The organism is Fodinibius sp. GM108 (assembly GCF_058386985.1).
Genome location: NZ_JBYEIR010000009.1, coordinates 57672 through 115342 on the forward strand (window position 1 = coordinate 57672; position 57671 = coordinate 115342).

A 57671-nucleotide genomic window follows, 5' to 3' on the forward strand; every position below is an offset into this window, starting at 1 on the left:
CATTACAATGGAAGTCATCGTAATCAGCGAACGCCGCTTGTTTCGCCAGATATTTCGCCACGCTAAACGTAAATATAACATAAGCTCATTTTTGAACGCTGATGAAGCAGATTAAACTGATTTACACCGATTAATCTGTGGTTATCAGCTTTTTCAGAGTCATCTGCGTTCTATTCACTGTACACGTTTCATGTTTTGGGTGCTAAAAAATTGCTCCGAAATATCAATATCGAACTCAATATCCTGATAGGTAACTACCGTTTTGTGTCCTTCTTCCTCCCGCGGATTCATTTCCATTCTTGTTGGTAGCAAGCGTCCGCCGATCTCCTCAATTTCCGATCCCTCCATCACGCGGACCAGTGTGTCATCTTCGTCATAAAATTCGGACCTTAGCTGAAGGTATTCGTCCTTGGATATAAACGAAATCACTTTTGACCATACGACCGGTGCCTCCGGTTTGGGGGTCATCTCAATTTTATAGCAGTCGCGCTCGCTGATGGTTGAATCACCCAATAGCTCATAAGTATAATCTGTTACGATAGAAGATTCGCGTACCAGATCATTATTCGAAAAATCCGAACCCATCCAGGATTGACTCATCATCGACGGCGGCATTTTTATCGTGCGATTGACATTCGGCACCCAGTTCCAGATTTCATTACCGCGCATCAGATACGCCGAGCCTTCGTCACGGGCCGGTGCAGTTATGAGAATCATACTGTAGTCTTCGCCCAGGCTCCAGCTTTTCATCGAGATACTGCGCTCCCAACTGGGGCGAATAATCTGCATTGTGATTTCGGCGCGGGAACTTTCGCCCTGCATTTTTTTATGGGCTTTTTGCACAATTTCAGCAGGATCCTGAGCTTGCAGGGCAGAGACCATCGCAAATATCAAAATCAGATATGAGGTAATACTTTTGTTGCTAATCAGTGACATATTCATCCAGAATTTTTTGTTTCATAGTTTCAAACGGATAGTCGTCGCCGAGCGTGATATATCCCAGCGTAATGCCATCCAGTTTTGCCCCTAGATAATACGCTTCGGCTTCGGGATCATCATATCCCAGATCTGCAAAAAGCTCTGCCAGGATTTTTATCTGATGCTCGTTGTATTTATCAATCGAGGATTTCAATTTTGCCACGGCATCAGGTTGCAGCGCAAGGGCTGTCATCAGCCTGATCACCTCAGTAGACTCTTTGATATATCCGAATATTGTTTCCAGCAAATACCTGAGCCGTTCTTGGGGGGAAAGATTATTAGGAAAGTCCATGGCCTGATCTCCGAGATCAGTCAAATCATCAAATATAGATAGAAGAATATCTTCCTTGCTCTGGAAGTAATGGTAAATCAGTCCCTTCGACTTACCTGCCTTTTGCGCAATAGCCCGGACACTGGTATCAGAAAAGCCTCTTTCTCCAAAAAGCTCGAAAGCCGCGTCTTTAATCTTTTGTCGGGTTTCTTCCCGGATTTGCTTGTTTTGATTAGAAGTGCGAGGCATTCCTTTTAATTGACTGAACGTTCAGTCAAAATATATACCACTTCAGATATAAATGCAATATTCGCTTCAAGGTTTGCTGAAAATCCCGAAAAAAGATGCTCCAAAGATTATTGTAGAGAGCAAGATCTTGTATTAATTTAGGGCTTTCGGGATTTTCCGGGAGCAGAAAAACTAATAAGGACAATTACAGGGTACAATATGCAGATATATCTGAATGGCAAATTTATTGACAGGGAAGAGGCTAAAGTGCGGGTTTATGACCGCGGATTTATCTTTGGGGACGGCATTTACGAAGTTATCCGTTGTATTGACGGACGGTTGTTTCGCGCAGAAGAGCATATGGAGCGACTCGATGACGGACTGGCCGGTTTGAATATCGATCTGGAGTCAGATGAGCGGGAAAAGTTGCTCCAGATTGGTAAAGAGTTACTAAAAAAGAATGATCTGACGGAAGGGGAGGCAAAGATATATATTCAGGTCACCAGGGGAGCGGCGTGGCCGAGAACGCATCCCTTTCCACAACCCAAAGTTTCGCCAACGGTATATCTTGCGACAAGCAGCTTTAAACCTCACACCGATCTACACAAAAATGGTATTTCGGTAATGACGATGTCGGATATCCGCTGGAGTCGGTGTGATCTGAAAACAGTCAACTTGTTACCAAACACACTGGCTCGCGAACGAGCCAAGACGGCCGGATATGACAGTGCTATTCTGATCCGCGATGGGGTAATTACTGAAAGTCCCAACGCCAATATTTTCGGTGTTGATGACGAAGTATTGCGTACATTTCCCGAGTCAAATTATATTCTTTCGGGAATTACGCGACAGGTGATTTTGGAAATTGCCGATGAACTGGATATGCCCGTCGAGTTTAATCCCATAAAAGAGGATGAGCTTTTTGAACTTGACGAGCTCTTTTTCTGCGGGACGACAACAGATGTACAACCTGTTGTTGATGTGGACGGGCAGCCAATTGATGACGGTACGCCCGGACCCGTAGTTCGCAAAATTCAGGAGGCTTTCAAAGCAAGATTATATGCCTGAAGCTGATTCGGGTTTAGAGTTGCGTGTTGTGGATTTCGTGTTACTGTTTTAGGAGTAGCAGTATATCTTTGTGGTTCTCTGTGACTTCTCTGGCTCCGGATGTTATACCACAGAGAACCGCAGATTAGATACAGAGTTACGCAGAGAAAAAACAGTTGCTATGTGGCCAGTCAGTTTCCTGAGGGTAAATGACAAATAGCCTTATTAAATCAGTCCCTGTCGATCATCCCCAAAAAATTCCGCAATAATTGAGATCCCGCATCACCCGATTTTTCGGGATGAAATTGAACGCCCACATAATTGTCTCTTGATACAACAGAAGTAAATTCATTGATGTAGTGGCAAGAAGCTACGGTATAATTATTTACCGGGGCGTAATAACTGTGGACATAATAGAAATAGTTTTTATAACTAAGTGACTGCATAATTGGATGAGAAGAGATACCATTAAAGGTATTCCATCCCATATGCGGGACTTTGGCTTTGGATGAATCGAATTTTTTCAATTTGCCAGGGATAATGCCAAGTCCTTTGGAATCGCCTTCTTCAGAAGATTCATAGAAAAGCTGCATGCCCAGGCAGATACCCAAGACCGGTTTTTTGGTGTCGATTAACCATTGGTCAAGATTATTTTTTTGCAGGGATTTCATTGCCGGATCAGCGTGACCGACGCCGGGAAAAATGATTCCGTCGGCACGGTTCAATTCATCCAGATCATTGGTAATAATATGGGGAGCATCAAGCCGCTTCAACGCGTTCGATACAGAGGCCAGATTGCCGGCTTCATAATTGATGATAGCTATCATTCTATAATAAGTTCTTTGTGGTCGGTAATATATTGGTGTTTCGTTCGCTGCGGCTTATGGCTGCACGGAAGCATCTAGCAAACCCCTTGAAGCATGCTTCAATTTTGTGGTGATCGTTATCACCTTTGACGGATATGTGGAGCGTTGCTTGCAGATGGATAGCCAGTGAATAGAAGAAATGCTCGACCATTTCGGTGGGAAAATTGCCGACCGTATCGCGTTCAAATTCTCCTTTGAAATCCAGGTAGGGACGTCCGGAAAGATCCAGGGCAATTCTGGCAAGTGTCTCATCCATCGGCAGAGTAAAGCTGTATCTTTCAATCCCCAATTTTTTGCCAAGCGCCTTTTTGAGTGTTTCTCCCAGCGCAATCGCTACATCTTCGATCGTGTGGTGTTCATCCACATGCAGATCACCGTCGCAGGATATCTCGAGATCAATAAGTCCATGCCGTGCAATCTGTTCCAGCATGTGATCAAAGAAGCCGAGGCCAGTAGAAATATTACTTTCGCCGGTACCGTCAAGATTTAATTTGATTTCAATATTTGTTTCTGCTGTCTTGCGCTGGAAGGTTGCTTTGCGTGTGGGAAAGCAGATCCGATCACTTAACTTTGTCCAGTTGACGGCTTCTTCAATTTCGATGCCGTCTGCATCCACTGCTTTTAACGAAGATTGACCTTCAACCCGGATGAACAGATCTGCTTCATCTTTTGTAAATTCAGATGTACTGATATCATCATTTTCCAGCAGTCGCTGCTGACGTTCGGAGATTTTTTCTTTGTCAAAGGCTATTTCGTGTCCAAATCCTTGAAGGCGCTTTAAACCATAAAGTGCACCGCTCCAAAGCAGTGTATCATCTTTTCCGGTTAACGCTTCGGCAGAGATCCAAATCTTCATGTTGTCAGGTCTTTTATTGCAGAGATTAACTGGTCGTTTTCATCAGGAGTACCTACGGTAATACGCAGACAGTTCGCACAAAGCAGTTCATTGCCGCGATATCGCACAATGATACCATTTTCTGATAATTGTTGATGGAGTTTTTTAGCATCCTCAACTTTTACCAGCAGAAAATTGGCGTCGCTGGGATAAACTTGCTGGACCACTTCAAGGTTGTTCAACTTTTTGCGTAATCGCCTCCGTTCCTTTTTGATAGCATCAATATTAAACTGGATTGTATCAAGCTTTTTAAAAGCTTCAATCGCCTTTTCGGCAGTTAGTTTATTCACATTGTAAGGAGCTTTAACTTTCATCATATAATTGATGATATCCTCATTGGCAAACGTCATACCCAGTCGTATTCCGGCCAGCCCGAATGATTTCGACATCGTCTGCAATACCACTAAATTGGGATATTTCGCTACTTTTTGGGCCCAGCTTTCCTGATCACTGAAATCGATATAGGCTTCGTCAATGACTACAATGCCCGGGAATGATTCAGTGAGTCTTGTAATGTGTTCGGCTGAAAAGCTGTTTCCCGTCGGATTATTGGGCGAACATAGCAGCAGTATTTTAGTATCCGGAGTGACGGCTTCCAAGATTTCATCAACGCGGAGTTGAAAATATTCTTCCTCAAGCAGTACCGTATCTACAGGGATATTATGGATGGCTGCCGATACGCCGTACATGCCGTAGGTGGGAGGAGTGGTAAGTACGCGGTCTTTGCCGGGTTCGCAGAAAATGCGATACAGCAGATCGATACCTTCATCACTGCCCACGCCAACGAATACATTTTGCTGACGAACGCCGCGCCACTGAGCTATCAAGTCTCGCAACTTCTTTTGCCCCGGATCAGGGTAGCGGTGTAACTCCTCATCATCGGGAAACGGGGAGCCGAGGCTGTTTTCATTAGCATCCAGAAGTAGTCCCTCCGAAAAATCCTCTCGGGCGCTGTGGTATGGCTCCAGCGCTCTGATATTCGGACGGATTAGTTCATCAAGTTTAAAATTAGTCATATAATTATTCTTTCTTTAGCTTTGCTAAACTTCCAAAGTTTAGTAAAGTTCATTCTATTTTTTCAATTCTAGTGGAGTCATTTTATATCCTTTCTGCGAATTGAAACAGCGCGTTTGTGGGCTTCAAGTTCTTCCAGCTCGGCCAATTTTTCAATGGTTGGGCCGAGATTCGAAAGTCCCTGTTGTGTTATATTCTGCATGGTGATGTACTTCATAAAAGATTCCACAGACACACCGCTGAACATCCGCGCGTAACCGTAGGTTGGCAGCGTATGATTTGTGCCGGAGGCGTAATCGCCGGCACTTTCGGGTGTCCAGTGTCCCAAAAAAACAGAGCCCGCATTTTGGATGTAATCCTCCCACTGATCGGCTTCATCACACTGGACAATCAGGTGTTCGGGAGCATAACGATTTGAAAATTCAAATGCCTGCTCCAGCGTTTTAACCTGCAGGGAAAAACTTTGGTCCAGTGCTTTCCCGGCAGCCCCTTTTCGGGGAAGCTCTTGCAGTTGACTGTCAATTGCCTGCATGCAAGCTTCGATGTTAAAATCTGTCGTCGCTACCAGCACTACCTGACTGTCTTCGCCGTGTTCAGCCTGCGAAAGCAGGTCGGCCGCCACAAACTCCGGATTGGCAGAGCCATCAGCAATAACCAGCACTTCCGACGGTCCGGCCGGCATATCGATCGCAATCTGCGCCTCACTGTTTTGCAGGATCATTTTGGCCGCGGTCACATACTGATTGCCCGGACCAAAAATCTTATCGACTTTCGGCACCGATTCAGATCCATATGACATTGCTGCAACAGCTTGGGCACCACCGGCTTTAAGCAGGTGTGAGGCTCCGATCTTCTGGGCAATATACAGAATCTCATCAGCTACAGAACTCTCATTACCAGGAGGAGTTGCAACTACGATTTTTTCACAGCCAGCCAGCATGGCTGGAACTCCCAACATCATCAGCGTAGAGGGGAGAATAGCAGTACCGCCGGGCACATATAATCCCACTCGCTGTATGGGACGTGCTACACGTTTACACCGAACGCCCCGCATCGTTTCGACCTCAAGTGGAATAGGAAATTGCGCTTTGTGAAAACGGAAAATGTTATCGAAAGCGATATCGATCGCCTGCCGGATATCTTCGTCAAGCGTAATTTGTTTTTCTCTGGGATCGATGATGATTGGAGCCGGGGCAACGCCATCGAACCTTTTGGTAAAGTGATTGATACCAGCATCGCCCTCGGTTTTCACTTTTTGGATGATGGGATCAACTTCTCCAAATATCGACTGGAAATCCATCTTCGGCCGCTGGAGCAGCCGGTTGGTCTCAACGTCTGATAAATTTTTATAGATGTATTGTTTCATTGATCTGTTTTTTTGACCCTATCCTGTCCTTCCCTAAAAAATTAGGGAAAGGCACTCTTAAAGTTTAAAATGAGTCTTTCTCCCTACTGATAGGGAGAAAACAAAGAGAGTCATGAAGTTATAAAATCATGCTTTCTATGGGCAATATTACAATGCCAGTAGCGCCTGCTTCTTTAAGTTGCTCCATAATAATCCAAAACTTGTCAATTGGAATCACCGTGTGTATGGCTACCATACCATTATCAGACAACGGCATAACAGTTGGGCTTTTCAGAGATGGAATGATCTCCTTAATTTCAGGTACGGCCGATTCTGGAGCGTTCATCATGAGATAGCGACTGCGTTCAGCCTGTTGGTGTCCATCCATTCGCTGGAGAAACTTTTCAATCAGCTTCTTTTTGCCGGGAGAGAGTTTCTTATTGGTACGGATGAGTTCTGTTTCCGATTCCAGGATGGTCTCAAGCTCTTCCAGTCCGTTGGCTTTGAGGGTATTTCCGGTAGATACCAGGTCACAGATGGCATCGGCAACCTCCAGACGTGGTGCGATCTCAACAGCCCCGGAAATCGTAACGATCTTGGCATCGATATTCTTCGATTCCAAAAATTCGCGCGTTAATCTCGGATAACTGGTAGCAATGGTTTTACCATTGAAATCTTCGATCTTTTGAATGTCACCATTCTCGCGTGCTGCCAGTGAGAGACGGCAGACTCCGTAATCAAGTCCGCGGAGCACAGTAACATCGGCGCCCATTTCTTGTGTGACGTTAGCACCGACAAATCCAAGATCACAAACCCCATCCTGCACGTATTCCGGGATATCGTCGTCGCGAATGAGCAGTAGTTCCACATCAAAGTTGCGGCATTTCACCATGAGGTTGCGCTTATAGTCATCAAAGCGGAGGCCAATGCCTTTGAGCAGCTCAATAGTTTTATCGGTCAGTCGACCGGATTTTTGAATAGCGATACGTAGCGAAGTATCAGAGTCAGCAGTGCGTTGCATAACAGAGTTGTCGTTAATTTTGGTTGTAAAAGTGGTTGGTAATTTAGGAAAGACGTGTAGCCTGAGCTACAAACAGTGATGCTATTGACGGTGCCAACCGCCGTGATGAAGGTGAGAAGGGATATGGTATTGCTGTTTTTGCATCAGGCTAAAGATACAAATTTTGAGAAGAGCATCCACAAAAAAATGTTTCTTACAAGATTTGTTTTCAGGCGACACAGGGATACACTTCTCGTAAGATCCTGCTATCTATGGAACAGGATTTTAAAAACAATATTTGTGCGGAAAACTTATGCTGAAATAATAACTACAAAAGCTATCAACAGGAGGGTAAACAGGGTAAATTGAATTATGGAATTTTGTGCAAGTCGTTTGTACATCTTGTCTACTTCTTTGTAAGCGAAATGGGTAACGCTAAATCAACTTATCATTTTATTTAAGGCTGTTAACGGTTCGCGTTCAGAATTGTTCCGATTTTTTGGATAAAATTTGCTGAATGATTGAAGTATTATTCCTAAAAGATTATCCTTACGCCCCATTAATTAAAACCTGATAAGCTGATACTTCTATGATTACAACTGCCCAATTTACATACATCCCTCTAAAGGCTTCTAAGCCGCGCGAAAGTATTGATTATTTGTTGGAGTTGGTCGCGCAGCACGATGTGGAGGTAGATGTCAACTACATGTCTACAAGCGTACGCGGAGAAACAGAAGTTGTCTTTGATCTGATCCGCGAGATGTATGATACTATGACGATTGAAAAAGAAGAGTTTCGATTTCATGTTGAACTGCTCAATCCCGTGCCTGAAGATAAAGATCCATTAAACGTTCCGGATGTCTGAAAAATAAAACACAACTGCTAGAAGTTATATAAAGTCCAATACCTAAAAGTATTGGGCTTTTTTTGTAACAATATTCTGCAATCGCATTGGCTTTTTTGTATTTTAAGCGTTCTTTTTTACAAGCTAACTTAGTGTTGGTAGTACATTTTTATGACCCAGATTCGCAACTTTAGTATTATTGCTCATATCGATCACGGTAAGTCTACGCTCGCAGACCGTCTGCTGGAACGAACCGGTGCTATTACCGAGCGCGAAATGCAGGAGCAGATCCTCGATGATATGGACCTGGAGCGCGAGCGTGGGATTACCATTAAAAGCCATGCTATCCGGATGGATTATGAGCGACCCAGTGGCGAACGGGTGATATTTAATCTTATCGATACACCGGGACACGTAGATTTTTCGTACGAAGTGTCGCGGGCACTAAAAGCTTGTGAGGGGGTTCTGCTTGTGGTTGATGCCGCCCAGGGTATTGAGGCGCAAACAATTTCTACACTCTATCAGGCTATTGAGCAGGATCTGGAAATCATTCCCGTTCTTAATAAAATTGACCTGCCCAGTGCTGACGTGGAAGGTGTAGGTCAGCAGATTGTGGATCTGATCGGTTGCGATCATGATGAGATCTTGAAAGTCAGTGGTAAAACCGGGGAAGGGGTGGATGAATTACTTGAAGCAATAGTAGAACATATTCCTCCTCCCGGACGAGAAAATGAAAAACCACTGCGTGCCCTGATTTTTGATTCGGTCTTCAATAACTATCGCGGATCCATAGTTTATGTTCGCGTAATGGAAGGTACGCTTAACAAAGGGGATACCATCCGCTTTATGGCGACTGATAAAGAATATGAGGCTGAAGAGATCGGGTATCTGAAACTACAAAAAGAGAAGACGGATAAACTAGAAGCCGGCGATGTGGGATATATCATCGGCAGTGTTAAATCGCTGCAGGATGCCCGCGTAGGTGATACGGTGACCAAGATCGATAATCCTGCCGAAAAACCGATACCCGGTTATCAGGAACCTAAGCCGATGGTATTCAGCGGATTATTCCCTACCCAGTCGGATGACTTTGAAAACCTGCGCTCAGCTTTGGAAAAATTGCAGCTTAACGATGCTTCACTGACCTATCAGCCGGAGACATCTGAGGCCTTGGGATTTGGATTCCGGGCCGGATTCCTGGGCATGCTGCATATGGAGATTGTCCAGGAGCGTCTGGATCGGGAGTTCGACATCGACATTGTTACGACTGTTCCCAACGTGGAATATGAAGTTCTAATGACAGAGAAGGGCGAACAGAAAAAAGTCATTGTTGACAATCCTAACGACATGCCGGATCCCAACACGATTGATGCGGTATATGAGCCTTATATCAAGGCCAGTATACTGACCCCAACGGATTATATCGGTCCGGTTATGACACTCTGCCAGGAGAAACGCGGAGAGTATGTCAATCAAATCCATATGCAGAGTCAGCGGGTTGAAATAAAATATGAGCTGCCGATGGCCGAAGTTGTTTTTGATTTCTACGATCGTTTGAAAAGCGGTACACGGGGGTATGCTTCGCTAGACTACGAATTTTTAGAATACCGCGAAGGCGATCTGGTACGTTTAGATATCTTGCTGAACAAAGAGCCGGTAGATGCTCTTTCGAGTATTGTGCATCGCGATAAAGCGTATGAACTGGGTCGCAAATTGTGCAAAAAACTAAAAGAGCTTATTTCTCGTCATCAATTTGAAGTTCCAATTCAGGCGGCAATCGGAAACAATGTGATTGCCCGCGAGACAATTCCGGCCATGCGCAAAGACGTTACGGCAAAATGTTATGGCGGGGATGTATCACGAAAGCGTAAACTACTTGAGCGCCAGAAGGAAGGAAAGAAGCGAATGAAACAAGTAGGTACCGTTGAAGTACCACAAGAAGCTTTCCTTGCTATCCTTTCGATGAATGACGACGATTAGATTCAACTACAACGGTTTAAACAAGTGTAACAAATGATACGATCTACTATACCTCGAACCATTTATGTGAAGCAAATAATTACTTTGTGTATAACTTTTCTCTTCTTAGCGCTGTCTCAACCTGTCCAGGCCCAATTTGAGGCGCCCGAGTTTGAAAAAGTGACCAATGAAGAACGCGCGCAATTTCAGGAACGTTTTAAAGATATTAACTGGTCCGGAAGAGGCTTATACGAAGACACTGCCCTGGATGATCGTCAGGCAAACGAACTACGGGCTCGTTTGCAAGCGGTGTTCGGTGATCCTACCCAAACATTAGAAGATCTGATTAATAAAGATGATTTTCGACCCGGAAAAGCAATACAGTTTGAGTATTGGTTTATTGTTGATGGTGAAATTCCTATGATGGTTTTGGACTGGGATGGACCTTTCGGAAGTGGTTTGACTTTTGCTGGTGCCAGCAAATATATAGATATGATGCCCCAGATCAAGCGGGCATTTTCTCAGGAATTAATGTCTGTTGAAGAGCTCGGGAATTATGAGGATTATTTTTATTCACCGGAACGTGAACAATGGTTCAGAGTTTCGTATAAAGACGGAAAGTATCAGACAAAAGAGATCAATTCACCTGCGGGCATGACTATTGATTACTAAAATTCTGCAAATGATATTGTGCAGATACAATATTAACTAACTTTTACTAAGGAGTAACAATTGGCAGATCAACTTTCAAAAGAGGAACGAAGAAAGCGGCGAAAGCAGCGAAAAAATAATAAGGGATCCCAAAACGAGCGGGCTAAAAGTTGGTTGCGAGAATGGATGGATGCCTTGCTCTTTGCTGTTATTGCTGCTTTGATAATCCGTGCCTTCTTATTTGAAGCATATCGTATTCCTACTCCTTCGATGGAAAAAACGCTGCTCACCGGGGATTTTCTTATTGTCTCCAAAATAAGCTATGGGCCGCGTACTCCAATGGTTTTATCAGTACCTTTTACAAATATCTATATGCCGGGTGTAACCCTGCCGTGGACTCGGTTACCCGGTTTTACTGACGTCGAACGTAATGATATTGTAGTGTTTAACTATCCCGTTGATATAGCGCCTATTGCTGCCAAAACTAACTATATTAAGCGGGCCGTTGGAGTACCTGGTGATACACTTTCGATCGATGATACCCAGCTTTTTGTCAATGGTGAAGAAGCCAAATACTTTCCGGGGATACAGCAGACTTATAATGTAACGGTTCGTAATCGTGTGAGATTGAGTCCGGCAAAGGTGAGGGCGGCGGGCGCAACCCTCCGCGGATCGGACGAAGGTAATAGCTATCAGATAAATATGACCAAGAGTGTAGCCGATGAAATGAGAGAATGGCCCGAAGTAAACAGCGTAGAACCGTTTGTGCTGCCGGAAAGTTTTAATGAATACGCCAGGCGCGACTTTACATTTTCAAGCGGTTTTAACAATCATCATCATATGCCGCCTTTGGTTGTTCCTTTTGAGGGGCAGAGCGTAACACTTACCTCCGACAACTATCATATTTATCAGAATATTATCACCCGATTCGAGGATAATACGGTGGAGCGTAATGGGGACCAATTTATTATCAATGGTGAAGAAACCAATGAGTATACCATTCAGCAAGATTACTACTTTTTGATGGGTGATAACCGGGATAACAGTGAAGACAGCCGATTTTGGGGGTTTGTGCCGCAGACACATATCGTTGGCAAAGCAGGGATGATATATTTTTCCTGGGATAGCGAACGCTGGTTGCCCCGATTCAACCGCCTCTTAAATATAATTCATGATTAACTTGTTTTTCAGGGAATGTGAAATAGCACTGCCACTGTAATCAGGTTTTATGATATCATCAGCCTATTTGCTGACAAATAATTAAGTGTATTTAATTTTGAGTTCGGGCTCCCATCTCACTTTTTGCGTCATTAAGTGCTCTTTGCATACCATTGATAGCTTGACGGGCATCTTCCCCAGTATCTTCTACTTGTTGCGTGAGGGAATACACCGCTTCTACACCTTTGGTTGTCATATCGTTACGCAGATAAGATTCGATTTCGTTGGCAGCCGAAAGGTAAGAGTTAAGCGTTCTGGATAATTCGCCATTGCGCTCCATTACATCGTTGAATGCATCACTCACTTCTCGTCGGCGATCTTCGCTGCCGCTCCGAAGACTTTCGCTATCATAGGTATCTGCTTCTGACTGCCAGTGCGATAGATATTCCTCTTTTTCATCATTCATTTCTTCAACCAGATCGCTCAAATCTTCTCTCAGGTCTTCAACTTCACTAACATTATCGCTGAAGGAATTAAAAGCATCCTCAATATTTTCTTGGTTGGCATTTGCAACATCCTGCAGAGCACTCTCGGTTTGGGCTAGTTGTTCTGATATTTCATTAAGTTTCTCATTAACGTCATCCATTGAGGATATCGTCCCTTGCGCTGGATTTTGATTTGTCGTAGCGCATGCGGACAAGAAAAAGAGGAATAGCGATAGTGTAACTAGGTGTGTCAATCTCATATATATTGCTCCTTTTTGGGATTAAATTAGAAGTTAAAATTTTTCCCAAAGGAACAATATGCGATTAATTTTGAACTTGGTGTAAAAGTTGAGATTTCATTTATGTAATATCATTGGATACAAGTAGTTACACGAAATCAATTTTTGCGAATAGACTTTCCTTTTTCCTGACCATCTTTGATGGCAAGTTGGCCGCATCCGGCATCGATATCTTCACCGCGGCTGCGGCGGACGGTAGCGGTAATGTCGCGCGAGACAAGTTCCTGCATAAAAGCGTCCAGACGCTGCTCACGCGCTCGCTTCAATGCTACACCAGCTACATCATTGTACATAATGATGTTAACCTTACTGGGAACCCATTGTGCAATCTCGGCCAGTTGGCGGGCATCCTCGGGGGTGTCATTGAACTCATCAAACAGCAAATACTCATAAGTTATAGGCCGATGAAGCTTTTCATAATAGTGCTGTACGGCTTCTTTAAGTTGTTCGAGATTCATGGAGTTATTGATAGGCATGATCTCGTCGCGCTTCTCATCGTTGGCTGCATGCAGAGAAATTGCGAGGTTAAAAGGCTGACGCTCGTCGGCCAGTTTTTTGATCTGCTTGGTAAGCCCAACCGTAGAGATCGTTATGCGCTTGGGAGAAAGACCGATGCTTAATTCATCTGTTATGATATTGGCTGAATTAACCACAGACTCGTAGTTATGAAGCGGTTCACCCATCCCCATATAAACAATATTGGTGATGCCTTTACCGAATTTTTCTTCGCAAAGTTCATCGATATATTGAACCTGATCCACAATTTCGCCATGCGTTAGGCTGCGAAAAAATCCCATTTTACCTGTAGCGCAGAATGAACATCCGAATACGCATCCCACCTGCGAAGAAACACAAACAGTTAGTCGGTCGGCAGCGCCGTCGGGATAAAATTCAGGAATAAGAACCGATTCTACCTTATGTTCTTCTTCTCCCTGTAGCTTAAACAGGAACTTTATTGTTCCGTCCTTGGATTCCTGCTGCCGCACATGCTCGATTGTGGGCACTTTAGCTATTTCTTTAAGACGTGTTCTCAGATCTTTGGAGAGATTAGTCATCTCGTCAAAGCTGTGCACGCCTTTTTGATAAAGCCACTGAAAAAGTTGATCACTCCGGAACGACTGTAGGCCCATCTCATCCGTAAAGTCCCGCAGTTCGTCTTTCGTCAGGCTTTTTAAGTTAATTTTTTCGTCTGTAGTTGTCTGTGTAGTCATAACCGTTAAAATACAAATCCTTGGGCAGTGTTGTTAACTGATTCGAGGTGAAACTATTGTTTATATTCTGACAGGAAACACGCAGCCCTTTTCATCAAATCAGTACCTGCACTAAGAAAAGTGCGAAACCTACTTTCAGAGAACTACTTAAGAAACCACAGAGTTGCGCGGAGGATTACGCAGAGGCTATAAATATCTATAATAATATTGTGCTGTGTACCTCTGCGATTTCCTCCGATTACTCTGTGGTAATAAAATATGATGCGATTGAATTTAGCTGCTATCTCACCGATTGCTCGGGAGATAAGAAATTAAAAGGATGTCCCTTCCGGTCATCCAATGTACAGCAGAGATAACTCTAGCTCATAAAATCTACATCCAGCTCAATATTGACACCAGCCAGGGCCTTGGATACCGGGCAATTTTTCTTGGCGCCCTCTGCATATTCCAGGAAGGTATCTTCATCAATGCCATCAACATCAGCATCAACTTTTAGCACAATAGTTGTGATGGCAGGATCCCCGTCAACAGTTTCCAGCTGAACATATGCGTTCGTAGTTACTGATTCCGGTGAATAATCATCTTCTGCCAGATCTGCCGAAAGAGCCATACTGAAACACCCGGCAAGAGCGGCTCCGATCAATTCTTCGGGATTTGTTCCTGTTCCTTCTTTAAAGCGAGATTTAAAAGAATATGCCCCGTCAAAGGCTCCATTGCCGAACGACATATTCCCGTTACCACTTTGCAGATCACCATTCCATGTTGCTTTAGCTTCTCGTTTAGGCATATCAATAAATAATTTTATTAAAGCTCTTGTTCTAGATGTTGTAACATGCCCCGGAGCACTGTCATTCCAGCTACTTGAAATCAGCATCTTTTTCTTATTAAATCTGATTTTTTCATTAATTTCATTTTCTTACAGGAAAAGAAAAATCGTAATAAAGGAACGACGAATATGGGCCAGGAAATGGAGTCTGAATTTGTTGATGTGTACAGCACCCTCACTGAAAAACTGATCAACTGGCTGGAAACAGCCATTGCAATGCTTCCGAACTTGGTGATGGCACTGCTGGTGCTGATTGTCTTTTTTGTGGTTGGTCGTTTTGTACGCAAGGCGGTCAAAAGAATGCTGCAAAAAACAACAAGTAATAAAACGATCATCCATTTATTTGAGACCATTGTAGGGGTCTCAATTGTTGGCATCGGGATCTTCATAGCCTTAAGTATTCTGGAGCTCGATGGAGCTGTTACCTCTCTGCTGGCCGGTGCCGGTATTATTGGTTTAGCCTTAGGTTTCGCATTTCAGGATATCGCCTCCAATTTTATTTCGGGCATTATTCTGTCTATCCGTCATCCATTTGGTATTGGGGATATTATTGAGACTAATGATTTTTATGGGACGGTAGAGAAAATGAATCTGCGTAATACTATTATTCGCACGCCGCAGGGACAAGTGGTATATATCCCCAACAAGAGTGTATTTGAGAATCCTCTGGAAAATTATACGAGCAGTGGAGTGCGGCGGATAGATTTGGAATGCGGCGTTTCTTACGGCGATGATTTGGTGAAAGCAAAAGAAGTTGCCATCGATGCTATTAAGGATCTTGAAAATTACAATGCTGCCAAAGGAATAAATTTTTACTATACAGAATTCGGTGGCAGTTCAATTAATTTTGAAATCCATTTTTGGGTTAACTTTCAGAGCAATCCCGATTTTCTGTCCGCACGCAGCGATGCCATCATGGCTCTTACGAAGGCTTTTGATGAAAATGATATTATGATTCCATTTCCTATACGGACGCTCGATTTTGGAATTCGGGGTGGCGAAAAGCTGAATACAATGCTTGGTAATGGATCATCCAAACAGAAATAGAGATAGGTGGTTTTATTTCGATAGGCTATGGTTTCTTTTTGCTGTGAGTATTGAGCAGATTTGGTTATTTCACAGGATTCACAGAGAAGGCACGGAGCTGCACGTGCGCACACCGGTCCGAAAAGAAGCTCTGCTTTCAGCAGATAGTTACATTCCCAGGCAGGAGCTTGGTATGAGCGCCTTATCCCAACAAACGTAACTCCAAGCGCCTGCTTGGAGTATATCGAAGCAGCGCTTCGATGTACGGGCGGTATCAGAACGGGTAGTTTTGCTTTTACTTTTCGTTACGTATCAGAGGTACGTAACGAGGGTCGGGGAGCGGTAGTAAACTCTCTCTCAACTCTGGCGGAAGTCTGCGACTTGTGCCAAAATATAGGAAGCTCATTCGAGATCCCCCTATCACGAGCGCGGGAATTAATTCCCGCGCTAACGATATTTCTATTTCAACTGCCGTTCGAGAAACTCCATATACGATTCGTACAGCAAGTAATAACTGGCGGTATTAAAAGCTACGCCGTGGGCACCTGGTGGAAATATCTGTAGATCCACATTTATACCATTACCTGTAAGCTTCGTTAATAGCTGCATGGTATTTTGTACGTGCACATTTTCATCCATGGAAGAATGGGAGAGCAACAGATTATCTCGCAGATTCTCGGCATGAGTAAGCGGTGAACTCTGTTCATAGCCCTCTCGATTGTTTTCAATTAATCCCATATAACGTTCGGTATAAATACTGTCGTAAAATCGCCAGTCTGTCACAGGAGCAGTGGCAATGCCTGCATTGAATACTCCGGGATGTCTAAACAGGGTGTAGGTGGTCATATATCCACCGTAGCTGTGGCCCCTGATACCCATTCGCGTGCTGTCAATCCAGCTTTTCTGTCCCAAATACCGGGTTGTTTCTATATAATCATGTGATTCCCATTTACCCAGCTGCTTATAGACGATTTTTTCGAATTCAGATCCATAGCCCCCACTTCCTCGATTATTAATATTAACAATAACATATCCTTCCTGGGCCAGATATTGATTGAATGCATCCGATTCCCACTCATTATAGACCCCCTGCGAACTGGGACCGCCATAGATATTTAGCAGCAGGGGATAGCTTTCGGTCGAGTCAAAATCGATGGGCTTAATCATATAACCGTCGAGTTCTTGGCCGTCGGAAGTAGTAAAAGAAAAAAGCTCGCGCGGAGCATATACATGAGATTCGGTGAACTCCTTAACTGAACTATTATCTTCGAGTACTTCCAGCTGACCGTCTCGGGTACTCCAGAGCTCAACTTGTGTGGGAGTTGATGTATTGGAATAGCGGTTGATATAAAATCTTCCGTTAGGGCCCATACTGATATCGTGAGTACCCTCGACTTCGGTTATTTTTTGCTTATTTCCGCCGCTGAAATTGATAGTATACAGATGTCGCTGGAGTGGCGACTCTTCGGTTGAGGTGTAATAGATTCGATTGTTACGATAATCTACAGTGTGTACATACGTGACCTCCCATTCTCCATCTGTAACCTGATTTTTAAGGTCACCGTCGTAATTATAGCGATAAATATGACTCCAGCCGCTGCGATCCGAAATCCAGAAAAACTCTTCTCTGTCCTGAGGGAAGAAGAACAGGTGATCTATGCCGGCAAAAAAATCAAAAACATCAATCCACTTATCTGATTCTTCTTCCATCACTAATCGGTTGCTCCCGCTATTGATATCATTAAAAAATAACTTCAGATGATTTTGATCTCGATTTAAATGAACAATGGCAAGTTTATTTTCGTCAGCAGTCCAGTATATCCTGGGGATATAACCACCGTCTGGGATGTTCATCCATTGCTGTTCTGCAGATTCTGTACTTACAACTCCAATTCGCACATCCGGATTTTCGTCGCCTACCTTTGGATAGGGAATCTTCTCATATTCGGGATGCTGACCGGAATAGTCGGTCATCTGAAAAATATTTACATGTCGCTCATCAGTTTGCCAATACGCAATGTGTTCGCTGTCGGGTGACCATTCCCAAGCTTGTGCTAGCCCGAATTCTTCTTCATATACCCAGCCAAAACGTCCGTTGTAAAAATATTCTTCAGCGCTGTCGGTAAGCTGTGTTTCCTCTTCAGATGACAGATCATAGACAAACAGATTACCATCTCGCTCATATCCAATTTTAGAACCATCGGGAGATAATTCGGCTGTACGTGCATCTTCAACAAGCAGTTCCAGCGTTTCCTCCTCAACAGAGTAGAGGTAGTAGTCTGAAATACCCGAGTGACGATAAACCGGGCGAAAATTAGACTGAAAGACGAGGTACTTCGAATCGTCTGACCACTGAAACGAAGTGTATTCAAAAGTAGAATCCGAATTGGGAAATGTATAATCTTCATTATTGAAGATCAGTTCGTCATCTTCCGTTACCGGATCATAGGCACGAATATCCATACTTTCGGTTTCAGAATTGAACTGCATGTATGAATAGCGATTACCGTCGTCAATCCAGGTGACATTATTGGGACCGTTGGAGCCAGATAGTTGACCACTTTTTGAGAGTGCTTCTTTGACACTTGAATAGCGATTTTTTTCCTGGGCCCACGCTTGGCTCTGAAATACAAAACAGCTGAGTAATAAAGAGAGTGATATTAATCGTATTGAAAAGCGTAAATTGTAACTCATGATCTGGAATATCTGTTAAAGGATATAGACAAGTTGAGAACTTAATTAATTATTGGGCAGCGGAACAAATCAATTTTATAGTTAATGTCTTCTGGCAGGATGCTGGATTATTTAACCGATAAGTGTTTGAAATATGACCATTAGCGCCACGGAGATAGTGATTGTTGTGGCAACAGTGGAGGTATTACTTTCTTCCAGGGCATCGGGAATCAATTCTGCAAAGACCATCCAGATCATAGCACCGCCGGCAAAACCAAGCCCCATCGGCAGATAGGTTTGAAAAATTTCTACAAAGATAAAAGCGGGAACGGCCATCAGCGGCTGGGGCAGGCTTGAAAAAATACTCCACCACATTGCTTTGAGTGGTGATGATCCCCGAGGGACGAGCACCAAACTTATAGCTAATCCTTCAGGAATATTATGCACAGCAATAGCTGTGGTGATGAATAAGCCCAAATCGAGTCCGCCGCTGAATGAGACGCCTACACTTACACCTTCAGTAAATGAGTGCAGTGTCATAATACCTATGATCAGCAGTATTTTTGAGCTGTCAACCTTATTAATATTCTTGATCGAAAAAGTATTGTTATACCTGTTGAGGATTTTTTGACTGATGATGATGAAAATAAGACCAATGATGATACCGTAAAAAGTAAACCACAGATCATAATTTATTCCCTCGTAGATAAGGCCAAAGCTTGCAGCCAGCATCAGTCCAGAAGCAATGGCGTTGGAAATCCCCAGCCAGCCGCGGGTAAGATCCTTGATCAGGAAAAAGGGCAGGGCACCCAGACCCGTTGCGACGGCGGTAATCATCGCATAGAAAAAAACATCAGTAGCTGGATGTTGGAATAATTCTGACATAGGCTAATCCTTTTCAGTGCCGCCAATATAAACAGAGTCGAATCCTAATCCAGCATCTATATAGAATTTAGAATGGGATTAAATAGGATCGAATTGAAATATATTTTATTTCTCTCTTCAGCTGCTCTGCGGCTGAAGATCGGAAGAATGCTCTGCGTTCTGTCTGACTTGTGCAAAATTGATTCTCACGTTTTTTTTTACTTACTGCTAAAAGGAAGACCAAACCGTTAAGCGGAGCGTAAAGCACGTCCCGGCGCAGAGCACCGGTACGAGGTGAGGTTACTTTTTTAGATGCGGAGAAGAATCGATAGCCGATAAATTTAGAATAGAATTAAAAGTTTGTATGAAACTGCAATGAATCTGATCACTAGCAATAATCCCTGAGAATAAAAGGATAAAATAAGATATGAAGCTCACTTGAAGTGAGCTTACATTATTTAGTCCACTGATTCATCTGTGGGCATTGAGGATGGTAGTAATATTATTGGGAAGGCTAAAATCCTGCATCCTTTTGCACGGGAACTAATCCAATTTAAATCATTCCGTCAGTTCACTGATAATCTGATCCATTTTGTCCTCAAGCATTGTCGTTTTCTTGTCGTAATTGCTTCGGTTGGTGAGCTTGGTATTTACGCTGCAATAAAACTTTATTTTTGGTTCTGTACCTGAGGGACGTACTGAAACAATCGATCCATCTTCGGTAATAAACTGAAGCACATTGGAACTAGGCAGTTCTATGGAATCTACTTCATGAGTATCAATGTCTTTTGCTTCTTGTGATTTGTAGTCTTTGATTCTCACTACTTTAGAACCGGCAAGTTCTTCAGGGGGATTTTCACGATAATTGCTCATCATCTGTTTAATTTCTTCAGCTCCTTCACGCCCCCGTTTATAAACCGAAACAAGTTTCTCCCGAAAATAGCCATGCTCCAGGTAAATGTTCAGCAGGGCATCAAAAAGACTGCTGCCTTTATCTTTGTAGTAGGCGCCCATTTCAGCAATAATAACGGTTGAGACGATAGCATCTTTATCCCGCACATGATCACCGATAAGATAGCCGTAACTCTCTTCACCGCCGGCGATAAACTGCTTTTCACCTTCGAGCTTGGTCATCAGTTCTCCAATGTACTTAAAGCCGGTAAGCGTATTATAGCATTCCACGCCGTAATAATCGGCGATCCGATCAATCAGATAAGAAGTAACAATGGTCTTGACTATATATTCATTTCCGGAAAGCTTATCTGTCTCTTTCCAGGCATTAAGCATATAATTGATGATCAGTGTTCCTGTCTGATTGCCATTCAAAAGCACCCATTCGTCGTGATTATCTTTTACGGCAATACCTACGCGGTCGGCGTCGGGATCGGTAGCCATTACCAGCTCAGCGTCGATTTCTTTGGCTTTATTAAGCGCCAGTGTCAGAGCTTCCTTTTCTTCCGGATTGGGATATTCGACTGTAGGAAAGTCTCCGTCAAAAGACATCTGTTCCTCGACATATGTAACATTCTCGAAGCCATAGCGTTTGAGAGCAGGAGGAGCCAAAACGCCTGATGTACCATGAATGGGAGAGAAGACGATGCTGAGATCTTTTTGCCGCTGAATTTCAGCACGGGAAATGGAGAGGTCAAACAGAGCATCAAGATATTTGTCATCAATATCCTCTCCGATTGATTCGATATTCTCGGGATTACCCTCAAATTTAACATCTTCAATATTTTCAATCTTTTGTGCTTCTTCCATTACCTGTTCATCTTGCGGAGCTACTAACTGTCCACCGTCAGCGCCATAGGCTTTATAGCCGTTATATTCTTTGGGATTATGCGAAGCCGTAAGCATCACACCGCCGTGGCAGTCCAGTTCGCGAATCGCGAACGAAAGCTCTGGGGTGGGGCGGAGCCCATCAAATAGATATACATAAATGCCGTTTGCGGAGAATACATCTGCAACCACCTGGGCAAGTTCTTCGGAGTTGTTTCGGCAGTCGTGAGCGATAACAACTTTTACCTGCTCATCGGGATAGTTCTTTTTGAGGAAGTTGCTGAAACCCTGTGTGGCCATGCCAAAGGTATATCTGTTGACACGATTTGAGCCCACGCCCATAATGCCGCGCAGTCCTCCGGTGCCAAATTCCAAATCTTTGTAAAAAGCGTCGGTTAGCTCATCATACTTTTCATTCTCAAGTTTTTCTCTAATTATGGCTTTAGTCTGTTCATCAAAATTACCTTCGAGCCAGCTGTTAATATTGTTTTTAACTTTAGCGTCTAATGCTTCCATACTTTACTTTCTTTGATTTGTTTGATGAATTCTTATTGTTTTGCTACAGAGGGCTGATTCCATTTTACTTTTTTGATCATCAGCCAAATACCAATGGCTACAAGCGGAATGCTTAACCATTGTCCCATATTAAAGATCCAGTCAGAGGCGAAAGCGGCCTGTTCAATCTTTGTAAACTCCAGTAGAAATCGTCCGCTGAACAGTAGTGTCAGGAACAGGCTGAATAGTGAACCCTCTGGCGGATTTTTGTCATATGAATAATAGACTTTCCATAAAATACCGAATACAAAAACACAAAGTAGGGCCTCATAGAGCATTGTCGGGTGACGGGGAATCATATCGAGTCTGGTAAAAATAATGCCCCAAGCCATTTCTGTGGGTTCACCAATAATTTCTGAGTTCATAAAATTGCCTGTACGAATAAAGGCACCGGCGATGGCAACTACTACAACCACGCGATCGGCCAGCCAGAGGAAACTCATATCGCGCTTTTTGTTTGCAAACAGGTACATGGCAATGATAATTCCGATTGCCGCACCGTGGCTGGCAAGTCCACCCTGCCAGATAGCTAAGACTTCAGGAAGATGCCTCAGGTAGTACATGGGATCGTAAAAAATTACATGTCCCAGTCGTGCCCCTACAATGGTGGCAATCAGCACATACGTTAAAAGTTGATCAACCTCCAGCGGATCGCGTCCGGCATGGATAAACATCCGACGGGTCAGCCAAAATCCGACGAGAAAGGAGCTGGCAAATAATATGCCGTACCAGCGTGGACGGATGGGACCGATTTCACTGATTGTCGGTGAGGGCAAAACCAAGAAAATAAGTTGTCCCACTACGAGTGATCCGATTACCAATCCCCAGAATTTTCCTTTGGGTATGTCGGGTTCTTCGTTTGCGCGCAAATCATCAGGAACAAGGCGCTGATAGCCGAAATAAATAAATGCCAGCGCTACTACAATACCCCAGATAGCTACTGGAAAGGGCATGTGAATTGTTCCGAGATCAAATGCTACGGGGTCAACGTCCCAAATAATGTGATCAGATTGTTGCATGTATTTTAATAGTAGTGAGTAATGAGTATTGAGTAGTGAGTTTTGTACAATGTATGTTAAGGTGTCATCTCTTCCCAGATTCTTACTGGGGAAGGTTCAGGTGATACTGAGTAAGTAATTGCTTAATCATGGAATAATTAAGGTTTAAAAGCAACCCCTCTTACATCTCCTCCGACAGTTGTCGGAGGAGAATTGTTACCGCCTTAAAACTATTTATAGAAAGTCATTTATGGAAAAAATCTTAATAATCGGCACTCCAATCCCCTCCTTACAAAGGAGGGGTGTAGGGGTGGTTGCTAACTTGTTTCCATTTTCTTTATAGCAGAAGTTAAATATTTAATGACACCTGCAAGATTTTCTTTTATTTGAACATTTGTGAGTCGCAGTACTTCAATTCCATGATCGTTTAAGAATGCCGTCCGCATTTTATCGTGCTTTTTGCCTTGAAAGGTATAGTGAGATTCTCCATCAATTTCAATGGCAAGTTTTAATTTAGGGCAGTAAAAATCGACGATATAATCTCCAATTCCATGCTGTCTTCGGAACTTGTATCCAAGGAGATTTTGACCTTTTAATTTTGACCAAAGGATGACTTCTGCTTTGGTCATGTTACTGCGTAAATATTGTCTCTGTGCTTTTGTGCGTTTTGGATTAAATATTTTAGAATTTTTCTTATCCATATCTCCGGATCAATTCCAACCCCTCTTACATCTCCCCTTGTCTAAGGGGAGAATTTAAAATTGCTTCTAAGGATTAGTAGTAAATTATATAAATCATGATTCTAAGATTTATTTTCAGAAAATTAGATTTAATAAAAAATCTGTTAGCCGTTCTAATTCTTACCAGCACTATAATCCTCCTTACGATGGAGGGACGTAGGGGTGGTTGTTCATCTTAGCCTGTTATAGTCTTCACGCTTCAATTTTGAAGCTGGTGCCTTCGGGGCTATCCATCAGTTTGATATCCAGCTCTTCCAGCCGATCACGAATGGCATCAGAGAGTTCGAAGTTTTTCTCGTGCCGTGCCCTATTGCGGATCTCAATCAGCAGCTCAATAAGCTGCTCGGTTTTATCGTCGCCTGCAGCAACTGTCTCTTCTGCGGGCCATAGGCCAAGAACACCATCCACAAAATCCTGCAGGAAATCTTTGATATCGTCAATATTCTCAGGCGTTTCTCCACTATTAATCAGCTTACGGACTTTCTTCAGCTCATCAAAAAGGACCGCAATGGCCTGGGCGGTATTAAAATCGTCATTCAGTTTGCTTTCAAGCGACTCCTTCAGCGAATCAAGATCATATGGCTCACCGTCTCCGTCTTCAGCATTATTAATGGTTCGAATCATATTCTGCAGGCTGCGAAGCCCATTTTCGGCACCGGATAAAGCATCTTCAGAAAAATCGGTCGTGCTGCGATAATGGCTCTGCAGCAAAAAGAACCGGATAATTTGCGGGTCCCAGGCGCGGCTCAGTAATTCGTGATCGCCTCGGAAGAATTCATCAAGCGAAATAGCATTGCCGAGTGATTTACCCATCTTTTGCCCTTCGAGCGTAACCATATTATTGTGCATCCAATAGTTGGCAAAAGGCTTGTTATAGGCGCCTTCGCTTTGGGCAATTTCGCACTCGTGATGGGGAAACTGGTTGTCCATACCGCCACCGTGAATGTCGAAATGCTCCCCAAGATATTTCGTCGACATTGCCGAGCACTCTACATGCCAGCCCGGATACCCTAATCCCCAGGGGGAAGGCCACTTCATAATATGTCCGTCGTCGGCTTTTTTCCAGAGCGCAAAATCTTTGGGATCTTTCTTGTCACTGGCAGTTTCAATGCGAGTTCCACTTTCCTGCTCTTCAATATCGCGGCCACTGAGCTTGCCGTAATCCTCATCCGAGGAGACATCAAAATAAACGTTGCCATCGGTTTCATAGGCATGGCCGTTCTCGAGCAGTTTCTTGACCATCTCAATTTGCTCAATAATATGTCCCGTAGCACGCGGCGAAATATCGGGGCGTTCCACACCCAGCTTATCCATATCGCGAAAATAGTTGTACGTGTATTTTTCTGCGATCTCCATGGGCTCCAGCTGCTCAATTTTGGCTTGTTTTTCAAGCTTGTCTTCACCCTGATCTGCATCATCGGTCAGATGGCCAACATCTGTAATATTTTGCACGTAGCGGACTTTATATCCCAGGTAGCGCAGGTATCGCACCACTACATCAAAAGAGACATAACTTTTTGCATGGCCCAGGTGGGGATCCCCATAAACGGTGGGTCCGCAAACATAGATACCAACAAAGCCCTCTTTGATAGGTTCAAATTTTTCTTTTTTACGACTTAGCGTATTATAAATGTGCAAATCGGTCATAAAATGTTCTGTTTATCGCGATCTATGACAATTTAATCCAGCAAAGCTGAAAATACGAAAGAGGAATCCTATTGTCATTTCTAATTATTAGCTACATGAAACTTATATGATGACATCTTTTGTTAATATGATGCTGTAGATCTGAGGGGATTTGTTAACTCCTATGAAATAGTAAGGTTAATGAATAACCGGCAATATGGGATTAACCGATGATTTGTTGAGACGTCTGAGAGACAGCTACTTTTACGAGTTTTATTACAGTTATATTTGGCGCCCTGATTTCCCATCGATTAACGCTATTCTGGATCGATGGGCACATGAAAAAGATGATTTTCAATTTATTCAAGTAGGGGCCAATGACGGCTATAATAACGATCCCGTTTATAAATATGTGCGGCTGTACGATTGGAAAGGTGTATTGGTTGAACCGCAAGAAAAAGTGTTTGAGAAAGGACTAAAAGAAACCTACAAAGGGTATGATGATCTAACACTGGTGAATGCAGCCATCGATTCGGAGACCGGCAAAAAAAAACTATATAAAATTGGTTTTTCGGACAGCAAATGGGCCACAGGATTATCCTCTTTTGATAAAGAAATGGTAAAAAAACAATATGAGCGCGGTTATGTCAGGGAGTCTGCGCTGGAGGCCGGTGAAGAATTGCCCGATGACCGGAGCGATTATATCACTACCGAAGAGATCCAGACGATTACGTTCGAGGATTTAATTGATCAATGTCATATATCGAAGATCAATGGTCTTTTTGTAGATGCGGAAGGTTATGATTACAAACTTCTCAATCTTTTTGACTTCAGGAAGTATAGTCCGGGGCTGGTAATGTTCGAGCATCAGCATATGACACAGAGCGAGGAATGGGAGCTTATCGATGGTTTCCGGGAGATGAACTACAGCATATTCCGTGGCGATTATAATACTCTGGCTCATATGCCTCAGAAGCTAGAGGATGATTAGATAGTAAGAAGCCTGGCTAAGCAGGTTGTACTAAGAGATATCGATATCGAGATGGTCCATAAATTAATTAGTGAAAAATCAGAACCACAGAGTCCTGCAGAGAATGACGCAGAGAGGCATTAAAAACATCCTTTGAGTAACTCTGCGACCACCTCCGGTTCCTCTTCGGTAAAATGAGAAGAGTAGTACTCTTTTAGGGTATTCTTGTGATTTATGCTGCTTGTAAAGCTCTTGTATATCAGTGCTTTTTGTTTCTTACCGGTCACCATTGAAAATTCTGTCAAGAACATTGCCCGCTTTGTCTTTCAGATACTCTTTGACAATGGGAGCTATGACTTCTTTATCGGGTGATACCTTGGGATCTTCATGCGTGCCGGTCACACGCAGTGGAACCATTATGGTGCCGTTATCTTGTTTGAGAGCTTCAGTGGCCTGTTTAGTGATAACAGATGCGATTCCGCTTTGGAAGCGTTCTGGCAGAAACAGCCTTACCTGATAATCGATATCGCCCTTGGTCATATGCTGTGTACCGTTAAGTTCGAGGCCGATATCCTGACTTGTCAGCTGCAGTTCTTTAAACGTAAAAATGCTGTTATTGAGCGCAAAGGTACTTTTCCATTCATCCAGACCAACATTATTGAGCTCTTTAGCTTTAAAAAGCAAAGCCAGTCTTTCCTGCAACGGATGTCCCCGAAGTCGGGAATTTGTCATCCCGAAATTGCCATCCATTTTTGAGGTTTCAATGAGCGGCTCCAGGTACACATTTAATTCTGTATGGTAGTCGACATCAGCGCTGAATGCACCCGAAACGTATTCATGGAACTGGCTGCTTTCGCCAAGAACTGAATATTCCGCAAAGAATGCCTCTGCCTGTAAGTTATCGAGGGATCCGCTGAATGAGATCGTTGTTCGATCCGGCTGTGGAATATCCCAGACGAAAGATCCGCTGGCTTTGCCGTCGAACATTTCAACAGTAGCCTCTTCAAGATTAATCTGTTCGGGCGTAGTGCTTGCTTGTGCTTTCAGGTTGTTCATCGTAACACCGGTAACAATCATTTCACCAATTTCGGCATCCACAGAGCTGTTCAGGTCTGGTAGATGTATGGGGATTTCCGTGGTCGTGGTATCATTCCAGTTGATGAGCTCATCCAGATTTAGATGATTGTTTTTATATGACCCCTGCAAACTTGGCGTAGTACTTCGATCTTCCTCTGCCTGTAGATACGCCATATAATTTTGCAGCGATCCGTTAAGTGCTATATCCGATGAGCCGAGATTCAAGGTTAGTGATTTGAGCTCTGCAGTATTGGGCGATAGATTGAGTTCTCCGTTTAAGTCTGTTACCGGCTGCACAAGCGAATCGCCCCGCATATTCACATCCTGCATGGTAAGCTGCCCGTTAAACTGCATATTAGCAGGATCATTCATCGGACCCGAAGCTCGCAGATCCAGATTGGCCTGACCGGTAAGCTCAGAGATGGTAGGTTCCAAATCGTAATAGCTGGCTATCTGATTCAATGCAGCATTGCCGCTGAGCGTCAAATCGAGCGTTCGGTTTTCGCTGAGATAATCGGTAATCGATCCCGAAGCTGTGAGATTGTTATTGCCGGTTTGAAAGCTGGCCTCGGATATCGAAAGTACAGGACCCTGGAGACTCGATTTTAGCGTGATATTTTCAATAGGCTTACCAAGTGATTTATGGCTGATATATCCGCCTGTAAGAGATATTTCGCCCGACTGTACGGCCTGCTCAATCTGATCGGCCTGACCTTTGAGAACGGCATTGGCCGTGAGTTGTCCGCGCATACTTAGCGTATCTTCATCAATGGGATAAAATTCTTTAATCGTAGCTAAATCAAAGTTGAGGTCAGTCTGTAAATCAATACTACGATTCTCTTCCACCAGTGGTTGATTGATCGTGCCCGACATCGAGAACCTGTTTTCTGCGGCCTGCAGATTCATATTATTAATAGTGATAGCCGACTGATTGGCATTGGCATCCACATTAATATTTTCGATCGGTTTGGGAACCTGCGCGTATTTGAGCGTACCGTTTGTTAACTTGAAGATTGCGTCAAACACGGCTTCTTCAGGAGCGTTTCGATTCCCTTTGGCTTCTCCATCGACGGCCAGTTGTCCACTCATTTGCTCAATATCAAACTCGCTGATGTCATAAAAGCGGCTGATGGTTGCCAAGTTTACATCACCTTTGACAGTGACATCAAACTCACCGTTCTCTTCCATGGGATTAGTCAGCTGTCCACTGGCCGTGAGCATGTTTTCTCCGGCTTCGGCTGTTAGTCTTTCAACAGAAAACAGGTCATTAGAGGCATTGGCAGCAAGCTGTATGTTTTGGATGGGATCAGGAAGCTCCGGATTTTTAAGAAAGCCGTCGGTAACCTGCATCGATATATCAAAAGCGGGTAGTTCCTCCTCGGCCAGGGGGCCCTTCAGGGAACCTTCAATAGCTAATGTTCCTTCCGTCTCAAGACCTTCCGTATATTCCTCATATTCTTCGGGAACCAATCGCAGCAATTCACCGAAGTTATCCGAAGAAGAGCTGAATGCGAGGTCGCCTGTCAACGTGTTACTCCAGTCGGATAAGGTGCCCGATAAATTCAGGGCCAATCCGCGGATTGACAGCGTGCCTTCTTCGATGGCGACTGTTTCATCGTCGAGATCGATAACTGATTCCTGACTAAGGCTCAGCGGCAGATTGCTTAAATAGCTGGTATCATTAACTGTAGCCGAGAGACCGCCCAGTTCAAGGTCGATCGTGCTGGTGATATGATCGGCATAATTGAGCGAAATATTAGCATTTAGATCATCAAATTGAACACTGGTATTTGATGCATTGTCCCGATATCCGAAATAGCCGTCGGTAATTTGAAAGTAAGGAATATCAATAGCGAATGCTTCTGCGGTGTCTTGTTCAGTTTCATCGGTCTCCAGAAGAAAATCGATATTTGTGCTACTGTCGGCATTCACTACATAAATAAACCGCGGATTATCGAGGTTGATTTCAGCGACCTCAACTTGATCGCCCATCAGTGAAAAAATCTTGACTGAGGCCACCAATTCATCCAGCGACATTAGCGTGTCATTTTCGGTTTCGCCGGGAATACTCATATTCTTAATACTGATGCCCGGCTGCGGAAAGGTGCTGAAAAAAGTAAGTGACATCTCTTCAACATCCACCGTTCGTCCCACAGCATCATTAACATAGGGCATAGCCATATTTTTAAGGCGATCATCCGTAAAATACAAGTTGAGCCCGACGATAACGACGATCAAAAACAGAAGTATTGCAGCGACTATCTTAATAAAAGTTTTCATAAATTTGGGAGTTAGGCTCTTTGATTACTTCTTCCAATAATACTTATTACCGGACTAATCTAACAGGTAATAATCAAAAAAATTGCTGTAAGTTTCTTATGTTATAATAGTAAAATAAACAGTTCAGAAATAGCACATATACTATGCTAAATTGGGGTTCTGATGCAAATAATCCAAAATTTAAGCAGCGCCGCGGACGGTTGGTAAGCACTTTGGCCGAAAAAGGAATTAAAGATGAGCGCGTACTGGAAGCCTTTAATATAGTGCCGCGTCATGTTTTTGTAGATACCGCTTTGCAGGACCGCGCCTATAAAGATACGGCTTTGCCTATCGGTAAAGATCAGACTATATCACAGCCTTATACCGTCGCGCGTCAGACGGAACTACTTGAGGTAAAACCCGGAGAAAAAGTGCTCGAAATAGGCACAGGATCGGGTTACCAGGCTGCCATTTTATGTGAGTTGGGAGCCGAAGTATATACTATTGAACGCCATAAAGAACTGTACGAAAAAGCCCGATCAATTTTGCGTGAGCTTGGGTATTCCGTTCGTTTTAAGCTGGGTGACGGTACGCTCGGCTGGTCGGCATATGCTCCTTATGATGCTATAGTAGTGACGGCAGGTGCGCCGGTGGTGCCTGACGATCTGGTGGATCAACTGAGCTTGAACGGCCGACTGGTTGTACCGGTTGGAGATGAAAAACGGCAGGAGATGATTCGCATAATTAAGATCAGAAAAGATGAATACGAAGAAGAACATTATAGTGATTTTAAATTTGTGCCTCTTATCGGAAAGAAGGGTTGGCAGGAGTAATTGAATAAAATGTTCAATGAAAAATTGCTATCCTTCTCCTATCTTCGTGCTAACATAATTCCAAAATTCCTAATTCTCTATTTCCTTGCCCAACACTACTTCTCCGGATGTAAAAGGTACAGAAGAAGATACTACCAGCTGGAGTGAATATCCTTTTTTACTGATCAAAGGATTTTTAATGGGATCGGCTGATATCGTGCCGGGAGTAAGCGGAGGTACAATGGCGCTTATTGTCGGCATCTATGAACGTCTTATCAATGCAATAAAGAGTTTTGATACAGCTTTTATAAAGCAGCTCTTTTCATTTAGGTTCAAGGCAGCTCTGCGAGAAGTTCACTGGCGCTTTATGCTGATGCTGCTTACTGGCATATTCTGCGCTATCTTCTTTTTTACCAGAATTGTGCCGCTACAGGTATATATGTTTACCAATCCCGAGCTGGTATATGGATTGTTTTTCGGATTGATAGTGGGATCTATTTTTGTGCTGGCCAAAGCTATCGATGGCTTTAGCTGGATTCATGGATTTATGATTTTGGTAGGGACGGGGGTTGGATTTTGGGTTGTTACGCTGGTGCCGACAGATACACCGGAATCCGCGCTATACATATTTTTCAGCGGATCAGTTGCCATCTGCGCTATGATTTTACCGGGTATTTCGGGTTCATATATCCTGTTGATACTCCGTAAGTATGATTTCATTTTAGCGGAAGTTGCCAAGCTGGGAACCGAGGATACGGTGTCTGCTTTATTTACATTATTTCCTTTTGTATTGGGAGCTATTGTGGGGTTGGCATTTTTTTCCCGCCTTTTGTCGTGGCTGTTAAGCCGTTATGAGGCTAAAACCCTGGCTGTGCTCATCGGTTTTTTGATAGGGTCATTATATGTAATATGGCCTTATCAAAATCGCACTTATCAGGAAGTTGTGACCAATCAGAAAGAAATTGCTTATAACAGTTCACAGGCTGAGGAACTGCGTCAAAACCCTCCTGATGAAAACCGACCTGAATTTAAGCGCCTGGGTGAAATCCTCAATCCCGATGCATCTGCAGACGAGAAGAAAGTGGAGGTGTTGACGATTAAAAAGAAGCTAATCAAAAGTGATCCTTACATCCCTTATATTACAGTTGATACTTCAGGTACACGATATTTGTGGAGTGGAATTTGGGGTATAATCATAGGACTGATTATGGTTATTGGTCTTGATTATTTACGGCTTAAGAACTAATGTTTATCAATAATTAAAAGAGAGAAAGGTATGAAAACGATTAAAAAAATATTGGTGCCTACCGATTTTTCAGAAAACGCGCCGTTGGCTTACCAGCATGCGCGGGAGATAGCTCAACGTTTCGGTGCAAAAGTGGATCTGATACATATTATCCCGACGCTCAAATACTTCAACGAAAGCATGGCAAACCTGGAAGCTCCTCTGGATATTACAAGTGAAAAATTGTATCCCAAAGTACAGGATCAAGCTAAGCAAAGGATGCAAGAGGCAATGGATGAGTATCTTACCGATGAAATAAAAGGAGAAGCGATTGTTCATATAGATCGTAAGCCATCGAGTTCTATTGCTGATACCGCCAGGGACAAGGGATACGATTTAATTGTGATACCTTCCAAAGGAAGCCACGAGTCAAATCTGCTTCGGGGATCAACGACAGAAAAAATCATTCGACACTCCGAAATTCCGGTTTTTACTGTCGATGCGGATTTGTCACCGGAGGGATTAAAGCGCATTTTATTACCTACGGACGGTTCACTGATATCATTTTCTGCGCTGCCGATAGCTCTTTCACTTGCCGATATTTACGATGCGGAGATCACGTTGTATCACGTCAAAGAACTTTATGGAAGTGCACTTGACTATGAGGGTACCAATCCCAACAAAACAGCGAAAGCAAATACATACGAAACGCTTATTGAACGTCTCGAACAGTTTTTGAACAGCGAAAAGATGGGACATGTGGAGATCGCTCGCACTGGAGATGATTTTGAAGATCAACTTATTATTACGGAGGGTGTTTCTAGCCATCGAATAAACTTTTTTACTGTTATTGAAAAAGGAGTATCTGCGCATTTGGGGATTGAAGAGTATGCTGCTGAAAATGCCGATGTAGTTGTGATGGCAACGCACGGACACAGCGGGCTGGCACATTTTTTCTTGGGATCAACGACAGAAAAGGTGGCTCAGCTACTGAAAAAACCAGTAGTTACTGTAAAGCCATCTGGTGAGAAATTAAAAGAAAAATAGAATAGCAGGCACTAATCGTTTTTTATAATTTAAACACCAAATTATAATATCGGTTTAATAGTTAGCTGTCTGACAGGTTTGGAAGCAGAGATTATATCTGATATGTTATTCCAATAAATAAGTTAAAGAGTTGAACTATGCCCGAGCTGATTACGATTGAGGAACTTATGGAGATGGGGCTTCCTCCGATTATCATATATGCAGCCCCGGTCATGTTTGGACTTGTTTTTCTGGAATGGGGGCTGAGTGCCTGGCGAAAATGGGATCTGTATGATGCCAAAGATTTCTGGGCATCAACAGCGATCGGCGTTGGAAATATCCTCGTCAGTTCGGCAACCAAAATAAGTATTTTTGCGTTGGTGCTGTTCTTTTACAATATGGTACCTTGGCGCGTACCACATACATGGTGGTCATATGTGCTATGTTTTATATTCCTGGATTTTTGCCGGTACTGGGCGCATCGTATTGCGCACGAGCAGCGCATCTGGTGGGCCACTCATGTACCACATCATTCTTCCGAGGAGTATAACTTTTCAGTTTCCTTTCGGCTGTCGTGGGTACAAGGTTTTAAAGTGATATTTTTCCTGCCGGTAGCAGTGGCAGGATTTCATCCTGTAGTGTTTTTTATCTGTCACCAGATTGCTGTTTTGTACCAGTTTTGGATCCATACCGAGATGATAGATAAGCTGCCGCGGCCTATTGAATTTATTTTCACGACGCCCTCACACCATCGTGTTCATCACGCCAAAGATGATCACTATCTGGATAAAAACTACGGCTCAACCTTTATCATCTGGGATCGGATGTTCGGTACTTTTCAGCCTGAATTGAATACCCCTAATTATGGGATTACCAAACCTCCTGATTCATACAATCCGGTATATTTGGTATTTCATGAGTTCATCTCGATCTGGGAGGATCTGAAAAAGGCCAGCGGGTGGAGAGATTGGCTGTTTATCCTTTTTGCAAGTCCGGCAGAACAGGCGCGGGTAGAAAAAGAATCGTTGGAAGAGGCACAAGAAAATACTGTTGCACAACCCGTAAGAGAAGAGTAGTTGGCTATTATGGTTCCGACCACGAAATATCAATTCCGTCAGCAGTTATCGTACCAGTTGCAGAAATAACTATCTCCTTGTTAACACTAGTTCCCTCAATAGTAACCGAATTCCCTGATCCGGAAATCTCATAGGTGCCATTTTCATTTTCGGGATCGATCGACAGAATATGTTCTTTCGATATACCGTCGAATGAGTTTCCGCCGCCTCCCATAACGTCTGGTTTTTTGTAGTAGATCCTGGCATCACTGATCACCATCAGAATATCCTGTCGCAGTGCTGACACATCCGAGCTCTTCTTTGCAGATTGCATAGTATTTACGGCTACAACTGTAGCTATTCCAATAACGATTACGACGAGCAGTATTAAAAGTAATTGTTGTTGTCCCATAGGAATTACGTTTAATAGTTTATCGGCAATAAAGCATATTTCTATAGTAAAAGAGAACTAATTGGTTGAATCGTTACAGATTAATAAATTTTCTCTCGATAGAAGTTGCTCTGTGGGTTTTAGAGCAGATGTGTGTAAGAAAGCTTTCAGAACCGGGTGTCATCCTGAATTTATTTCAGGATCTATAGATGAAACAGAGTTTATAGGCTTTAAACGAAACTTAGCAACAGATGCTGGTCCCGAAAGCTTTCGGGACAGCATGACATGAGTGGTTTTCAAAGCTTCCTGTAGTTAATAGCTCATAATATGACACTATTCAAAGCTTAACATCAGCAAGTCTAATATAAAAATAGGTGTTCTGATTACTTATCCGTATATTTGGCTCGATCTGATGTTATTTATATCCCGCCTATTCGTTTCGTGAAACAGGTTCTTACATCCTTTCCAAGGTCTGTCGGCGCCTCAAGTTATGTACGGTTTTAGGACGGCAGCGTACTACGCTGGTACTAAAAGTGCATGTTGTAGCGTCAGTGAATCATTAATATTCACTTTATTTTTATTATGACAGATTCAACTTTTCAAGACCTTAATTTAACTGATGCTATTCTCAAGGGGATAGAACAGATGGGATTTGAAACTCCTACACCCGTCCAACAACAATGTATACCGTCGCTTTTGGATGGTAAAGATGTGGTTGGACAAGCTCAGACCGGGACCGGGAAAACAGCCGCTTTTGGCATTCCCGTTGTACAACAGACCGACGTCAGTATTTCTGAAGTACAAACGATAATCATGTGTCCCACGCGAGAGCTGGCGATACAGGTAACGGGGGAGCTGATCAAAATTGGTAAGCACCTCGGTGGACTTAATGTTATTCCTGTTTATGGAGGGCAGTCAATTTCGCGACAAATCAAAGCGCTGAAACGCGGCGCACATATTGTCGTGGGCACGCCGGGACGAACAATCGACCACCTGCGGAGAGGTACTATGAAGCTGAACCATCTGGAGCGCGTGGTTTTTGATGAAGCTGACGAGATGCTGAATATGGGATTCCGTGATGATATGGAGCAGATTCTTTCGTACGCCAATCAGCCGGTGCAGACGATTATGTTTTCGGCTACGATGTCGAAAGGGATTCGCAAGATTATGAATCGCTATATGAATAATCCTGAGACGATAAGAATTGAACGGAAGAAAGTAACCGCACCTAATATCGAGCAATATGTTGTGGAAGTGCGCGACTCTGTCCGCACCGAAGCGATTTGCCGCTTTTTGGATATTAACGGCTTTTCACTGGCACTGGTTTTTTGCAATACCAAACGAAAGACAGAGAAGGTGACCCGTGAGCTACAATCGCGTGGATATTCTTCCGATTATATTAACGGAGATCTCAATCAGAATCAGCGAGACCGCGTGATGGCGAAATTCCGATCCGGCGTGATCGACGTGTTGGTAGGTACTGACGTGGCTGCCCGCGGACTTGATATCGATGATATCGAAGCTGTGTTTAATTACGATATCCCGCACGATCCCGAATACTACGTCCACCGCATTGGTCGAACGGGTCGTGCCGGACGCTCGGGAATGGCCATCACCTTTACCACGCGTAAAAAGCGGAAGCAGCTGCACGCTATTGAAAAGCAGATTAAAAGTCAGTTAAATCCGCTTTCACTGCCTACGGTGGCTGATGTAGAGGTAGCACAGCTTGAGGGATTAATGGATAATGTCACCAAGGTACTCGAAAAGGGTGATCTCCGTTCCTATATCGAGCAAATCGAAGGATGGACCGATGATCGGTTTACAACTATCGAAATTGCGGCGGCACTATTGAAGATGCAGTCATCATCGGAGGCGGAGAATGGCAATCAGAAAACTATAGAGTATGATGATACTGCAATGGTCCCCGTGCATTTTAATGTGGGTAAAAAGAATAATGTTTATCCCGGTGATCTGGTGGGAGCTATTGCCGGTGAATCGAGCGTCCCCGGAAATGTAATTGGCAATATCGATATTTATCCCAAGCATTCTTATGTGGATGTACCTGGTAAATACGTGAACCAGGTGCTGCAGTCGATGAACAGCAACAAAGTGAAAGGCAATAAGGTGCGCGTAAAAGTAGCGTAGGCTGGTTTTTAATTTGAAACAGAAAAGCGGCTCTTCAGTGATGAGGAGCCGCTTTTTTATTTGTTGATCAATTTTTACTGCAGAGTTACGCAGAGGATGAGTTATCTTCGTGAAACACTGGGTATCTTGAATCTTTTTTACCACGGACTAATGTTAAGTCTTCCCGCGGTGTCGCAAAAGAAAATATCTCTGCTTACCTCTGCGTATTCCTCTGATTCCTCTGTGGTTAAAAAAGATCTGAATTATGTCCGACCGGAGAGATGTCAAATTGAACTGGTAGAATAAAGAAGTATATTCAATTAAGATGCTTAGCTAGAATTGGCATCTATCGCCTGCTCTAACTCTTTTTGGCTTTCGGGTATCGTTTTATAGGCGGTATCAATAGCAATTCGGTCACTTGGCCATTTAATATAATCACGATTAAGAACATTCTTCCATGAAGGCAATTGCAATCCTCTGATGTCAGATATTCGTGACTGTACTCTTCTTTTATGTTCTTCTTTGTCTGAACATAAGATTTCAATCTCTAAAAAATCACTGCCGGCACTATTTGCTACGTTTCTCCAGGCTTCTCTTGTGATCGGAAGGGGATTGACAGAATCAGCCACCACGGATAATCCCAATTTTAAATTTTCCAGAGCAATCTTGTAAGCTACTTCGTATCCTTGTCCTTTAGCTAATCCGAGTCCATTATCTTTTAAAGACTGTTCTATAGTGTCAATTCGTAGATATGCAGCACCAAGCTTCTTTGCAAGATACTTTGCAAGTGTTGACTTCCCTGTTCCGGGCAATCCGCTAAAAATGTAGAGCAAGATTTTCTGGTTTTATTGTTTGTTGTTTAAGCATGAGCGACATTTTACTTAAATGTACTTCAGGAACTGATTAATCAAAACCTGGTTGACCATTTACCACAGAGGTACGCAGAGGGATGACTTATCTCGTGAGGATGCTCTGCGTTGGTCACGTATGAAATGAATGGTCAGATTATCTTTATACCATATAGCTTGTATTGCCTGTGGATAATATACTACTATAAACAAGTCAATCTTATGAACAGTGAATAACTGAGAGCAGCAGCAGGTGGGTAGTCAGCTTTCGATTTGTAATACATAACCTGTTTTTTAGCGTTAGGTAGTCGTTTCTTATTAAGGTACCCTTAAAGGAGCAATGGGAACATCTTCATATGCTTCTGCCTTTAAAGCCACTGCATATCACACATGTTCTAAAAAATCATCTACAGAAAATATTCAGACCATGAAACACTTAAAATTATTGTCGATTACTGTTCTTATACTATCACTCATTGGACTGGTATCCGGTTGTGATACAACTGGGACGGACGCTGAACCCGGTCAGGGTGATGTTAAGCTACAATTTAATACTGTACCTGGTAATTCATCCTCAAAGGCCAGTGCAGGCAGTACTTCTTCATCGGATGACTCTCTCATTGTAGAGGGAGAAAATGGTACGTTAAAAATCGATGATGTCCGTTTTATTGTTGAAGAGTTTGAGCTGGAATCAGCAGAGGAGGGGGATGATGGAGAAAGTGAAATAGAGGGGTTTGAAGCTGAGGCCTTCTTTGTGGATCTGCCTCTCGCTGAAGAAACAATGGCCCTTACGGATAATGAAATTCAGGCCGGACTTTATGAAGATCTTGAGTTTGAGGTCGAAAATCTGGACCTGGAAGAGGGTGATAAAGAGGATGAACATGAGTCGCTGGCCAGTACCGTCCGCGATGAATTTCCCGACTGGCCGGATAATGCCAGCATGGTAATTGTTGGTACATTTACACCTTCAGATGGAGATCCGCAATCATTTAAAGTTTTTGCCGAAGCCGAAATTGAAATAGAACGTGAATTTGATCCTCCGCTGCAAGTAACTGATGGCGGACAACATGTAGTTTCTGTTCGTGTCAATCCTGCTGACTGGTTGCAGAGAAATGACGGATCAGTCTTGGATCTCACCGAGTATGACTGGGATGAGCATCAAACATTGCTGGAATTTGAAGCAGAGTTTGAAGATGGGGTCAAGGAGATAGAGATCGAGGATTAATGCTTTAGGTTTATTGACTTGGATAAGCCCGGAGTTTTAAGCTTCGGGCTTTTTTTATACTGTATCGTGTGAGGTGCTCTGGCGTAAGTTATATAGCGATTCCATTTAATTGTACAAAATTTTACCACAGAGTTGCGCAGAGGATTTCACAGAATAGCTCGAAGGAAAAATGCTTGGTCAGCAGCAACGAAGGACAGCTGGAAAATCAGAACAAACTATTCCCAATTCCTTTTTGATTATCCTTCTGGAAGTGAAGGCTAAATGCGGTTCCTTCTGTTGAAGATTCAAAATTATATTCGCCCTCCAACTGCTGAGAAAGAACGTTGATAAGACTCAGCCCCAGTGATCCGGAACTTGCTTCATCAAAATCTTCAGGTAGTCCTATTCCGTCATCTTTTATCGAGAGATACAGTCGGTTTTGGGCGGCTGATTCATACAGATTGATAGAAATACGACCACTTTCCCGTTTCGGAAAAGCATGTTTGAAGATATTAGTAATCACTTCATTAACAATCAGAGAACATGGTATTGCTTGGTTAATATTCAGCCTGACCGGTTCACAGTTGAGGTCGATTTGGACCTGTGTTTTCGACTGCAGGGTTTTCTGAATATCTATGACCAGAGAACGGATATTGTCGGTAAATTCCAGTTCCGAAAAACTTTTTGACTGGTAAAGGTGGTCGTGTATGTTGGCCATGGTTTTTATACGGACGATGCTATCGAGCAATTTACCAGTTAAACCACTATTGTCTTCCTCCGTTATTTGAAGCTGCATCATTCCCGAAACTACGGCCAGATTATTTTTCACTCTGTGATGTATTTCAGCCAGGAGAATTTCTTTCTCGGTGAGGGCTTCCAGGATCTTCTGTTGTTGCCTCTTTTGTTCCGTAACATCACGCGAATTGGCAACCAAGCCGCCAACGGCTGGATCTTCAGTCATATTGGTAAGCGTTGTTTCTATCCATCGCCAATTTCCCTCTGAATCTTTGAATCGAAAGGGAGAGATGTTAAAATGTTGACCGGGTTGGAGACCTTGAACAATTTCAATAATCCGGTTATGATCATCCGGATGTATATAATTAAGGACGTTGGTTCCGATAAAGTCTTCGGCCGGGATTCCTAGTATAGACTCAGAGGTGGGGCTTACATATTGATAATTGGCTTCACAATCGAGGATAGCCACCAAATCCGACCCGTCCTGGACCAAAGATCTGAATCGTTGTTCGTTTAACATCAGCTCTTCTTCAGCTTTCTTTCGGGCGGTGACATTTTGGCTAATACCGTAAAAGCGAGTGCATACACCATCTCTGTATTCTGGTTCTCCTGTCGCCCGTATCCATCGTTCATCACCTTGTCCGCTGATAATCTTCAGCTCAACGTCAAAAGGTTTTTTCTCTTCGATTGCTTCACGGGCTGTCCGTGCAAATTCTTGTCTGTCAATACCCTCTTTGAACAAGTTTATTGTGCTCTCCAGGTCGGGTTCATAATCCGGACCGAAACCGTGAACCTCTTTGGTTATATCCGACCATTGTAACTCATGGGTCTCCATATTAAATTCCCATATTCCTATATGAGCCAATCTGTAGGCTTTATTAAGCAGTTGCTGTTTTTCATTTATCTCCTGCAGTATATGTTGTTGGCCAAGTGCTTTACTATTGTTTCTGGGGAGCAGTGAGCAGATGATAAATTCCACTTCTCTGCAATCATTTAAGACTGGAGTAAGCACTGGCTGACTGTAGCGAATCTCCTCAGTATCAATCTCTCCGGTAATAAATTGATGCATCATTAAGTCGGGTTTGAGAGATTCTTTGGTAGCCAGTATCTGGCTAAGTATCTCCCTGAATTTTTCGGTATTCCTTGGAAAAAGCCGAAACAGGCTTTGTCCGACAGGATTTTTCATCCACTCTTTTTCTTTACGAGGAAAAGTATTTAAATATGCTCGGTTAATGTGTGCGAGTGTAAAATGATTATCGATATTTAAAATAAAAGATGGGAAGGGATAGGTCTCAAAAAAAGACTTTATTTGGGATTGTAACATAGCCACTCTAAGCTTAAAAGTAGAAACAGATGATCCATATGTCTGCAGATCATTTCCCTCTGATAGGTATCTGCTTTGTGAAAAAACTCAGATAGATTACTCAATGTCCTAATAAATAGCAACCGAAGTTGCTATAGGAGCGGTATCTATCTAAAGATATCGTAAGATATCGTAGGGTTTAGAACATACATTGCAACTGAACATGATCTTGAAAGAAAGCCGGTCGTTAGCTATTAGAAGGGCATAATACAGCAGATGAGAGAATGGTAAATCTATCCAGGGCAGGCTTTCAAAACGGAATAGCTTTGCATGAAAGGCAACTTCACGGCTCCCAATTGGAGCAGTACCGAGAGGAGAACTCTATAAATATATCAGGCATAAAATGGATTGACAGTTTACAGGTGATAAGTGGTGGATCAATATACTCCACTCTCCATACCAAATCTGGTTCAGTCGCTCTGCGTCCATACAGGCAACTTTCCGGTAAAAACAGATTGTTGTATAAAAAAGCCTCCTCTCGAGAGGGATGAGTGTGCTGAAAGTTTCGGCACGGTCGGTTTTGTAGCAGAATTAATTATGTTTAAATAGAAAATCCATCACTTCCTGATTGTAGGATTTCCAGTTTTTCACGTGCATATCATGAGAGGCATTGTTAAAAATCACCCGCTGTCGGTTGGGCAAAAGATCATACAGCTTGTCGGATATGGTATGGAAAAAAGTGGGGCTGTTTTTTCCATACAGTAAAAGCGTGGGAGTTTGTAGTTTGGATATTTTCTCTTGCGGGATTTCAGAAAATCCAGGTCCGAGTAGTTCCGCTTTCAATGCCGGACCGTTGTCAATCATCTGTTCTCTTCCTATTTCAGGTAACTTTTCAAACCCATCTTCTCCCAAGACTCCATTTGCAAATAAACGAACCCCTTCTTCAAAATTATCTTTGCGAAGTTGTTTCTGGGCAGGTGAAAAAGCTTTCATCCCAAACTTCAAAAAACTTTTACCTGTAGCGTAATCCCTGATCAGAAGTGACAGAATTTGCAGGGGATTGTTCATATTTGATATCAGCAGGGGAATGACGGGTGGCTCACCCATCACAAGCGATTTCACCCGGTTAGGATGTTCTACTGCAGTCATAAGTCCGATATACGCTCCATAAGAAGATCCGACAATATGTACCGGTGGCAGGTCAAGTGCTTTTATGAACGTAGAAAGATCTTTTGAATGCCGCGATACAGTGTAATCAGAAATATCTATTTCAGAATTATTTGGATGATGATAGCGGCGGCTGTAAGCTATTACCCGAAAATGCTCTGCGAATGGTTCTATTTGATTCTTCCATGTACGGTAGTCGTTGATACTCCCGTGGACAAAAATCACGTGCTCTCCCGCTCCTTCTTCTATATAGGAGAAGCTGTAGTTGTTGACATGAACGGATTTCATTGGACTCCATCTCTAAATATTGTCAGCTTTTAATAAGTTACTATTTACCGGCTAATTTTCAAGAAAAGCAGGGATAAAGAGAAAATTAAAAAAAGAAAAGCAGAACCGACTATATGGTTGTATAGCCTACCTGAACTATTGAAATTAAGATTGTTCATCTGTGGATGTATTCTTTACTCGAGGAGATGCTTATTTATTCAGCTTTTCCTGTATTCAACCTTTTTCTTGGGGGTGCATTTATTCCGTTCTCTCTTGTCATAAATAAATGAAATACAGGCTATAATTATTTTCTATAGAAGAGTAATAAATATTATTAAATGAATTTAGTATGTTCAGTACAGCTTAAAAGAAAATAATAAAATAGTTGTAGTCATGGATACCGAAAAAAAAGAGACAGCACCAAATAGTGAAGAAAAGAGTAATGGGATTAGTAAATGTCCATTTCATAATGGTGAATTAAAAGAAACTGCCGGTGGCGGCACCAAGAATCGTGATTGGTGGCCGAACAAGCTGGATCTGGATATTCTTCACCAGCATTCTTCTTTGTCTAACCCGATGAATGAGGATTTCGATTATGCTGAGGAGTTTGAGAAACTTGATCTTGATGCTGTGAAGGCAGACATCGAAGAGGTGATGACAACATCACAAGACTGGTGGCCGGCCGACTGGGGGCACTACGGACCGCTCTTCATCCGAATGGCATGGCACAGTGCAGGTACATATCGTGTTGCCGATGGCCGAGGAGGTGGAAGTACCGGTAATCAGCGGTTTGCCCCGCTAAACAGCTGGCCTGATAATGTGAGTCTGGATAAGGCACGCCGTTTACTCTGGCCGGTCAAGAAAAAATATGGCAGGAAACTTTCCTGGGCAGATCTGATGATCCTGGCCGGAAACTGCGCGCTGGAATCGATGGGATGCGAAACTTTCGGTTTTGGAGGCGGACGAGAAGATATCTGGGAGCCCGAGAAAGATATTAACTGGGGATCTGAAGAAGAGTGGCTGGCAGATGAACGTCACGACGAGGAAGGAAATCTCCAGGGACCTCTTGCCGCCGACCATATGGGGCTGATTTATGTAAATCCCGAAGGGCCCAACGGTGAGCCGGACCCTCAAAAAGCTGCGGATTTTATTCGTCAGACGTTTAAACGCATGGCGATGAATGATGAGGAAACAGTTGCGCTTATTGCCGGTGGACACACGTTTGGAAAAGTTCACGGTGCTGCTCCCGAAGACCACAATGGACCCGATCCTGAGGCAGCTCCTATCGAGCAACAAGGACTTGGCTGGGAGAATACACACGGTACTGGTAAAGGTCCGGATACAATAACCAGTGGACTTGAAGGCGCATGGACCAATCAACCGATCGAATGGGATACAGGCTTTTTTGAAAACTTATTTGAATATGAATGGGAGCTGACCAAGAGTCCTGCTGGTAAGTGGCAATGGGAGCCCAAGGATGGTGCAGGAGAAGGTACCGTACCGGATGCACACGATCCGTCAAAGAAAAATGCTCCTATGATGCTGACAACGGATCTTGCTCTGAAGAAAGATCCCGAATACCGAAAGATCTCAAAACGTTTTTATGAGGATCCGGATGAGTTTCACGACGCTTTTGCCCGTGCCTGGTTTAAGCTTGTCCACCGGGACATGGGACCCAAGTCGCGGTACCTTGGTCCGGAAGTCCCCGAAGAAGATCTCATCTGGCAGGATCCGATCCCCGAAGTTGATCATGAACTGATTAATGATGAGGATATCGCCCAGTTGAAAGAAGAGATACTGGAAACCGATTTGACTGTTTCTGAATTGGTATCTACGGCATGGGCATCAGCATCAACATATCGTAATTCCGATAAACGAGGTGGTGCAAACGGCGCGCGTATACGCCTGGCACCGCAGAAGGATTGGGAAGTAAATAATCCTGAGCAGCTGGCTAACGTGCTGGAGACGCTCGAAGGTATACAGGAAACATTCAATGATGCACAATCCGGCAGTAAAAAAGTTTCTCTTGCCGATCTGATCGTTCTGGGTGGTTCTGCTGCTATCGAGAAGGCGGCAGAAAAAGCTGGTTATGATGTGACCGTACCCTTTACGCCGGGTCGCACTGATGCCACTCAGGAGCAAACAGGTGTGGAATCGTTTGAATGGCTGGAGCCGGATGCGGATGCTTTCCGTAACTACTATAACACCGATCGGAATGATACCGTGGAAGAGATGCTGGTAGACAAGGCACAGCTGCTTACGCTGACAGCTCCTGAAATGACGGTGCTGCTCGGTGGCATGCGCGTGCTCGATACCAACTACGATCAGTCTGATCATGGTGTCTTGACTGATAATCCGGGTGTTCTGTCCAATGACTTCTTTGTCAACCTGATGGATATGAGTACAACCTGGGAGCCAAAGTCAGATGAAAAGCTTGTCTTCGAAGGACGTGATCGCGATACAGACGAAACAAAGTGGACTGCTACCCGTGCAGATCTTATCTTCGGCTCGAATTCAGAGTTGCGGGCACAAGCTGAAGTCTACGCATTCGACGATGCTGAAGAAAAGTTCGTGAAGGACTTTGTGGATGCATGGACCAAGGTGATGACCTTGGATCGCTTCGATCTGGATTAAATACTCAAAAACCTCACAATTTAAAAAGGCAGCCTCAATTAATTTCGGGGCTGCCTTTTTTATTTAGATCTGAAAATCTATCGACAGTAAGGCCGGTTGGATTCATTGTATTAATTTTTTCTTTACAATATTCAGCATTTCTTCTATTTCATCTGCTTCAGATTGATATTCAGATTCTGACCACAATTTGATGTGTCTGGCATTTTTGCCAGAGCCCTCAAGTTTGAAGCCTCTTTCCTGTAAAATCTTCCAACCGTGGAAAAAAAGCTTGCACATACTTTCAGTAGGCTGAAATCCACAAATTACATTATTAGGACTTCCATGACTATATAATGCCATCCCCATTTTTTGGCCACCACTTATGTTTTCATCGATTTCCGGTAGTATTTCTTTGATCTTTTTTCGAAGCCAAGAAGCGATGGTTTGTATTTCCTTTGGGAGTGGCTGTATCAGTTCTGCAAACGTAGTCGGAGGTTGTTTATATACTGTCATAATCCTCATTCTTTAGAGAAAGAATTGGTATTGAATAAAATATTAATGTCATATTGGCAATATGTCGAATGCAGGTTTTATGGATTCGAATCCAATAAACGGTAATAGGATTATACTAAATTTCCGTATGAGGAACGCAGCGTGTTAAAGAACTATGAAGATGAATTTGATTACATAACGAAAGTAGTAACTTATCTCTGTGATTCAACCTCTATCTCCCACTTATAAATAGGACGTTCGTTTCATTAAAAGGATAGAATAGATGGAGTCAAAATATTTTGCACTTCCAGACTAGAGTTTACAGCCGATATGTTTCAATATTCGCGAGATTTATTCCTCCTCTTTGCAAATATCGTTTGTATCAAAAGAGTCGCCGTAATGTTCATTAATAAGTAGCAGCAAACTCTGATAATTTTCCAGCAAACTTTTTTGAATGCGAACGAGTTCACGGATTACACCCCGTTCTCCTTCCTGATGCATTTCTTCCGGTTGCTCAAGCTGGAGTCCAATAGTGAAAAGGGCTTGCAAATAAGCTTGTACAATGGATCGATGGTCGCTTTGATGGGCATTGATTTCTCCGATTTGGGCTACAAGTTCATGATCAAGATATGAAGCGGCACCGGTAGTTTTGGCAACATCCCAAGCGTCGTTACGAAGAAATCCGCTTTGGATTCCGGCAGGTTCTTTTTCACCATTTGCAACAGCTTGATGATAGTCGTGGTAATTTATAATTCGTGAGCAGTTTGACTCAACTTCATCAACTACTTCTTGTAAAGCACGTTCTGCCACATCCTGGTGAGCACGGGCTTCCCGCCAGCTGTTGAGCGCCAGTGCCAACAGAACGCTCAAAACTACAAGGACAGCTTCAACAGTCAGAAGTTTCCACGGAAAGTCGGAATAAGAGCTCTTGGTAAATAACATGGGAATATAATTTGATGTGGATCACCTAGCTTATAATTATAGTGTGCAGTACGAATGTTTTGAAGCTTACTGATTTAAAACCGATGAGGCAAGGAGCGGAAGAATCTTCTATTCCACGGATTAACACGAACGGGAAATTATAACATTACAGAAAAGAATTACTGAAATAGGTCTTGATCAGGAAAAACTCTCGATATTGCGTGCTGAGTCAAACTGGAAAGTATGACTGTAGCTATTCTGAATTAGTAATTATTCCACTGGTTTCACAGACAGCAACACCTATATCCCGAAGCTCTTTTTCTCCTCTTGGATACAGACCAGAAACCGCATCTTTTACAAGCACTGTTCTGTAATCTCTTTCACTTGCTTCATAGATCGTTGTGCGCGGACAGTTGGGAAAATTACATCCCGAAACCACAACCGTTGAAGCATGTAGTTCTTTTAAAAAATCATCTAATCCCGTCTTGTAAAAAGCGCCCCAGCGTGGTTTATAGATGACCCATTCCTGTTCCGCCAACTTTTGAGGTTTTGATTGTAACAGTTGTTCTTCATCTAACCGGACAGAGCTACTGGGTTTTAATTCACTCACAAGTTCTGCCCCTTGTGAATTGGGAGCCACAATGTGGTTACCGTCTTCCACTGATTTTCGTCGGCAGATATCAACATTGGATCCGTCGCGACGATATAACCTTACAATATGAACTATAGGCCAATGTTGGTTGCGATAATATTGGATAAGCTTTAAAATCTTCGGTATGACTTTTTCGGTCCCATCAACATATGAGGGAGAATTCTCATGGCTGAAATCTTCCTGCATGTCAATGGTCAGTAGTACAGAACTCGACCAGATAGGTTTTGTATATTGATCCATATCAAATATTCACTTGACGATCTAAGTTAGTGCGGTAGTTCTAATTCCTTAAGATCCAGAGCCGCAACTTCAGAACAGCCCTCTTTTTTCAGGTTGTTTAGAAGGCCAATGATTTTGATTATGCTGACTGCAGCGACTTGACGTCCAATATTTTTGTAGGTTTCACTTTTGCTGTTAAAGCGGTTGCTTAGAATGATCAGAGCGCGCTGTATTATTTATTTTCTATCAACATTGCACTGATTACCTCGTCTTGACGAGTTCGAATGTTATTGAATGTTTCCTCGGATGGCTTGGCATCCAGCTGTATTGTGCAGCAGGCTGTTTTCTTGCCTTCGAAAATAACATTTTCAAGCTCTTGAGCATTGATGTCGGCCACCTTCAGTTCATTCATAACATTAGCTATTACGCCCGGCTTGTCGAAATGACGAACAACAAGTTTCCAGGGCGCTTCTGTTTGCTCACAGCGGTTCAGCCAGTTTCTGACTTTTCCCTCGCGTAAATATCCGCGAACGATATCTACGGCATCGGAAGCTACTGAAAGTTGCGCTTGTTTTGTGCTTGCCCCGATATGATGACTCAAATATACATTCTCCAGTTCCTGAAACCGGCTGCTAACTTCCCCTTGCTTGTATTCCGGCTCATCGCTGAATACATCCAGACCTGCCTTGATACGTCCCGACTTTAATTCTTCATATAAAGCATCTTCATCAACTACGCCTGCCCGGGCCGTATTTATGAAAAAGGCGCCATCTTTAAGAGAAGAGAGCACTTTCTTGGAGATTATACCCTTTGTTTCGGGCGTTATGGCCAGATGTACGGAAAGTATATCGCTCTGTTTGGCAACTTCTTCGACACTGTCAGCATAGTCGATATCCATTTTTTCAGCAATTTCAGGAGTCAGTGAGCGAGACCACGCTACGATATTTAGCCCAAATGCTTTGGCTCGTTCTATCACCTCCTGCCCGATCTGTCCCACACCAACAACGCCGAGGGTTTTGCCGAACAGCCCTTCTGCCTGGCTGTACTCCGTTTTGTTCCAGAATCCATTTCTAAAATCGATGACATTATCGGCAATGTACCGGTCAAGCGATAGTATTAAACCCATCGTGAGTTCCGCAACGGCAATAGAGTTTTGGCCGGGGCAGTTGGCCACATAAATCCCTGCATTACTGGCCGCTTCGATGTCGATGGTATTTACGCCGGCACCGGCGCGAATGATCAGCATAAGGCGTGGACTGTTTTTAATACACTTTTCACTGACGACAGTAGATCGTACAATTAGGATATCTACATCATCCATACCATCTTCCAAGTCACTACTTTTGGCTGATGGATCAAAATGCACATCTACGCCTAGTTGTTTTAGTTCGTCGATGGCTTGCTGAGGCAGTTTGTCGGCAACAAAAACAGTCATATTTTTACTGATTAATTGAAGGTAAAATATTGGATCAGTCAAACTCATTAACGGGCTGTTGTATCATACGATTTGTAAACTGCTGAAGCAACACCTCACTGCCTAAAACTATGATGTTCTGTCACGCAACCAGCGTACTAACATTGAAGATATATTGGGAATTGCTTTCCCTAAATTCTTTTGAAAATCTTCAGATGCTGAACCGTCAGCACTGTCCGTAATTGCCCGAACTTCCAGAAATGGAAGTTCACTCAGTTCCGCAGCACGGGCACCACCACTCCCTTCCCAGGCAACACAAAGAGCATCTGTTTTTGTATGTAGAGCCCTGGCATCTTCAGGATCAATAATGTCTTCATCGCCGCTGGCGATTTTACCAAAATGGATATTGAATGGGAACTGATAATTTTGGGCTATATCTCGCAATTGACTGATGACTTGCGGATCCCCACTATGTGCGGGCAGTGGTTTTTCAACAAAACGCAGTTTGTAATCATGTTCAATGGTTTTTGTGCCTACAATAACATCACCCAATGAAACCTGCTCTGTCAATGCACCTGAGGCGCCGGCACAGATAATAAGGTCAATATCGCCGGGGTGATGAGCGATCAAGTGCTGTGTCTGGGCAGCAAACTGAGCTTTCCCATGACCGCCTGTTGCAATGGAGATCTCCAGTTCGCTTATTATTACCCCTTTGATAGATCCAAATGTTGCATCATCAACCCGGCAACCCTCCCGGAGCAAGCCATCAATAAAATAGTCAAACTCATTGCTCTGAGGGATAATTAGAAGTGTTTGCATATTCTTCGTGGATTGAGGTTGACTAAGATCTATATCTATAAATGCTCTCTATGTGAATGAGAGCGAATGTAAAGAAAAAGAGTTTTTACGGAGTTGAATCCCATCGATTGCTTAATGAATGTATTATGACTACAATTAATCTTTATTGTGAATTGGCACTAAATGAAATTGATTTTCCATTTTCCGTTTTAGTCTCTATTACAAAATTCCAGTCACCGGCAGGAATATCCCAGTACAAATTTGTCCCGCTAATATAGATTTGATCGGTAAGTTCTTTGGTCACTTCTGGTTCAATTACATAGATAATCATCTTGTCTGGACAGACATAGTTTTTTTGCGCTCTATTATACCAAACAGCTTCTCCGTTATCATTGTAAGCAACAACATTGAAACTACAAGGACCTGCTTCAATTCTTGCAGTGTCAGTACCTATATTTTCTACTTCTATGGTTGTATCTAATGAGTCATCGGGAGCAGACCATGATATTTCTCCATGAAACTGTACCTCACCATCAATGTGTATTTTATGATAAGGTTCGTTGGGATCCTCGATAATATTGACCGAGTCCTGACATCCGATAATAGAAATACAAAAGAAAATGAATAGACTGAATTGTCGAATCATAGATAAGGATACTACGACATTGCACTTCAAGTATGCAGGGAACAAATACTTTTATTAAATAATGAACGAAGAGCTAAAAAGCCAGTTCGGCGCTTGTCCTCCGAACAGTTCACCCGAAGGAGTGAGGACTGCCCGCTTAATGCGGAGGGGTAGCTCACAAATTTTTGATATTATTTTGGTATTGCATATAATACCACATTATGATTAACGTTGTTATTGATACCAATGTCCTAATTTCAGCTCTTCGCTCGAACCGAGGAGCCTCCTTTAGATTGATCAGTTTAATTGGAACCGGAAAATTTGGTATCAGTCTTTCCGTACCCTTACTGATTGAGTATGAAGCGGTATGCAAAAGGAAAAAGTTTGAACATCTGATTGATACCGATATTGATGATTTATTAAACTACCTATGCAAAGTAGCTGACAAGCGTGATATCTTTTTTCTTTGGCGACCTTTTTTGAAAAATTCCAAAGATGATATGATACTGGAATTGGCTGTTGAAGCAGGTTGTGATTATATCATTACCTATAATCTTGATGACTTTAAAGGTATTGAGCAGTTTGACCTGAAAGCAATAACACCCAAGCAATTTTTAATTAAAATCGGAGAATTATGAGCACGTTAAGTGTACGGCTACCCGACTCGATGCATGAAAAGATAAAAGAGCTGGCCAAAAAAGAAGGCGTATCTATGAATCAGCTAATAAATTCTGCTGTTTCGGAAAAACTGTCTGCTTTAATGACAGTAGAATACCTAAAAGAAAGAGGGGAGTTAGGCTCACGAGAAAAATTTGAAAAGGTATTATCCAAGGTCCCCGATAATGAACCTGACGAAAGAGACAAACTCTAACTTGTGGTGCTAATCTATAATTATCGCAACAAGTCCTTCTGCATAAAATGTTATCACAAGTTTGGTAAATATATCAGAAATCCCCACGGCTTTTATTGACAGGTGAGTTGACGATGAAAGAGTGGCAGAGTTACTACTTCACTTCCTGCGGCTTGCCGGCGCCCAGTCCAAAGATGAGTTTTGCTCCTACGATAATCAGCAGAAACAGCAGAGGGACAAACCAAGCCTGGGTCCAGTCGTGCATGGCGCCAAAAAAGGTGGGGCCAATGGCGGCAAGCAGATATCCGACCGATTGCGACATTCCTGAAAGCTCGGTAGCTGTTTCGGAATCGGTTGAACGAAGTACGATAAAAAGCAGTGATAGACCGAAACTGCCCCCCAGCGCCAGACCTATCAGCGAGACCCACAGCCATACCAGAAACGGATCCTCAAACATAAGTCCCACCAGGCTCACGGCTTCACAGATCATCAGCAGCCAGACGAGCCCGCGCTGATCATCCAGCTTTTCGGCCCAGGTTGGAATCAATAAGGTACCTACGACCCCTGTAGCTTGTGAGAGCGAGAGCATCCAGCCGGCAGCGTTGGGCGTAAGGCCTCGATCCTGCAGAATTTCGGGAAGCCATGCCAGTACCACGTAAAAAGCGAAGGATTGTAATCCCATAAATAAGGCGACCTGCCAGGCCGTTTTGGAGCTTCCGAGATCTTTTAATGATTGTACAAAACTACGGTCGTGCCGAGGCAGGGTAAGATCTTTCAGCTGCGGCAGCCATATGATCAGTGCCAGGGCGGACAGAGCAGCCCATGATCCCAGCGACCAGCGCCAGCCCCATCCCAGATCGTGTGCCAAAGGAACACTTACACCAGCTGCAACAGTAGCTCCGATGCCGAGCATGCTTGAATACACGCTCGTCATAATTCCACTGTGATTCGGGAAGTCACGTTTGACCAGGCTGGGCAGCAAAACGTTACCAAATGCTATGGCGATTCCCAGCAGCAGTGTACCACCAAAGAGTGCCAGGTTGGAGGGGATAACGCGCAGTAAAATACCGCCCGTTAATAATCCCATAGCCAGAGCAAGAGTCCCCTCAATCCCGAGCCGGCGCGAAAAAAGAGGAGTCAGCGTTGAGAGAACGCCGAAGGCAATCAGGGGCAAGGTGGTAAGCAGTCCCAGCATTGCATTCGAAAGCCCCGTGGATTCGCGGATAGTACTTACCAGCGGTCCCACTCCCGCCAAAGCGGGACGCAGATTCAGAGCGATGAGAACGATGCCGGTAATCAGCAGGAAATTTTTGAGTCTCGAATTTTCTTCAAACGGTGATGATGCCGCCATTACAGAAGTTCAGAAAGTTATTTTTAAAGCGAGCCAAAGATACAAAACTGCTGCCGGGAATCATGAGGTTTGTTGGATTAAAACTTCCAAATAGTCAGATGAAGATTAATTTTTAGCACTTGAATATAAACTGTAATTTTAAACTAGTATCAGTACCTGATTTATTCGGGTAATTATCTTATGTATCCTTTATGAAAAGGTTGCCAGGATAGATTTCTTCGCTCCATCCGCCAGCCCCGTGGAATGCCACACTGTGGCCCTCCGTTAATCGAAGGATTCCACAGGGCCAGTGGGTGGATTCCGGTCAAAATGACATCGAAAAAAATAAAGTCACAAGCATTTTTTGAAGAGGCTAAACTGAACCAAGCTCAATTAAGTGAGTTTTGTAAAACATTCTTAGTCCACTGATTCATCTTTGGGCGATAGTAACCATCTTAAAATTTTGTGCTGTTTATTCTACTCGAATTGAATTGGAATTTCTTGGAAATCCTACACTTTTTATTGCTTAGCCACTGGTGATGACAAAAGGTGATTCTACTCCTAATTAAATTTGTCATTCTGATAAATAAGCCGACCTTCCCCATGTAACCCTCACTAGTTGTTTCAAGTGTCCACACTTGAAACTATTAATGTGTGATAAGGTGCACGCTTATCACAGTAAGATTTTAAAGCCCGCCCCTCGGCAGACTCACATCACGAATTACTGCCAAGTAAATTTTTGATACAGATCTTATTACATTGTTAGAAGAAGCTAGCAAGCTGCAGTTTCTAAAATCTGAAAAGGATGCATTGTTAAAGACTTAAGAACTATACAATTTAAGTAAGCCAAAAATATGATCCAGATCGTAAATAAAGCAGACGGTGGCTATGATGTATTAGAACTGCAGGAGGTTCCGGATTTAGCGCCCAAAGCGAATGAGCTGGTTATCGATGTAAAAGCCTCGGGGCTCAATTTTGCTGATATCCTGGCGCGCAAGGGCATGTATCCCGATGCACCGGACAAGCCATGTGTGGTTGGCTATGAAGTATCCGGAGTAGTAATGGATGTTGGACAGGATGTGAACGAAGACTGGATGGGAAAAGAAGTAGTAAGCTACACCCGTTTTAATGGACAGGCCGAGCAGGTAGCTGTGCCGCCGGACCAGGTGTTCAAAAAGCCTCCGAATCTATCTTTTGTTGAAGCTGCTGCTATTCCCGTCAATTATATGACTGCTCACATCTTGATTCGTGTGATGGGCAATCTACAGCCGTACGAATCCATTCTCATTCATAATGTGGGTGGAGGAGTTGGTATTGCAGCGCTGGATATTGCAAAACATATTGGAGCAACGATCTATGGCACGTCCAGCCGACGAAAGCACGATTTCCTGAATAAAAGAGGGTTGGATTATGCAATAGATTATCGAAACAATGACTGGTATGAGGTACTGATGGATTTGACAAATGGGAAAGGTGTTGAATTGATTATTGATCCACTTGGCGGCAAAGAATGGAAACGCAGTTATAAGGCACTGCGGTCTACCGGGCGGCTGGGAATGTTTGGGATTTCATCAGCTAGCCAAGGGGCAGGAGGCATCAAAAGATTTTGGAATTTACTTATAACGGTGGTACAGATGCCCATTTTTCATCCGTTGCCACTTTTGGATAAAAATCGCGGAGTATTTGGTACTAATATTGGTCATCTATGGCATGAACGGGAAAAAGGCCAGATCTGGATTGATGAAATTCTTGATGGTGTCCGGGAAGGCTGGATAAATCCGCATGTGGACCGGACCTTTACGTTTGATGAAATTGCTGCTGCTCACCGGTATATTGAAGAGCGCCAAAATATCGGTAAGGTTATTCTAACTCCTAATAAGTAGCATTACGTCAGACGATGAGTAAGAAGATTGTGTATGTAGATATGGATAACGTACTGGTCGATTTTCCCGGGGGGATCGATCAGCTATCCGAAGAAGTTCGTAAAAAGTATAAAGGAGATATCGATGAAGTTCCGGGATTTTTTGCCGATCTGCCGCCCATTGACGGGGCCATCGATGGATTCTGTCAGCTAAGTCAGCACTACAATACCTATATTTTATCAACCGCGCCGTGGCAGAATCCTTCTGCATGGATCGATAAGTTATTATGGGTGCAAGAACATCTGCCCGAGGTGGCCTATAAGCGCCTGATATTATCTCACAATAAGCATCTCAATAAAGGCGATTATTTAATAGATGATCGTACAGCTAATGGTGCTGCGGAATTTGAGGGTAAGCATATCTATTTTGGTCATGAGCCTTTTACCGACTGGGGGGCAGTACTAGATTATTTGATCGAATGAAGGTAGGGGTAATTTTTTAGAAGGTTCAGGGAGATCCAGTTGCAGATCGGATGACACATTATGATTTGTCATCTTGCTGTTCGGCTTCTTTGGCTATATGATCGATCATACTAGAAAATATAAGTGCGTGAATTGGATACAATCCATACCAATAAAGCAATCCCATCAGCCCTTTTGGAGCGAAATAAGCAGTTTGTACCAATTTTGTTTGCTGATTATCTTTTTCGATGGCCTGAAATTCAAGCCAGGCGCGACCGGGTACCTTCATCTCGGCCCGAAGACGTAAAAGAGAGTCAGCTTTTACAGCCTCCACCCGCCAAAAATCGATAGCATCCCCAACCCGTAACTCCTGGGGGTGACGACGTCCGCGGCGGAATCCGACTCCACCCGCCATTCGATCAATTATGCCCCGCAGTTTCCAGGCCCATCCATAAGTTAGCCATCCTTTATCACCGCCGAGGCTGGTAAATGTGCTAAATACATAATGCTTCGATGCATTTACATTGCGGATTCGCTGCTCAATGTTCATGCCCTGTTTTGTTTTCAGGACAACCGGCTGTTCATCACCCTTGCTGCTACTCAGCGAGTCGTTCCAGGTAGTTTCGACATCTTCAGTTTCAATTCGGGCGATAGCGAGTTCTACAGCCTTGTTATATGATATGGGTTTAATTTCCGGAAACAGCTTTTCGGCTTTATTGTCTCGGACTACAACGTCATTTTTGAGTCCTTCTATGAGTGGTCGTGCCAGTGATGCGGGAATAGGAGTCATCCAATGCACCCAATGAGAGGAGAGGGCAGGAGAGAGTACAGGTACTGGTATGAGAATTCGGTTGAGCCCGTTAATTCGAGCATAAATACGCATCATATCGGCATAAGAAATGACACTGCTGCCACCGATTTCGATGATTTCATTTTTACTTTCGGGTTTTTCAATAGCAGAAACTAAATAATTCAGGACATCGCCTATAGCAATGGGTTGTACTTTGCTGTATACCCAACTTGGGCATATCATAACAGGCAGGCGATCAGTCAGATAACGAATCATCTCGAATGATTTGCTCCCGGATCCGACTACTATTGCTGCCCGGAATTCTGTTACAGATACTCCCGACTGTCGAAGTATCTCTCCGGTTTGTTGTCGTGATGAAAGGTGTTCAGATAGCTTATCCTCAGGGTTTCCGAGCCCACCCAAATAGATGATGCGATCCACATTATTTATTTGTGCTACTGCTCCAAAATTTTTGGCGGCTTGGATATCCCGTTGCTGAAAACCCGAATTGCTGCTGCCGCTCATGCTATGGATTAAATAATAGGCAACATCAATATCTTTAAGTGCATTGGATAGCGTATCAGGTTCAAGCACATCGGCTTCAATAGCTTCAACATCGTCAACCCAGGATCGGCCCTGCAGGCGCGAGTTATCTCGCGACAGAACGCGTACCTGGTATCCTTTATTAAGCAAGTGCGGTACTAAACGTCCGCCTATATAACCCGTGGCACCTGTAACCAGGCAACGTAAATTCTTGGCCATATATTTATAAAGATTAGAATAACTGCAAAGTAGAACATCAGATGCGGCTTAAAAAGTTCGGGTAAAAAAGAAATTTTGACTGAAGGAGTTTATCCTGGTGCCATTGCTTATATGTAAATTTTTGTCTTAAAAAGTAGCTTGGGAAGTTAAATTTTCTTTATTTACTGGTCAAAATCGCTTTCGGTTAAGACGCAGGAGTTATAATGGGGACTAATCATTCTGGGCAGGCAACTCGCTGGCTATTATTTTATCTGTTGTTGTCGGTTATGAGCCTATTTCTTTTAGGTGTGGTTGAAAATATATCGGCGCAGCCCCAGCCTGATACAGTTTGGACATTTTCAAAGATTCGTACCGATGCCGATCAAGATAATACGCTCGATTTTTTGGGTGAAGAAGTTACCATTACTGGTATAGCTAATGTGGAAACAGGTGTTCTTCATGAGCACTACCTGCAATCTTTCGTGCAAAACGATTCAGCGGGCATGTCTATTTTTGCGATGGATACTCCAAAGCCTATCAAACCGGGTGACAGTCTTGTTGTTACTGGTAAAATCCAGAACTATAAAGGTATGGCGGAGCTTGAAGTTAGCAGATATCAGGTATTTCCTGATGCTGCTGAAGAACCCGCACCCAAACCGTTAGATAAAGCGATAGAAAATCCCAGCCAATATATTGGGATGCTGGTAGAAGGAGAGGGATTTGTTATAGAAAAGGGAACGATTTATAACGGAAAGTATCTGCGTGTGGCCCCTACGGATACTTCTCGTTCTTCAATCATGCTGTATGTGACAAACTTCCATACACGATATGATGAGTTTGATTTTGATGTGTTAAGCATCGGAGACCAGGTTTATGGCAAGGGCGTGATAGGAGAGTTCAATCCTAATTTTCCTGAGCAAAGAACTTATAAAGTTATACTGCGTTCGCCCGATGATTTGCAGTATACTGGATTCCCCCGTTTCTATTGGCATTTAGCAATGGGGGGACTGGGGATAGTAATATTATTGGTCGGTGGTTAGATTGTTATGCTACGGCGCCAGGTGGATAAAAAAACAAGAAAGCTTCAGCACACTTTGGATGAAAAAGAGATTCTTTTAAAAGAGATTCATCACCGGGTAAAAAATAATCTCAATATTATTTCTGGATTAATTGGATTACAGATTGATACTACACGAGATGAAGAGGCCCGGCGGGTTTTACAGGACAGCCAGTCGCGGATACACTCTATGGCAACTATCCATGATAAACTGTATCAAACTGATTCGCTTTCGGCTGTCCCTCTAGACAGCTATCTAAAGGAGCTTGTTGAGGCAATTCACTATACGTTTAATCGTGTGAATGATTCAGTTAGTTTACAGTTCGATATGGAACCTGTGGATATTAATATTGACAAGGTAGTACCGTGCGGTTTGCTGGTGAATGAACTGGTGGTTAATGCTTTTAAGCACGCCTTTAAACCGGGCGAAAAAGGGGTGCTGGAAATTAGCTTAAAAAAAATAAATGGTGAGCTCGAGCTGATAATTGCAGACAACGGTCCTGGGCTTCCTGCGGAGGATTTTGATTTTAATGGCACCGGTTCGCTTGGCTCTATGTTGATAAGCACTTTTGCTGCCCAGCTTGATGCCCGAACTGAAATTTTGGATGAGAGAAAGGGAGCGGCCTTTAGATTTACTTTTTCTACTGATCCTGTTAATTAAGACAACCTTCGTAAATATTTCTTTCTAATAAACCGGGTCAGTAGCGGTTCATCCGTCACAAGTTGTAACGGCGGTATATTGTTAAGCAATTAAATTATCACCTCCCGGAATAACAGTAGGTGATAAATTTTGGTTATTGACTCATCTATTAAAAACAAGATTTCTCACTGCATTTGAAGTGACAGGATAAGGGATTTGGTTGATCAAAAAATAATTATTAGCACGGGAATTAATTCCCGTGCTAATGATATTACATTGATCTCAAACCATTCTTCCAAGGGATTTAAAAGTAAGAGATTACTGCTTATTCATCATATCTAGCAGATAATTAGTTTGCTGTTCTTCAACTTTTTGAATCGCAGATTTACTTGTTTCCGCTTTGAT

At 43.2% G+C, this 57671-nt stretch carries 51 protein-coding genes (2 of these 51 cut by a window edge); 20 read left to right on the forward strand and 31 right to left on the reverse strand.

Translation table 11 applies throughout. From position 1 onward, the window contains the following. The 3 genes from ACT3ID_RS15895 to ACT3ID_RS15905 form a co-directional block, all read right to left on the reverse strand. Positions 1 to 81, reverse strand: partial view of an ABC transporter permease gene (locus ACT3ID_RS15895; protein ID WP_491543039.1) — the start only. It extends 1143 nt beyond the left edge of the window; only the first 81 of its 1224 coding nucleotides appear in the window; it begins with the start codon at positions 79 to 81; its stop codon lies off the left edge, out of view. A gap of 93 nt (positions 82 to 174) precedes the next feature. Next, positions 175 to 942 (reverse strand): outer membrane lipoprotein-sorting protein, encoded by a 768-nt coding sequence (locus ACT3ID_RS15900; protein WP_491543040.1) that lies wholly within the window; start codon positions 940 to 942, stop codon positions 175 to 177. Beyond that, on the reverse strand, positions 923 to 1498 hold the full coding sequence (locus ACT3ID_RS15905; protein ID WP_491543041.1) for a TetR/AcrR family transcriptional regulator: 576 nt from the start codon (positions 1496 to 1498) through the stop codon (positions 923 to 925). The genes ACT3ID_RS15900 and ACT3ID_RS15905 overlap by 20 nt, the downstream gene beginning before the upstream one ends. 198 nt (positions 1499 to 1696) lie before the next feature. Here ACT3ID_RS15905 and dat point away from each other — a divergent pair, with 198 nt between their 5' ends. Further along, positions 1697 to 2545, forward strand: a complete 849-nt coding sequence (dat, locus tag ACT3ID_RS15910; protein ID WP_491543042.1) for a D-amino-acid transaminase — start codon at positions 1697 to 1699, stop codon at positions 2543 to 2545. Between the two features lie 209 nt (positions 2546 to 2754). Here dat and hisH read toward each other — a convergent pair whose 3' ends face one another. The 5 genes from hisH to hisG form a co-directional block, all read right to left on the reverse strand. Further along, complete coding sequence (hisH, locus tag ACT3ID_RS15915) at positions 2755 to 3351, reverse strand: imidazole glycerol phosphate synthase subunit HisH (RefSeq protein WP_491543043.1); 597 nt, start codon at positions 3349 to 3351, stop codon at positions 2755 to 2757. Position 3352: 1 nt separating this feature from the next. After that, on the reverse strand, positions 3353 to 4246 hold the full coding sequence (hisB, locus tag ACT3ID_RS15920; RefSeq protein ID WP_491543044.1) for an imidazoleglycerol-phosphate dehydratase HisB: 894 nt from the start codon (positions 4244 to 4246) through the stop codon (positions 3353 to 3355). Beyond that, positions 4243 to 5301 carry a histidinol-phosphate transaminase gene (gene hisC / locus ACT3ID_RS15925; RefSeq protein WP_491543045.1) on the reverse strand — a complete coding sequence of 353 codons (1059 nt, stop codon included), beginning with the start codon at positions 5299 to 5301 and terminating at the stop codon, positions 4243 to 4245. The genes hisB and hisC overlap by 4 nt, the downstream gene beginning before the upstream one ends. Positions 5302 to 5378: 77 nt before the next feature. Beyond that, complete coding sequence (gene hisD / locus ACT3ID_RS15930; protein ID WP_491543046.1) at positions 5379 to 6665, reverse strand: histidinol dehydrogenase; 1287 nt, start codon at positions 6663 to 6665, stop codon at positions 5379 to 5381. Positions 6666 to 6783: 118 nt separating this feature from the next. Next, entirely contained in the window at positions 6784 to 7665 is an 882-nt protein-coding gene (gene hisG, locus ACT3ID_RS15935) for an ATP phosphoribosyltransferase (RefSeq protein ID WP_491543047.1), read from the reverse strand. A 568-nt stretch (positions 7666 to 8233) separates the two neighbouring features. Between hisG and ACT3ID_RS15940 the strand changes: the two genes are divergently transcribed. The 4 genes from ACT3ID_RS15940 to lepB all read left to right on the forward strand — a co-directional run bounded on the left by ACT3ID_RS15940 (position 8234) and on the right by lepB (position 12277). Continuing rightward, positions 8234 to 8509: a thiamine-binding protein gene (locus ACT3ID_RS15940; RefSeq protein WP_491543048.1), complete on the forward strand. Its 276-nt coding sequence runs from the start codon at positions 8234 to 8236 to the stop codon at positions 8507 to 8509. A gap of 150 nt (positions 8510 to 8659) precedes the next feature. After that, on the forward strand, positions 8660 to 10468 hold the full coding sequence (gene lepA, locus ACT3ID_RS15945; RefSeq protein WP_491543049.1) for a translation elongation factor 4: 1809 nt from the start codon (positions 8660 to 8662) through the stop codon (positions 10466 to 10468). A 33-nt stretch (positions 10469 to 10501) separates the two neighbouring features. Continuing rightward, complete coding sequence (locus ACT3ID_RS15950) at positions 10502 to 11119, forward strand: hypothetical protein (protein ID WP_491543050.1); 618 nt, start codon at positions 10502 to 10504, stop codon at positions 11117 to 11119. Positions 11120 to 11179: 60 nt separating this feature from the next. Continuing rightward, positions 11180 to 12277, forward strand: coding sequence for a signal peptidase I (gene lepB, locus ACT3ID_RS15955; protein WP_491543051.1), 1098 nt, complete (start codon positions 11180 to 11182; stop codon positions 12275 to 12277). Positions 12278 to 12368: 91 nt separating this feature from the next. On the opposite strand, the gene ACT3ID_RS15960 is transcribed toward lepB, so the two are convergent. The 3 genes from ACT3ID_RS15960 to ACT3ID_RS15970 all read right to left on the reverse strand — a co-directional run bounded on the left by ACT3ID_RS15960 (position 12369) and on the right by ACT3ID_RS15970 (position 15038). Continuing rightward, a complete protein-coding gene (locus tag ACT3ID_RS15960; RefSeq protein ID WP_491543052.1) occupies positions 12369 to 12902 on the reverse strand; it encodes a DUF2959 family protein in 534 nt (177 codons plus the stop codon). 236 nt (positions 12903 to 13138) lie between these two features. Further along, entirely contained in the window at positions 13139 to 14251 is a 1113-nt protein-coding gene (gene rlmN, locus ACT3ID_RS15965; protein ID WP_491543053.1) for a dual-specificity RNA methyltransferase RlmN, read from the reverse strand. A 358-nt stretch (positions 14252 to 14609) separates the two neighbouring features. After that, positions 14610 to 15038: an OsmC family protein gene (locus ACT3ID_RS15970; protein WP_491543054.1), complete on the reverse strand. Its 429-nt coding sequence runs from the start codon at positions 15036 to 15038 to the stop codon at positions 14610 to 14612. 168 nt (positions 15039 to 15206) lie between these two features. On the opposite strand from ACT3ID_RS15970, the gene ACT3ID_RS15975 reads away from it, so the two are divergent. Further along, positions 15207 to 16124 (forward strand): mechanosensitive ion channel family protein, encoded by a 918-nt coding sequence (locus ACT3ID_RS15975; RefSeq protein ID WP_491543055.1) that lies wholly within the window; start codon positions 15207 to 15209, stop codon positions 16122 to 16124. Positions 16125 to 16562: 438 nt separating this feature from the next. Here ACT3ID_RS15975 and ACT3ID_RS15980 read toward each other — a convergent pair whose 3' ends face one another. From ACT3ID_RS15980 to cysS, 6 genes are all read right to left on the reverse strand, one after another. Continuing rightward, complete coding sequence (locus tag ACT3ID_RS15980; RefSeq protein WP_491543056.1) at positions 16563 to 18797, reverse strand: S9 family peptidase; 2235 nt, start codon at positions 18795 to 18797, stop codon at positions 16563 to 16565. Positions 18798 to 18908: 111 nt separating this feature from the next. Further along, entirely contained in the window at positions 18909 to 19661 is a 753-nt protein-coding gene (locus ACT3ID_RS15985) for a ZIP family metal transporter (RefSeq protein ID WP_491543057.1), read from the reverse strand. Between the two features lie 537 nt (positions 19662 to 20198). After that, the gene (locus ACT3ID_RS15990) at positions 20199 to 21935 is read right to left on the reverse strand and encodes a phospho-sugar mutase (protein WP_491543058.1); all 1737 of its coding nucleotides are present in this window, start codon (positions 21933 to 21935) and stop codon (positions 20199 to 20201) included. Positions 21936 to 21967: 32 nt separating this feature from the next. Further along, positions 21968 to 22993, reverse strand: coding sequence for a prolipoprotein diacylglyceryl transferase (lgt, locus tag ACT3ID_RS15995; protein ID WP_491543059.1), 1026 nt, complete (start codon positions 22991 to 22993; stop codon positions 21968 to 21970). Between the two features lie 296 nt (positions 22994 to 23289). Then, complete coding sequence (locus tag ACT3ID_RS16000) at positions 23290 to 23673, reverse strand: endonuclease domain-containing protein (protein ID WP_491543060.1); 384 nt, start codon at positions 23671 to 23673, stop codon at positions 23290 to 23292. Between the two features lie 231 nt (positions 23674 to 23904). Beyond that, entirely contained in the window at positions 23905 to 25359 is a 1455-nt protein-coding gene (gene cysS / locus ACT3ID_RS16005) for a cysteine--tRNA ligase (protein WP_491543061.1), read from the reverse strand. A gap of 196 nt (positions 25360 to 25555) precedes the next feature. Between cysS and ACT3ID_RS16010 the strand changes: the two genes are divergently transcribed. Continuing rightward, positions 25556 to 26329: an FkbM family methyltransferase gene (locus ACT3ID_RS16010; RefSeq protein ID WP_491543062.1), complete on the forward strand. Its 774-nt coding sequence runs from the start codon at positions 25556 to 25558 to the stop codon at positions 26327 to 26329. 255 nt (positions 26330 to 26584) lie between these two features. On the opposite strand, the gene ACT3ID_RS16015 is transcribed toward ACT3ID_RS16010, so the two are convergent. Beyond that, positions 26585 to 29665, reverse strand: coding sequence for a DUF748 domain-containing protein (locus ACT3ID_RS16015; RefSeq protein WP_491543063.1), 3081 nt, complete (start codon positions 29663 to 29665; stop codon positions 26585 to 26587). Between the two features lie 143 nt (positions 29666 to 29808). Here ACT3ID_RS16015 and ACT3ID_RS16020 point away from each other — a divergent pair, with 143 nt between their 5' ends. The 4 genes from ACT3ID_RS16020 (at position 29809) to ACT3ID_RS16035 (ending at position 33783) form a co-directional block, all read left to right on the forward strand. Then, a complete protein-coding gene (locus ACT3ID_RS16020) occupies positions 29809 to 30477 on the forward strand; it encodes a protein-L-isoaspartate(D-aspartate) O-methyltransferase (protein ID WP_491543064.1) in 669 nt (222 codons plus the stop codon). An 85-nt stretch (positions 30478 to 30562) separates the two neighbouring features. Continuing rightward, positions 30563 to 31702 (forward strand): DUF368 domain-containing protein, encoded by a 1140-nt coding sequence (locus ACT3ID_RS16025; RefSeq protein WP_491543065.1) that lies wholly within the window; start codon positions 30563 to 30565, stop codon positions 31700 to 31702. A gap of 30 nt (positions 31703 to 31732) precedes the next feature. Continuing rightward, positions 31733 to 32728: a universal stress protein gene (locus ACT3ID_RS16030; protein WP_491543066.1), complete on the forward strand. Its 996-nt coding sequence runs from the start codon at positions 31733 to 31735 to the stop codon at positions 32726 to 32728. 137 nt (positions 32729 to 32865) lie between these two features. Next, positions 32866 to 33783 carry a sterol desaturase family protein gene (locus tag ACT3ID_RS16035; protein WP_491543067.1) on the forward strand — a complete coding sequence of 306 codons (918 nt, stop codon included), beginning with the start codon at positions 32866 to 32868 and terminating at the stop codon, positions 33781 to 33783. A gap of 7 nt (positions 33784 to 33790) precedes the next feature. Here the strand turns inward: ACT3ID_RS16035 and ACT3ID_RS16040 are convergent, their stop codons facing one another. Continuing rightward, complete coding sequence (locus tag ACT3ID_RS16040; protein WP_491543068.1) at positions 33791 to 34174, reverse strand: hypothetical protein; 384 nt, start codon at positions 34172 to 34174, stop codon at positions 33791 to 33793. A gap of 561 nt (positions 34175 to 34735) precedes the next feature. Here ACT3ID_RS16040 and ACT3ID_RS16045 point away from each other — a divergent pair. Then, positions 34736 to 36298 carry a DEAD/DEAH box helicase gene (locus ACT3ID_RS16045; RefSeq protein ID WP_491543069.1) on the forward strand — a complete coding sequence of 521 codons (1563 nt, stop codon included), beginning with the start codon at positions 34736 to 34738 and terminating at the stop codon, positions 36296 to 36298. A 308-nt stretch (positions 36299 to 36606) separates the two neighbouring features. Here the strand turns inward: ACT3ID_RS16045 and ACT3ID_RS16050 are convergent, their stop codons facing one another. After that, a complete protein-coding gene (locus ACT3ID_RS16050; RefSeq protein ID WP_491543070.1) occupies positions 36607 to 37110 on the reverse strand; it encodes a P-loop nucleotide/nucleoside kinase family protein in 504 nt (167 codons plus the stop codon). 442 nt (positions 37111 to 37552) lie between these two features. Between ACT3ID_RS16050 and ACT3ID_RS16055 the strand changes: the two genes are divergently transcribed. After that, a complete protein-coding gene (locus tag ACT3ID_RS16055; RefSeq protein ID WP_491543071.1) occupies positions 37553 to 38350 on the forward strand; it encodes a hypothetical protein in 798 nt (265 codons plus the stop codon). A gap of 205 nt (positions 38351 to 38555) precedes the next feature. Here ACT3ID_RS16055 and ACT3ID_RS16060 read toward each other — a convergent pair whose 3' ends face one another. Beyond that, positions 38556 to 40250 (reverse strand): sensor histidine kinase, encoded by a 1695-nt coding sequence (locus tag ACT3ID_RS16060; protein ID WP_491543072.1) that lies wholly within the window; start codon positions 40248 to 40250, stop codon positions 38556 to 38558. A gap of 708 nt (positions 40251 to 40958) precedes the next feature. Beyond that, a complete protein-coding gene (locus ACT3ID_RS16065) occupies positions 40959 to 41822 on the reverse strand; it encodes an alpha/beta fold hydrolase (protein ID WP_491543073.1) in 864 nt (287 codons plus the stop codon). Between the two features lie 372 nt (positions 41823 to 42194). Between ACT3ID_RS16065 and katG the strand changes: the two genes are divergently transcribed. Beyond that, positions 42195 to 44435 carry a catalase/peroxidase HPI gene (gene katG, locus ACT3ID_RS16070; protein ID WP_491543074.1) on the forward strand — a complete coding sequence of 747 codons (2241 nt, stop codon included), beginning with the start codon at positions 42195 to 42197 and terminating at the stop codon, positions 44433 to 44435. A 102-nt stretch (positions 44436 to 44537) separates the two neighbouring features. Here the strand turns inward: katG and ACT3ID_RS16075 are convergent, their stop codons facing one another. From ACT3ID_RS16075 to ACT3ID_RS16100, 6 genes are all read right to left on the reverse strand, one after another. Then, positions 44538 to 44927, reverse strand: coding sequence for a hypothetical protein (locus tag ACT3ID_RS16075; RefSeq protein ID WP_491543075.1), 390 nt, complete (start codon positions 44925 to 44927; stop codon positions 44538 to 44540). A 330-nt stretch (positions 44928 to 45257) separates the two neighbouring features. Next, positions 45258 to 45848 (reverse strand): hypothetical protein, encoded by a 591-nt coding sequence (locus tag ACT3ID_RS16080; protein ID WP_491543076.1) that lies wholly within the window; start codon positions 45846 to 45848, stop codon positions 45258 to 45260. A gap of 232 nt (positions 45849 to 46080) precedes the next feature. Next, entirely contained in the window at positions 46081 to 46719 is a 639-nt protein-coding gene (locus tag ACT3ID_RS16085) for a cysteine hydrolase family protein (RefSeq protein ID WP_491543077.1), read from the reverse strand. Positions 46720 to 46930: 211 nt separating this feature from the next. Then, entirely contained in the window at positions 46931 to 48133 is a 1203-nt protein-coding gene (locus ACT3ID_RS16090; RefSeq protein ID WP_491543078.1) for an NAD(P)-dependent oxidoreductase, read from the reverse strand. Positions 48134 to 48241: 108 nt separating this feature from the next. Continuing rightward, positions 48242 to 48931, reverse strand: coding sequence for a 5'-methylthioadenosine/S-adenosylhomocysteine nucleosidase (locus ACT3ID_RS16095; protein WP_491543079.1), 690 nt, complete (start codon positions 48929 to 48931; stop codon positions 48242 to 48244). A gap of 142 nt (positions 48932 to 49073) precedes the next feature. Next, the gene (locus ACT3ID_RS16100) at positions 49074 to 49556 is read right to left on the reverse strand and encodes a hypothetical protein (protein ID WP_491543080.1); all 483 of its coding nucleotides are present in this window, start codon (positions 49554 to 49556) and stop codon (positions 49074 to 49076) included. 200 nt (positions 49557 to 49756) lie between these two features. On the opposite strand from ACT3ID_RS16100, the gene ACT3ID_RS16105 reads away from it, so the two are divergent. Both ACT3ID_RS16105 and ACT3ID_RS16110 read left to right on the forward strand, forming a co-directional pair. After that, positions 49757 to 50173: a putative toxin-antitoxin system toxin component, PIN family gene (locus ACT3ID_RS16105; protein WP_491543081.1), complete on the forward strand. Its 417-nt coding sequence runs from the start codon at positions 49757 to 49759 to the stop codon at positions 50171 to 50173. Next, positions 50170 to 50406, forward strand: a complete 237-nt coding sequence (locus ACT3ID_RS16110; protein ID WP_491543082.1) for a YlcI/YnfO family protein — start codon at positions 50170 to 50172, stop codon at positions 50404 to 50406. The genes ACT3ID_RS16105 and ACT3ID_RS16110 overlap by 4 nt, the downstream gene beginning before the upstream one ends. A 133-nt stretch (positions 50407 to 50539) precedes the next feature. On the opposite strand, the gene ACT3ID_RS16115 is transcribed toward ACT3ID_RS16110, so the two are convergent. Continuing rightward, positions 50540 to 51736, reverse strand: a complete 1197-nt coding sequence (locus tag ACT3ID_RS16115; RefSeq protein ID WP_491543083.1) for a CynX/NimT family MFS transporter — start codon at positions 51734 to 51736, stop codon at positions 50540 to 50542. Positions 51737 to 52569: 833 nt separating this feature from the next. On the opposite strand from ACT3ID_RS16115, the gene ACT3ID_RS16120 reads away from it, so the two are divergent. After that, complete coding sequence (locus tag ACT3ID_RS16120) at positions 52570 to 53598, forward strand: zinc-binding dehydrogenase (RefSeq protein WP_491543084.1); 1029 nt, start codon at positions 52570 to 52572, stop codon at positions 53596 to 53598. 14 nt (positions 53599 to 53612) lie between these two features. Beyond that, a complete protein-coding gene (locus tag ACT3ID_RS16125) occupies positions 53613 to 54059 on the forward strand; it encodes a 5' nucleotidase, NT5C type (RefSeq protein ID WP_491543085.1) in 447 nt (148 codons plus the stop codon). Between the two features lie 58 nt (positions 54060 to 54117). Here ACT3ID_RS16125 and ACT3ID_RS16130 read toward each other — a convergent pair whose 3' ends face one another. Beyond that, on the reverse strand, positions 54118 to 55590 hold the full coding sequence (locus ACT3ID_RS16130; protein WP_491543086.1) for an SDR family oxidoreductase: 1473 nt from the start codon (positions 55588 to 55590) through the stop codon (positions 54118 to 54120). Positions 55591 to 55856: 266 nt separating this feature from the next. Between ACT3ID_RS16130 and ACT3ID_RS16135 the strand changes: the two genes are divergently transcribed. Both ACT3ID_RS16135 and ACT3ID_RS16140 read left to right on the forward strand, forming a co-directional pair. Beyond that, positions 55857 to 56609 carry a hypothetical protein gene (locus tag ACT3ID_RS16135; RefSeq protein ID WP_491543087.1) on the forward strand — a complete coding sequence of 251 codons (753 nt, stop codon included), beginning with the start codon at positions 55857 to 55859 and terminating at the stop codon, positions 56607 to 56609. A gap of 21 nt (positions 56610 to 56630) precedes the next feature. Next, on the forward strand, positions 56631 to 57287 hold the full coding sequence (locus ACT3ID_RS16140) for a sensor histidine kinase (RefSeq protein ID WP_491543088.1): 657 nt from the start codon (positions 56631 to 56633) through the stop codon (positions 57285 to 57287). Positions 57288 to 57584: 297 nt separating this feature from the next. Here ACT3ID_RS16140 and ACT3ID_RS16145 read toward each other — a convergent pair whose 3' ends face one another. Then, a protein-coding gene (locus ACT3ID_RS16145; RefSeq protein WP_491543089.1) for a hypothetical protein crosses the window boundary here: on the reverse strand, positions 57585 to 57671 show its 3' portion. Its footprint extends 501 nt past the window's final position; 87 of the gene's 588 nt are visible here — the last part of the coding sequence; its start codon lies beyond the right edge, outside the window; the stop codon is at positions 57585 to 57587.

Excerpts from the sequence above, each read along its gene's own strand:
- dat (WP_491543042.1), top strand. The coding sequence starts at position 1,697 with ATGCAGATATATCTGAATGGCAAATTTATTGACAGGGAAGAGGCTAAA.
- hisG (WP_491543047.1), bottom strand. The coding sequence starts at position 7,665 with ATGCAACGCACTGCTGACTCTGATACTTCGCTACGTATCGCTATTCAA.
- hisB (WP_491543044.1), bottom strand. The coding sequence starts at position 4,246 with ATGAAGATTTGGATCTCTGCCGAAGCGTTAACCGGAAAAGATGATACA.
- hisD (WP_491543046.1), bottom strand. The coding sequence starts at position 6,665 with ATGAAACAATACATCTATAAAAATTTATCAGACGTTGAGACCAACCGG.
- ACT3ID_RS16115 (WP_491543083.1), bottom strand. The coding sequence starts at position 51,736 with ATGGCGGCATCATCACCGTTTGAAGAAAATTCGAGACTCAAAAATTTC.
- ACT3ID_RS15940 (WP_491543048.1), top strand. The coding sequence starts at position 8,234 with ATGATTACAACTGCCCAATTTACATACATCCCTCTAAAGGCTTCTAAG.
- ACT3ID_RS15900 (WP_491543040.1), bottom strand. The coding sequence starts at position 942 with ATGAATATGTCACTGATTAGCAACAAAAGTATTACCTCATATCTGATT.
- katG (WP_491543074.1), top strand. The coding sequence starts at position 42,195 with ATGGATACCGAAAAAAAAGAGACAGCACCAAATAGTGAAGAAAAGAGT.
- ACT3ID_RS15980 (WP_491543056.1), bottom strand. The coding sequence starts at position 18,797 with ATGAGTTACAATTTACGCTTTTCAATACGATTAATATCACTCTCTTTA.
- ACT3ID_RS15950 (WP_491543050.1), top strand. The coding sequence starts at position 10,502 with ATGATACGATCTACTATACCTCGAACCATTTATGTGAAGCAAATAATT.
- hisH (WP_491543043.1), bottom strand. The coding sequence starts at position 3,351 with ATGATAGCTATCATCAATTATGAAGCCGGCAATCTGGCCTCTGTATCG.
- ACT3ID_RS16015 (WP_491543063.1), bottom strand. The coding sequence starts at position 29,665 with ATGAAAACTTTTATTAAGATAGTCGCTGCAATACTTCTGTTTTTGATC.
- ACT3ID_RS16055 (WP_491543071.1), top strand. The coding sequence starts at position 37,553 with ATGAAACACTTAAAATTATTGTCGATTACTGTTCTTATACTATCACTC.
- ACT3ID_RS16130 (WP_491543086.1), bottom strand. The coding sequence starts at position 55,590 with ATGGCCAAGAATTTACGTTGCCTGGTTACAGGTGCCACGGGTTATATA.
- ACT3ID_RS16105 (WP_491543081.1), top strand. The coding sequence starts at position 49,757 with ATGATTAACGTTGTTATTGATACCAATGTCCTAATTTCAGCTCTTCGC.
- ACT3ID_RS16100 (WP_491543080.1), bottom strand. The coding sequence starts at position 49,556 with ATGATTCGACAATTCAGTCTATTCATTTTCTTTTGTATTTCTATTATC.
- ACT3ID_RS16030 (WP_491543066.1), top strand. The coding sequence starts at position 31,733 with ATGAAAACGATTAAAAAAATATTGGTGCCTACCGATTTTTCAGAAAAC.
- ACT3ID_RS16085 (WP_491543077.1), bottom strand. The coding sequence starts at position 46,719 with ATGGATCAATATACAAAACCTATCTGGTCGAGTTCTGTACTACTGACC.
- hisC (WP_491543045.1), bottom strand. The coding sequence starts at position 5,301 with ATGACTAATTTTAAACTTGATGAACTAATCCGTCCGAATATCAGAGCG.
- ACT3ID_RS15970 (WP_491543054.1), bottom strand. The coding sequence starts at position 15,038 with ATGCCTAAACGAGAAGCTAAAGCAACATGGAATGGTGATCTGCAAAGT.
- cysS (WP_491543061.1), bottom strand. The coding sequence starts at position 25,359 with ATGACCGATTTGCACATTTATAATACGCTAAGTCGTAAAAAAGAAAAA.
- ACT3ID_RS16135 (WP_491543087.1), top strand. The coding sequence starts at position 55,857 with ATGAGCCTATTTCTTTTAGGTGTGGTTGAAAATATATCGGCGCAGCCC.
- ACT3ID_RS16065 (WP_491543073.1), bottom strand. The coding sequence starts at position 41,822 with ATGAAATCCGTTCATGTCAACAACTACAGCTTCTCCTATATAGAAGAA.
- ACT3ID_RS16125 (WP_491543085.1), top strand. The coding sequence starts at position 53,613 with ATGAGTAAGAAGATTGTGTATGTAGATATGGATAACGTACTGGTCGAT.
- ACT3ID_RS16010 (WP_491543062.1), top strand. The coding sequence starts at position 25,556 with ATGGGATTAACCGATGATTTGTTGAGACGTCTGAGAGACAGCTACTTT.
- ACT3ID_RS16040 (WP_491543068.1), bottom strand. The coding sequence starts at position 34,174 with ATGGGACAACAACAATTACTTTTAATACTGCTCGTCGTAATCGTTATT.
- ACT3ID_RS16120 (WP_491543084.1), top strand. The coding sequence starts at position 52,570 with ATGATCCAGATCGTAAATAAAGCAGACGGTGGCTATGATGTATTAGAA.
- ACT3ID_RS16075 (WP_491543075.1), bottom strand. The coding sequence starts at position 44,927 with ATGACAGTATATAAACAACCTCCGACTACGTTTGCAGAACTGATACAG.
- ACT3ID_RS16060 (WP_491543072.1), bottom strand. The coding sequence starts at position 40,250 with ATGAAAAATCCTGTCGGACAAAGCCTGTTTCGGCTTTTTCCAAGGAAT.
- ACT3ID_RS15990 (WP_491543058.1), bottom strand. The coding sequence starts at position 21,935 with ATGGAAGCATTAGACGCTAAAGTTAAAAACAATATTAACAGCTGGCTC.
- ACT3ID_RS16090 (WP_491543078.1), bottom strand. The coding sequence starts at position 48,133 with ATGACTGTTTTTGTTGCCGACAAACTGCCTCAGCAAGCCATCGACGAA.
- ACT3ID_RS15905 (WP_491543041.1), bottom strand. The coding sequence starts at position 1,498 with ATGCCTCGCACTTCTAATCAAAACAAGCAAATCCGGGAAGAAACCCGA.
- ACT3ID_RS16110 (WP_491543082.1), top strand. The coding sequence starts at position 50,170 with ATGAGCACGTTAAGTGTACGGCTACCCGACTCGATGCATGAAAAGATA.
- ACT3ID_RS15985 (WP_491543057.1), bottom strand. The coding sequence starts at position 19,661 with ATGTCAGAATTATTCCAACATCCAGCTACTGATGTTTTTTTCTATGCG.
- ACT3ID_RS15960 (WP_491543052.1), bottom strand. The coding sequence starts at position 12,902 with ATGGATGACGTTAATGAGAAACTTAATGAAATATCAGAACAACTAGCC.
- ACT3ID_RS16080 (WP_491543076.1), bottom strand. The coding sequence starts at position 45,848 with ATGTTATTTACCAAGAGCTCTTATTCCGACTTTCCGTGGAAACTTCTG.
- lepA (WP_491543049.1), top strand. The coding sequence starts at position 8,660 with ATGACCCAGATTCGCAACTTTAGTATTATTGCTCATATCGATCACGGT.
- ACT3ID_RS15975 (WP_491543055.1), top strand. The coding sequence starts at position 15,207 with ATGGGCCAGGAAATGGAGTCTGAATTTGTTGATGTGTACAGCACCCTC.
- ACT3ID_RS16035 (WP_491543067.1), top strand. The coding sequence starts at position 32,866 with ATGCCCGAGCTGATTACGATTGAGGAACTTATGGAGATGGGGCTTCCT.
- lgt (WP_491543059.1), bottom strand. The coding sequence starts at position 22,993 with ATGCAACAATCTGATCACATTATTTGGGACGTTGACCCCGTAGCATTT.
- ACT3ID_RS16020 (WP_491543064.1), top strand. The coding sequence starts at position 29,809 with ATGCTAAATTGGGGTTCTGATGCAAATAATCCAAAATTTAAGCAGCGC.
- ACT3ID_RS16095 (WP_491543079.1), bottom strand. The coding sequence starts at position 48,931 with ATGCAAACACTTCTAATTATCCCTCAGAGCAATGAGTTTGACTATTTT.
- ACT3ID_RS16045 (WP_491543069.1), top strand. The coding sequence starts at position 34,736 with ATGACAGATTCAACTTTTCAAGACCTTAATTTAACTGATGCTATTCTC.
- ACT3ID_RS16000 (WP_491543060.1), bottom strand. The coding sequence starts at position 23,673 with ATGGATAAGAAAAATTCTAAAATATTTAATCCAAAACGCACAAAAGCA.
- rlmN (WP_491543053.1), bottom strand. The coding sequence starts at position 14,251 with ATGACTACACAGACAACTACAGACGAAAAAATTAACTTAAAAAGCCTG.